The sequence below is a fragment of the Kaistia hirudinis genome (assembly GCF_014196455.1).
In the GTDB taxonomy this organism is placed as follows: domain Bacteria; phylum Pseudomonadota; class Alphaproteobacteria; order Rhizobiales; family Kaistiaceae; genus Kaistia; species Kaistia hirudinis.
Genome location: NZ_JACIDS010000002.1, coordinates 1 through 56482, shown reverse-complemented (window position 1 = coordinate 56482; position 56482 = coordinate 1). Strand labels below are relative to the sequence as shown.

At 65.3% G+C, this 56482-nt stretch carries 53 protein-coding genes and 1 tRNA gene (1 of these 54 cut by a window edge); 33 read left to right on the top strand and 21 right to left on the bottom strand.

Translation table 11 applies throughout. The features are described 5' to 3' along the window. From GGR25_RS05345 to GGR25_RS05330, 4 genes are all read left to right on the top strand, one after another. On the top strand, window positions 1-502 hold the 3' portion of the coding sequence (locus GGR25_RS05345) for a 2-dehydro-3-deoxy-phosphogluconate aldolase (protein WP_183397741.1). 140 nt of this gene lie to the left of the window's left edge; only the last 502 of its 642 coding nucleotides appear in the window; the start codon falls outside the window, past its left edge; the stop codon is at window positions 500-502. Window positions 503-605: 103 nt separating this feature from the next. Next, entirely contained in the window at window positions 606-1448 is an 843-nt protein-coding gene (locus GGR25_RS05340; RefSeq protein WP_183397740.1) for a tellurite resistance TerB family protein, read from the top strand. 330 nt (window positions 1449-1778) lie between these two features. Next, a tRNA-Thr gene (locus tag GGR25_RS05335) sits at window positions 1779-1854 on the top strand. A gap of 175 nt (window positions 1855-2029) precedes the next feature. Further along, on the top strand, window positions 2030-2902 hold the full coding sequence (locus GGR25_RS05330) for a tyrosine-type recombinase/integrase (protein WP_183397739.1): 873 nt from the start codon (window positions 2030-2032) through the stop codon (window positions 2900-2902). A gap of 433 nt (window positions 2903-3335) precedes the next feature. Here the strand turns inward: GGR25_RS05330 and GGR25_RS05325 are convergent, their stop codons facing one another. Both GGR25_RS05325 and GGR25_RS05320 read right to left on the bottom strand, forming a co-directional pair. Further along, window positions 3336-3599 carry a hypothetical protein gene (locus GGR25_RS05325; RefSeq protein ID WP_183397738.1) on the bottom strand — a complete coding sequence of 88 codons (264 nt, stop codon included), beginning with the start codon at window positions 3597-3599 and terminating at the stop codon, window positions 3336-3338. A 1282-nt stretch (window positions 3600-4881) separates the two neighbouring features. After that, entirely contained in the window at window positions 4882-11211 is a 6330-nt protein-coding gene (locus tag GGR25_RS05320; protein ID WP_183397737.1) for an RHS repeat-associated core domain-containing protein, read from the bottom strand. A gap of 885 nt (window positions 11212-12096) precedes the next feature. Between GGR25_RS05320 and gspD the strand changes: the two genes are divergently transcribed. The 11 genes from gspD to GGR25_RS05265 are packed head-to-tail and all read left to right on the top strand — an operon-like array spanning window position 12097 to window position 21731. After that, window positions 12097-14121, top strand: coding sequence for a type II secretion system secretin GspD (gene gspD / locus GGR25_RS05315; protein ID WP_183397736.1), 2025 nt, complete (start codon window positions 12097-12099; stop codon window positions 14119-14121). A 6-nt stretch (window positions 14122-14127) separates the two neighbouring features. Further along, complete coding sequence (locus GGR25_RS05310) at window positions 14128-14622, top strand: prepilin peptidase (protein WP_183397735.1); 495 nt, start codon at window positions 14128-14130, stop codon at window positions 14620-14622. Beyond that, entirely contained in the window at window positions 14622-15104 is a 483-nt protein-coding gene (locus tag GGR25_RS05305; RefSeq protein WP_183397734.1) for a pilus assembly FimT family protein, read from the top strand. Before GGR25_RS05310 ends, GGR25_RS05305 begins: the two co-directional genes overlap by 1 nt. Beyond that, the gene (locus tag GGR25_RS05300) at window positions 15101-15496 is read left to right on the top strand and encodes a type IV pilus modification PilV family protein (RefSeq protein WP_183397733.1); all 396 of its coding nucleotides are present in this window, start codon (window positions 15101-15103) and stop codon (window positions 15494-15496) included. The genes GGR25_RS05305 and GGR25_RS05300 overlap by 4 nt, the downstream gene beginning before the upstream one ends. Further along, window positions 15493-16143 carry a PulJ/GspJ family protein gene (locus GGR25_RS05295; RefSeq protein ID WP_183397732.1) on the top strand — a complete coding sequence of 217 codons (651 nt, stop codon included), beginning with the start codon at window positions 15493-15495 and terminating at the stop codon, window positions 16141-16143. Before GGR25_RS05300 ends, GGR25_RS05295 begins: the two co-directional genes overlap by 4 nt. Continuing rightward, entirely contained in the window at window positions 16140-17852 is a 1713-nt protein-coding gene (locus GGR25_RS05290) for a GspE/PulE family protein (RefSeq protein ID WP_183398592.1), read from the top strand. The genes GGR25_RS05295 and GGR25_RS05290 overlap by 4 nt, the downstream gene beginning before the upstream one ends. Further along, entirely contained in the window at window positions 17849-19075 is a 1227-nt protein-coding gene (locus GGR25_RS05285; RefSeq protein ID WP_183397731.1) for a type II secretion system F family protein, read from the top strand. The genes GGR25_RS05290 and GGR25_RS05285 overlap by 4 nt, the downstream gene beginning before the upstream one ends. Window positions 19076-19099: 24 nt before the next feature. Then, the gene (gene gspG / locus GGR25_RS05280) at window positions 19100-19564 is read left to right on the top strand and encodes a type II secretion system major pseudopilin GspG (RefSeq protein WP_183397730.1); all 465 of its coding nucleotides are present in this window, start codon (window positions 19100-19102) and stop codon (window positions 19562-19564) included. Continuing rightward, window positions 19565-20641 (top strand): hypothetical protein, encoded by a 1077-nt coding sequence (locus GGR25_RS05275; protein ID WP_183397729.1) that lies wholly within the window; start codon window positions 19565-19567, stop codon window positions 20639-20641. Next, entirely contained in the window at window positions 20638-21186 is a 549-nt protein-coding gene (locus GGR25_RS05270) for a hypothetical protein (protein ID WP_183397728.1), read from the top strand. The genes GGR25_RS05275 and GGR25_RS05270 overlap by 4 nt, the downstream gene beginning before the upstream one ends. Then, the gene (locus GGR25_RS05265; protein WP_183397727.1) at window positions 21183-21731 is read left to right on the top strand and encodes a hypothetical protein; all 549 of its coding nucleotides are present in this window, start codon (window positions 21183-21185) and stop codon (window positions 21729-21731) included. Before GGR25_RS05270 ends, GGR25_RS05265 begins: the two co-directional genes overlap by 4 nt. On the opposite strand, the gene GGR25_RS05260 is transcribed toward GGR25_RS05265, so the two are convergent. After that, complete coding sequence (locus GGR25_RS05260) at window positions 21728-22450, bottom strand: hypothetical protein (protein ID WP_183397726.1); 723 nt, start codon at window positions 22448-22450, stop codon at window positions 21728-21730. The two genes, GGR25_RS05265 and GGR25_RS05260, sit on opposite strands and share 4 nt — an antisense overlap. A gap of 612 nt (window positions 22451-23062) precedes the next feature. On the opposite strand from GGR25_RS05260, the gene GGR25_RS05255 reads away from it, so the two are divergent. The 8 genes from GGR25_RS05255 (at window position 23063) to GGR25_RS05220 (ending at window position 30213) form a co-directional block, all read left to right on the top strand. Beyond that, window positions 23063-23644: a tyrosine-type recombinase/integrase gene (locus GGR25_RS05255; protein ID WP_183397725.1), complete on the top strand. Its 582-nt coding sequence runs from the start codon at window positions 23063-23065 to the stop codon at window positions 23642-23644. Window positions 23645-23729: 85 nt separating this feature from the next. Beyond that, window positions 23730-24101 (top strand): DUF3768 domain-containing protein, encoded by a 372-nt coding sequence (locus GGR25_RS05250; protein WP_183397724.1) that lies wholly within the window; start codon window positions 23730-23732, stop codon window positions 24099-24101. Between the two features lie 38 nt (window positions 24102-24139). Continuing rightward, window positions 24140-24652 (top strand): hypothetical protein, encoded by a 513-nt coding sequence (locus GGR25_RS05245; protein ID WP_183397723.1) that lies wholly within the window; start codon window positions 24140-24142, stop codon window positions 24650-24652. Window positions 24653-25026: 374 nt separating this feature from the next. Beyond that, on the top strand, window positions 25027-25422 hold the full coding sequence (locus GGR25_RS05240; protein WP_183397722.1) for a hypothetical protein: 396 nt from the start codon (window positions 25027-25029) through the stop codon (window positions 25420-25422). A 985-nt stretch (window positions 25423-26407) separates the two neighbouring features. Then, complete coding sequence (locus tag GGR25_RS05235; RefSeq protein ID WP_183397721.1) at window positions 26408-27511, top strand: glycerol dehydrogenase; 1104 nt, start codon at window positions 26408-26410, stop codon at window positions 27509-27511. A 34-nt stretch (window positions 27512-27545) separates the two neighbouring features. Further along, complete coding sequence (locus GGR25_RS05230; protein WP_183397720.1) at window positions 27546-28436, top strand: transketolase; 891 nt, start codon at window positions 27546-27548, stop codon at window positions 28434-28436. Then, a complete protein-coding gene (locus GGR25_RS05225; protein ID WP_183398591.1) occupies window positions 28436-29416 on the top strand; it encodes a transketolase family protein in 981 nt (326 codons plus the stop codon). The genes GGR25_RS05230 and GGR25_RS05225 overlap by 1 nt, the downstream gene beginning before the upstream one ends. 107 nt (window positions 29417-29523) lie before the next feature. Continuing rightward, window positions 29524-30213 (top strand): SDR family NAD(P)-dependent oxidoreductase, encoded by a 690-nt coding sequence (locus GGR25_RS05220; protein ID WP_210299828.1) that lies wholly within the window; start codon window positions 29524-29526, stop codon window positions 30211-30213. An 18-nt stretch (window positions 30214-30231) separates the two neighbouring features. On the opposite strand, the gene GGR25_RS05215 is transcribed toward GGR25_RS05220, so the two are convergent. The 9 genes from GGR25_RS05215 to GGR25_RS05175 form a co-directional block, all read right to left on the bottom strand. Next, a complete protein-coding gene (locus GGR25_RS05215; protein ID WP_183397718.1) occupies window positions 30232-30939 on the bottom strand; it encodes a GntR family transcriptional regulator in 708 nt (235 codons plus the stop codon). Window positions 30940-31017: 78 nt separating this feature from the next. Further along, the gene (locus GGR25_RS05210) at window positions 31018-31890 is read right to left on the bottom strand and encodes an SMP-30/gluconolactonase/LRE family protein (RefSeq protein ID WP_183397717.1); all 873 of its coding nucleotides are present in this window, start codon (window positions 31888-31890) and stop codon (window positions 31018-31020) included. A 38-nt stretch (window positions 31891-31928) separates the two neighbouring features. After that, window positions 31929-32870, bottom strand: coding sequence for an ABC transporter permease (locus GGR25_RS05205; protein ID WP_183397716.1), 942 nt, complete (start codon window positions 32868-32870; stop codon window positions 31929-31931). After that, entirely contained in the window at window positions 32867-34363 is a 1497-nt protein-coding gene (locus tag GGR25_RS05200) for a sugar ABC transporter ATP-binding protein (protein WP_183397715.1), read from the bottom strand. Before GGR25_RS05200 ends, GGR25_RS05205 begins: the two co-directional genes overlap by 4 nt. Window positions 34364-34465: 102 nt before the next feature. Continuing rightward, window positions 34466-35533 carry an ABC transporter substrate-binding protein gene (locus GGR25_RS05195; RefSeq protein WP_183397714.1) on the bottom strand — a complete coding sequence of 356 codons (1068 nt, stop codon included), beginning with the start codon at window positions 35531-35533 and terminating at the stop codon, window positions 34466-34468. A gap of 80 nt (window positions 35534-35613) precedes the next feature. After that, entirely contained in the window at window positions 35614-36594 is a 981-nt protein-coding gene (locus GGR25_RS05190) for an ABC transporter permease (protein ID WP_183397713.1), read from the bottom strand. 203 nt (window positions 36595-36797) lie between these two features. Beyond that, window positions 36798-37913, bottom strand: coding sequence for an FAD binding domain-containing protein (locus tag GGR25_RS05185; protein WP_246409396.1), 1116 nt, complete (start codon window positions 37911-37913; stop codon window positions 36798-36800). Window positions 37914-38068: 155 nt separating this feature from the next. Beyond that, window positions 38069-38845 (bottom strand): SDR family NAD(P)-dependent oxidoreductase, encoded by a 777-nt coding sequence (locus GGR25_RS05180; protein ID WP_183397711.1) that lies wholly within the window; start codon window positions 38843-38845, stop codon window positions 38069-38071. Window positions 38846-38974: 129 nt separating this feature from the next. After that, window positions 38975-39697 (bottom strand): sensor histidine kinase, encoded by a 723-nt coding sequence (locus tag GGR25_RS05175; RefSeq protein ID WP_183397710.1) that lies wholly within the window; start codon window positions 39695-39697, stop codon window positions 38975-38977. Window positions 39698-39948: 251 nt separating this feature from the next. On the opposite strand from GGR25_RS05175, the gene GGR25_RS05170 reads away from it, so the two are divergent. Further along, on the top strand, window positions 39949-40380 hold the full coding sequence (locus GGR25_RS05170) for a transcriptional regulator, SarA/Rot family (protein ID WP_183397709.1): 432 nt from the start codon (window positions 39949-39951) through the stop codon (window positions 40378-40380). 180 nt (window positions 40381-40560) lie between these two features. Here the strand turns inward: GGR25_RS05170 and GGR25_RS05165 are convergent, their stop codons facing one another. Continuing rightward, window positions 40561-41511 carry a FecR domain-containing protein gene (locus GGR25_RS05165; RefSeq protein WP_183397708.1) on the bottom strand — a complete coding sequence of 317 codons (951 nt, stop codon included), beginning with the start codon at window positions 41509-41511 and terminating at the stop codon, window positions 40561-40563. A 323-nt stretch (window positions 41512-41834) separates the two neighbouring features. Between GGR25_RS05165 and GGR25_RS05160 the strand changes: the two genes are divergently transcribed. Beyond that, window positions 41835-42203: a DUF805 domain-containing protein gene (locus GGR25_RS05160; protein ID WP_183397707.1), complete on the top strand. Its 369-nt coding sequence runs from the start codon at window positions 41835-41837 to the stop codon at window positions 42201-42203. A gap of 23 nt (window positions 42204-42226) precedes the next feature. On the opposite strand, the gene xerD is transcribed toward GGR25_RS05160, so the two are convergent. Further along, on the bottom strand, window positions 42227-43177 hold the full coding sequence (xerD, locus tag GGR25_RS05155) for a site-specific tyrosine recombinase XerD (protein WP_183397705.1): 951 nt from the start codon (window positions 43175-43177) through the stop codon (window positions 42227-42229). A gap of 5 nt (window positions 43178-43182) precedes the next feature. Next, window positions 43183-43329: a histidine kinase gene (locus GGR25_RS05150; RefSeq protein WP_183397704.1), complete on the bottom strand. Its 147-nt coding sequence runs from the start codon at window positions 43327-43329 to the stop codon at window positions 43183-43185. A 166-nt stretch (window positions 43330-43495) separates the two neighbouring features. Between GGR25_RS05150 and GGR25_RS05145 the strand changes: the two genes are divergently transcribed. Continuing rightward, window positions 43496-44104, top strand: coding sequence for a shikimate kinase (locus GGR25_RS05145; RefSeq protein ID WP_183398589.1), 609 nt, complete (start codon window positions 43496-43498; stop codon window positions 44102-44104). 2 nt (window positions 44105-44106) lie between these two features. Then, a complete protein-coding gene (gene aroB, locus GGR25_RS05140; RefSeq protein WP_183398588.1) occupies window positions 44107-45234 on the top strand; it encodes a 3-dehydroquinate synthase in 1128 nt (375 codons plus the stop codon). A 32-nt stretch (window positions 45235-45266) separates the two neighbouring features. Here the strand turns inward: aroB and GGR25_RS05135 are convergent, their stop codons facing one another. After that, window positions 45267-46451, bottom strand: coding sequence for a pyridoxal phosphate-dependent aminotransferase (locus GGR25_RS05135; RefSeq protein ID WP_183397702.1), 1185 nt, complete (start codon window positions 46449-46451; stop codon window positions 45267-45269). Between the two features lie 152 nt (window positions 46452-46603). Between GGR25_RS05135 and GGR25_RS05130 the strand changes: the two genes are divergently transcribed. The 5 genes from GGR25_RS05130 (at window position 46604) to GGR25_RS05110 (ending at window position 50500) form a co-directional block, all read left to right on the top strand. Next, complete coding sequence (locus GGR25_RS05130) at window positions 46604-48397, top strand: IlvD/Edd family dehydratase (protein WP_183397701.1); 1794 nt, start codon at window positions 46604-46606, stop codon at window positions 48395-48397. 19 nt (window positions 48398-48416) lie between these two features. Next, entirely contained in the window at window positions 48417-48737 is a 321-nt protein-coding gene (locus GGR25_RS05125; protein WP_183397700.1) for a hypothetical protein, read from the top strand. 26 nt (window positions 48738-48763) lie between these two features. Continuing rightward, window positions 48764-48928, top strand: coding sequence for a hypothetical protein (locus tag GGR25_RS05120; RefSeq protein ID WP_246409302.1), 165 nt, complete (start codon window positions 48764-48766; stop codon window positions 48926-48928). 83 nt (window positions 48929-49011) lie between these two features. Further along, window positions 49012-49707 (top strand): GNAT family N-acetyltransferase, encoded by a 696-nt coding sequence (locus GGR25_RS05115; protein WP_183397698.1) that lies wholly within the window; start codon window positions 49012-49014, stop codon window positions 49705-49707. 37 nt (window positions 49708-49744) lie between these two features. Next, entirely contained in the window at window positions 49745-50500 is a 756-nt protein-coding gene (locus GGR25_RS05110) for an SDR family oxidoreductase (protein ID WP_183397696.1), read from the top strand. Here the strand turns inward: GGR25_RS05110 and GGR25_RS05105 are convergent, their stop codons facing one another. The 3 genes from GGR25_RS05105 to GGR25_RS05095 form a co-directional block, all read right to left on the bottom strand. After that, a complete protein-coding gene (locus tag GGR25_RS05105) occupies window positions 50501-51214 on the bottom strand; it encodes a Crp/Fnr family transcriptional regulator (RefSeq protein ID WP_183397695.1) in 714 nt (237 codons plus the stop codon). Between the two features lie 107 nt (window positions 51215-51321). Then, entirely contained in the window at window positions 51322-52293 is a 972-nt protein-coding gene (locus GGR25_RS05100; RefSeq protein ID WP_183397694.1) for a 2-hydroxyacid dehydrogenase, read from the bottom strand. Window positions 52294-52329: 36 nt separating this feature from the next. Further along, complete coding sequence (locus GGR25_RS05095; RefSeq protein ID WP_183397693.1) at window positions 52330-53397, bottom strand: LacI family DNA-binding transcriptional regulator; 1068 nt, start codon at window positions 53395-53397, stop codon at window positions 52330-52332. Window positions 53398-53497: 100 nt separating this feature from the next. Here GGR25_RS05095 and GGR25_RS05090 point away from each other — a divergent pair, with 100 nt between their 5' ends. Next, complete coding sequence (locus tag GGR25_RS05090) at window positions 53498-54385, top strand: NAD(P)-dependent oxidoreductase (RefSeq protein WP_183398587.1); 888 nt, start codon at window positions 53498-53500, stop codon at window positions 54383-54385. A 32-nt stretch (window positions 54386-54417) separates the two neighbouring features. On the opposite strand, the gene GGR25_RS05085 is transcribed toward GGR25_RS05090, so the two are convergent. Together GGR25_RS05085 and GGR25_RS05080 are read right to left on the bottom strand one after the other, a co-directional pair. After that, window positions 54418-55116, bottom strand: a complete 699-nt coding sequence (locus GGR25_RS05085) for a phytanoyl-CoA dioxygenase family protein (RefSeq protein ID WP_183397692.1) — start codon at window positions 55114-55116, stop codon at window positions 54418-54420. After that, window positions 55113-56063: a carbon-nitrogen hydrolase family protein gene (locus GGR25_RS05080; protein ID WP_183397690.1), complete on the bottom strand. Its 951-nt coding sequence runs from the start codon at window positions 56061-56063 to the stop codon at window positions 55113-55115. Before GGR25_RS05080 ends, GGR25_RS05085 begins: the two co-directional genes overlap by 4 nt. Between the last annotated feature and the right edge of the window lie 419 nt (window positions 56064-56482).

The following is a 56482-nucleotide window of genomic DNA, read 5'->3' as shown; positions in this document are numbered from 1 at the left end:
GTTGCGCACGCCCGCCGCGCTCGATTGCATTCGCGCGATCAAGGGCGAGGTCGAGGGCGCCAATGTCGGCGCCGGAACGATCCTCAATCCGAAGCAGTTCGACGAGGCCGTCGCGGCCGGGTCGACCTTCCTCGTCAGCCCCGGCGCCAGCCCGAAGCTCATCGCTCATGCGAATGGCTCGCCCGTGCCGCTGCTGCCCGGCGTCGCCACGGCCGGCGAGGCGATGACGCTGCTCGAAGAGGGCTATGGCGCGGCGAAGTTCTTCCCGGCCGAGCAGGCCGGCGGCGCGAACTATATCAAGGCGCTGGCCTCGCCCCTGCCCGGCCTCGTCTTCTGCCCGACCGGCGGCGTGAGCCTCAAGAACGCCCACACCTATCTGTCGCTGCCCAATATCGTCTGCGTGGGCGGCTCCTGGGTCGCGCCGGCGGCTGCGGTCGCAGCGGGCGACTGGGCCGCGATCACGGCGCTGGCGCGCGAGGCGGCGGCGCTCAAGGGCGTGTGACCACGATCACGCGGCGCGACGACGGGTCTTGCCTTGCCGTCGCGCCCGGCGCTCACTACCTCCGATCGGGCGCGCGCCGCGCCTCAGCGAGAGGGAGACGAGCATGATCGACAGCAAGAAGCTGCTTGACCAATTCCTGGGCGCCGGTGCCAGCTCGAGCGGTTCGGGCCAGACGGGCTCGCTCGGCGGGCTCGGCGACATGCTGAACAATGCGCTCGGCGGCGCCGGAGGCGCGGGCGGAGCCGGCGGTCTCGGCGGCATCGGCGACGTGCTCAACAATGCACTCGGCGGCCTGACAGGCGGCGGCCAGTCCGGAAGCGCCGGCGGGCTTGGCGGCATCGCCGGCCAGGTCACGGACTTCGCCAAGAATAACCCCGGCCTCTCGACGGTGATCGCGGGCGGCCTCGCCTCGGTGCTGATGGGCGGCAAGGGCCCGAAGCTGAAGGCCGACGCGCTGACGCTGGGCGGCCTCGCCGCGATCGGCACGCTCGCCTACAAGGCCTACCAGCAATACAAGGTGAACAACCCCTCAGCGCCCGAGGCGAACCTGCCCACCCCGTCCGCGCCGCCGGTCACGGCGCCGGGCACGGACGACACGCTCGCCCGCTCGATCATCATCGCCATGATCGCGGCGGCGAAGGCCGACGGCACGGTGGACGAGGCCGAGAAGCAGAAGATCGTCGGCAAGCTCGCCGAGGGCGGCCTGACCCAGGAGGAACAGGCCTTCCTCGCCGCGGAATTCGCCGCCCCGCTCGATTTCAACAAGGTCGTGGCGCTGGCGCGCGGCCCCGAGGAGGCGATCCAGATCTACGCCGCCTCGTTGCTCGCCATCACGCCGGACAATCCGGCCGAGCGCGCCTATCTCGACATGCTGTCCGCCCGCCTCGGCATCGACGCCGCGCTCAAGGCATCGATCGAACAGGCCGTGGCCAGCGCCGCCGCCTGAGGCGCAATGAAGGGACGGCCGGGGGCGCCTCGCCCCCAGCCGTCATCCGGGGCCGGACGCGGGATCCGCACCGCCGAGGCGCAGGACGAAGAGCCGCTTCAGGCCCAATGGATCCCGGCGTCTGCCGGGACGACGGCACATGGGGCGAAGGCGGAGCACAAACCCCGATGGCGCGCTTCCTTCGCGGAGCCATCTCTCAGGGAGAGGCGAAGGGAAGGCCAGATGCGATCGTCCTGTGTCTTTCGTCCCGGGCGCACTTGAAACGGACGATGAAACTGGCTATCAACGCGCGGCTTCGGGGCGCTACGGTGCGCTGCGAAACACCGGTTCGCCGCTTTAGCTCAGCTGGTAGAGCACATCATTCGTAATGATGGGGTCACAGGTTCGAATCCTGTAAGCGGCACCAAACGCCCCTCCGAGTTGATCCGATATGGGCATCCAACTGAATCGGAATGGCCGTTTTCGGCCACTATGCATTCGAGGTTGTCCGGCCATGTCCGGTGCAATCTAGTACGCCTGTTGGTATATTCGTTGGTATCAAAGCGGCGCTAGTGAGCGCCATACCAACAGGCGCGATAGCCATGCCGATCACTGACTTAGCGATCCGTAACGCGAAGCCCCGAGAGAAGGCCTACAAGGTCTCCGATTCGGGTGGCCTTCACCTGCTGATCAATCCAGGTGGCTCGAAGCTGTGGCGCCTCGCATACCGATATGGCGGGAAGCAAAAGCTGCTGGCGCTCGGCGGGTATCCCGCGGTGTCGCTGGGCGAAGCTCGGGAGAAGCGTGAGGCCGCCAAGAAGCTCCTGCTCGACGGTCGTGACCCCTCGGTCGAGGCGAAACTTGCAAAGATCGCCGCCGCCTCATCGGCAGCCCAAACATTTGATGTTGTCGCCGATGAGCTGATCGCCAAGCTTAAGCGTGAAGGAAAAGCGGAGAACACACTGATCAAGGTGACATGGCTGCTCAGCCTCGCCCGCCCCAACCTTGGCAAGAGACCGATCGCCGAAATCACCGCACCGGAGGTTCTCCAAGTCCTGCAAGGCATCGATCGGCGTGGCCGCCACGAGAGTGCGCGCCGACTGCGCAGCACGATCAGCTCCGTCTTCCGCTATGCCGTGGCCACAGCCCGAGCCGAGAATGATCCGACCTTTGCACTGCGTGGCGCCCTGACAACACCACGAGTCACACACCGTGCTGCGGTAACCGACATTGAGGACTTCGGTGCCCTGCTCCGAGCTGTCTGGGGCTATGACGGGCAGCCGGAGACCGCGTCGGCGCTGAAGCTGATGGCGCTGCTGTTTCCTCGTCCTGGCGAACTTCGCATGGCCTCCACGACAGCCAGTTCGAAGCCGATCTCATCGAGGACGAGGATGGCAACAACTTGCGGGTCAAGGAGACGCGCGATGACGCGATCATTTTCACCGTGGTCGGCAAACGTGGGCTTCGCGCGATGATCTCGCTCGACGGCGGCCGAATGGTCGACTATTCCGGCGTCGTTCGGCTGTGAGTATTGGCTGACACAGCCGCTCGTGGCTGCCGGCGACTAGGCAAAGCGATCAACTCTTGGCGACGAATTGTTTACGTTCGGCAAAACGCTTTATGTCGACTCGCTCGCGGTGTTGGTGTCCCGAGCGCCCATCGGGGTGACTTCGTCGCCAGCCTTATTGGAACGCAACGCGTTCGGTCGACGGTTGTCGCGTTGGTCCGGCGCATTTCCGCCGCCGCCATGGCGATCGCGCTTCGAATCCCAACTCGTGGCAGTTCACCACTTTTGCCATAAGTGCTGAACCTCAGTGCCACCAGCGGGCTAGGTTTTAGCGCTGACTTTGGCCCTTCGCAGCCAGCCCCCCCGCGGCAATCCGAAGGTGGACGCCCCTCGCCGCGCCGTCAGCGTTCGAATTCCTGCCTTGCCGGCACTTCGTCGGCGAGGCCCATACGGCTCAAATGGAACAGCACGGCGCTTCGAGCGCTGTCGCGTGCCTTCACGCTCGCCGGCACTGGCAGCAGCGAGCCGTCCAGGCGATTGGCGGCTGCGGCCAGGATCACCAGCGCCGTGTCCGAGAGTGGTGGTGCCGGCGGCTGGGCCGCACCAGCTTTTCCGGACTCAGCAGGCCCGCTAACCGAGTTCGGGTTCTCATCTTCGATGGTCATGATCGCGCTCCGTTCCGCGCCAGCCCTTTGTTGGCGCTTGCACGGAGACGAGCCCGGCGATCATGGCGAGCCGGGCGGGATCTGCGTGGAGGGCCAATCAACAGCGCCCCGACGCCCGACAGCAATGCTCGTTCGGCGCGGGAAGTCGAGTCTAACCTTGACTGCAGCTCGCCCTGAGGCCCTTTCAGGCGAAAGCTGAGCCTCGGCGGCAAAACGGGCGACTCGCGCTACCTTTTCTTGCATTATGTGATCGCGGCCGAGACGCCTGTCTCGGGTGTCACCGGCGATTGCGACGGACGATGCCCTCAGTCGGGCTGTAGATCACCCATCGGGATGTCGCGAGATCGTGGCCACAATTCAGGCCGATCGAGTGGGACGAGCCGAACAGGTTTGAGGTCTCAGCCAGATTGGTGTCGGCCGTCGCTCCGGTAAAGAGGCGGGGTTGGCTCGTTGACCGCTGCCCCAATTCGGCAAGGCTCGTTTTGAATGACGGTGCGACGGACTTGCAAGGCTCGTACGCGACCATTGACCATTTCGGTAGAGAACACTGTCGAGAGCTCGGAAGACGCTCCCCAGCATGGGGCACCGCCGTCAACCGAAACAATTTCCTCGCAGCCAAACAACCATCAATACGGCCGCATCACTATATTTAGCCTTCAATACCACTATACATCGCTTCAATACCCTGAATAATGACACAACATATATTCGCCACTCACGATTATGTCGATCTAAATATAGATGAAGGAAACCATGATTCCGACGCTCTATCTCCAAGCCTTCAGAAACTCATCAGGATCCGTAATAGAAAAAATCTTATCGTTTCTCAAGGCGATGACTGCGACAAGCTGATATGTTGCGACGCGACCGTCGATCAATTGCCGAAACATAATCTGCACGTTAGACATATTCGAATCTATTCTATTCAGTGACACGTTGATCAGAACAGATCCGTCAATATCGCTGACATCCTTATGAACATGATCGTTCGAGAACGACGACCAGTCGATTAGATGGACACAATATTCAAAATCGCCTCGGAATTTTCTTCGAGCCTGATCCGAAACCGATCTCATATCAAATAACGATTCGAATTCGTCCCAATTTCCACTTCTCAGACGGGAAATCACATCTTCTACAAAACGCATTTCCACACTTGATAGAGGCTGTCTCATTGGCCTGTCCTGCTCAACCTGTCGACGTTCTACAGCATAATGGTCCCGCAGTGAATCCTTCTTGGGAGAGCGACGGTCCCGCAGAGACACTGTCCAACTTTTGTACATCAATTGTGGAATCCAAGCGCTTGAAAGAATGAGGCAATTGATGAACCTAAACTGCCGCCGGAACCGCCGGAGTTGCCAGAGTTGCCAGAGTTGCCAGAGTTGCCAGAGTTGCCAGAGTTGCCAGAGTTGCCAGAGTTGCCAGAGTTGCCAGAACCACCGGAAGATGGCTGGGCATTGGATGCTTTTCCCGGCACTCTGGTCGGAGTGCTTGGACTCAGCTTTTTATCGCCATAGTAATATTTCAGCGTTCGACGCATGGCGGCCTCTACCGCGGCCGGAGTCAACCTTCCAAATGTTGCGCTTACAGCCTCCAGAACAATATTTCCCAGAACAATTTCCGCACCAAGCGTACCTCGCGGACCCGTGTAAGTGTTCTGGATACTGTTTGCCAGCGCGTGCTCCCTAACAGTAAGCGACACCGATGGAGCTGAACTATAGCTGTACCCTGGAACGCCACGGACGGCAGCATCTTGAACTATATGATGGCTTACAAAGGAATCTCCTCTGCCTCCACCTGACTGAGTGACAGCTGTATTCGCCGTTCTGTTTGCTTGTCGCACCTCACGATAAGAGCCGATGCTGGAGCCATCGACCGATATCGCCGAATGTACAGCGCCTGAGATGGATCCCGGGCTAGGTCCTATAGTTACCCCGGATCCCGCGATCCAGCTTGCTGTTGCCGACCAAGCTTGCTGGACAGCTGTCTGGCAGGAGCCACACAAAGCAAACCCCAGAGCAACGACCAATGATGAATCTACAACAACGTCATCCGCAATGGAGTGCCCGTTTGGGTCCGCCTTATTGACGGGGTCATTCCCTGCATAGGCATACCGGTTCGTTCCGACGGGATTAGCGAGCCAGCCGATAGCGCCGCCACCAACGGCAGTATCGGCGTCGATCGGATCGAAGTCGTCGGGGTTGACGAAGAGGCCGATGACGGGGTCGTACCAGCGGGCGTTGAGATCGATGAGGCCGGTGTCGACGTCGTGGCGCTGGCCGACGAAGCCGCGCTTGTCCGCGCCGCAGGCCGTCCCGGTGGTGACCGGCTTCTTCTCGCCGAAGGCCGTGTAGCGCTGGCGCTGGACGATCGAGGCGGAGGCGCCGGTCTCCAGCGTTACCGAGGCGAGGTGGTTGCGATGCACGAAGCACTCACTGGAACCATAGATCCGCACATCGGGATGCGGGATCTTGGTCAGCACGCCGGCCGGATCGAGCTCGGACGCGCCGATCAGGTAGGACGTCTCGGCCGGATTGGTGCCGACCGTCGCCGTGGTGCGGATGCGGCTGCCATCCGGACCATAGGCATAAGTCGTGGTCGAGCCGGTCTTTACGACCGAGGTGAGGCGGTTGTCGCCATCATAGGTCAGCGTCGCGCCAGCGCCGGTGGTCAAATTGCCGGCGGCGTCGTAGCTGCGGCTAGAGCCGGCGATCGAGGTCGGCGCATGTGGGCGCACCGCGCTGGCGCCTTGCGCCGGGTAGCTATAGCTACCGATGGCCGAATTGGTCGCGAGCGAGCCAGCGGCGTTGTAGCTATAGGTCCGACTGGTGGTCGTGTCGGCGCTGTTGGTCGCCGTCAGCAGCCGGTCGAGCGCGTCATAGCCATAGCTCCAATTATCGCCCAACGGCGTCGAGACCATATTAGTGATCCGACCGGCCGCATCGCGGGTGTAGTCGTATTGCTGCAGCGTCGCATTGGTCGAATCCTGCTTGGTCCGCGTCGAGGTCAGCCAGTCGCGGGCGGGGTCATACGTGTTCGTCGTCGCGGTATCGTTGGCGTAGCGGACTTCGGTGACCTGACCCGCCTCGTTGTAGTGGGTCCACCAGATGCCGCTCGACGCATTGAGTCGGCCGGCGCGGTCATAGGTCCAGGGATAGGCCTCGCTGCCGGACACCGTGCCATCCGGCCAGTTCTTCCACTTCACCTCGCCCGAGGGCCAATAGCCGGTCTCCTCGACCTTGGTCCCGGCCAGGCCGGCGATGGCCCAGGTCTGCTTCTTCAGTCGCGCGCCATTGTCATAGTCATAGGTGATCGTCGCGGTGGGGTTCGACGCTGTGGTCAGCGCGCCGGTGTTGAAGAAGCCCGAGCGCGGCTGGTCATAGGTGTTGGTGGTCAACTCGGCATTCGGCGTGCCCTGGCGGCTGGTCTTGGTCAGCAGGCGGCCGAGCGCGTCATAGGTGAAGCCTGTCACCTGGCCGAGCGCATCTGTGCGCGACGTCAGGCGGCTGCCGATATCATAGGTGAAGCTCCATGAACCGAGATCCGGGTCGGCGACGGACGTGCGCCGGCCGAGCGTGTCGTATCCATAGGTCCATTTGTTGCCGGCCGGATCGGTGATCCAGACGACACGGTCGAGCGTGTCGTAACCGATCGAGGTCGTTACATCCGCGCTGCCGACCTTCTCGATCGTCGCCGTCGTACGGCCGTAGGCGTCATGCTGGATTCGCGTCAGGCGCCCGAGCTCGTCGGTGACCTGCGCCTCCTCCATTGGGCCGTTGGCAGGGGTGCTGTGGGCGATATTCCGCGAGCTACCGTCCGGCAGAGCCACCCAGTTCACGCGGTCGAGCGGGTCGTAGTAGAGGTAGGTCCAGTGTTCGGCGCCCCAATAGGGGAAGGCTCCGTTATAGACGAAGGGCTTGGCATAGCCCTGCACGCCGCCTCGGGCGGCATACCAGATGGCTGTGGTGACGATACGATCCGCGGTATAGGGGTCGATGCTGGGCGTATTGACCCAATAGACGCGGCCAAGCCCGTCGAGCCAGCGCTCTTCCCAGACCGAGCCGCCTGGCGAGGACCGGGTGGTGCGGACGTACTGCTCGCCCGGCGAGCCCCAGTCCACATATTCGCTTTCCACATAGGCGCCGGTCGGCAGGTCACGACGCGTTTCGCGGCAATAGCCGTCATAGGTGTAGCTGGTCACCTGGCCGTTCAGGTCGGTCGCCGTCGCCGGCGCGGCGCAGATCGCTTTGATGGTCTGTGATGTCGACTGGCCGAGCGCATTGGTCACTTGGACCGGGAACAAATGCCACGTCGAATCGTAGGTTGTGGTGGTGGTGTTGCCGAGTGGATCTGTCTCGCTGGTCTTGTTGCCCCAGCTGTCATAGCTCGCCGTGGTGAGGGAGAGTTGGTCCGTCTCGTAGAGATAGCGCGCGACGCCGGTCGGGTCGCCCTTGGTCGGGATGGCGCTGTTGTCCGCGCCGCCGTCATAAGAAATGCCAGTCCAGCTGATGTCCGCACCGGCCGTCACATCGCCGGCGAAATCGACGATCTCGTTGACGCGATCGACGATATAGGCCGAAGTATTGTAAACACGGCCTATGTAGCGAGCGCGATTGTCCGTGCTGATCGCCGCATCGCCCTTCTCGCGCGTGATTGTGACTTGACCATAGGCGTCGAACTCACGTTCGGTGATGTTGGAACGCCAAGTTTCCGAGCCGTTGCTGACCTCGATGTCCGAACTCGTGTTCAGTGCCGTGTAAGGGACATTGCTGTTATTGACCGTGTAGTTCTCGCCGCGCCAGCGTTGGGCTACGTCGTTACCGTCAACGTCGACCATTTCGACCACGGCACCGACCGAAGCGAAGTCCTGGCTGAAATGGACATAGGCACCGGGGCAAGCGCTTTCGGTCGCATTGCACGGCTTCCAGACACTCAGCCATTCGAAGCCAAGGAATTTGCGCTCCTTCGCGTCGTAACGACCGCCCGAATAGGACAGGTAGGTCGTCGCCGGATCGATTACCCCATCGGCGACGGTGATTGACGTCACGACCGGCTTGATGAAGGGCATGTTGGTATTCGGCGTCGACTGATAGTCGCGCGAATTCCCATAGGCAATCGTCGTCACGCCACGATGAACATTAGTCGAGGAGATCATCAAATCGGGGATAGGGCCACCTAGCGGCGTCACATAGAGGCTCAGCGAACCGCCGAGTATCTGACCGTTGATGGTGCCCCCGCCTGTGCGGGTGATCAGGTCGGGGATCCCGTCGCCCCAGAAATCGGCGAAGCCGTACAGGAGATAGTTGGTCGCGGATCCTGGAGGATAGAAGCTCGGGCCAGCGATGCTTTGGGTGCCAGACGAGAAGACCACCTGCCAGCCGCCATTGACGATTGCCGCCGTATCGGACCGCCCGTCCGCATTCAGGTCGGCCTGCAGGCCCGTCAGATTGGGCGGAGGCGCCCAGCCTTCATAGCCATTTCCATTTGAATAGAACAGCAACGCATTGGATGGCGAACCGTTCGCCGACGCAAAGAGGTCGACCTTGCCATCGCCGTTGACGTCTCCCGACGAGAAGACATCATAGCCCGAAATGCTTCCCACGCTGGACGCCGAGCTGCCGTTCGATATTTCCCACGCCAGACTGTAGGGATTGGAGGACGAACTGGCGCTGTATTTCGTTCCCACAAAATCCTGCTTGCCGTCGCCATTGACATCGGCAGCCACCATATTGGCCAGCGAGCATGCCGTCGGATAGGCCGGACAGCCGAGGGGTGTAGCCTGCCAATCGCCCCAGCCGGCCCATCCCGATGCAGAGCCGTACTGAATCCACTGGAAATGAGCGGCGTCAGCATACCCGTCCCCATTGTAGTCGCCGACAAAGGGCGTCGAATCCCAATAGACCGGAGCCGAGAGGGTTCCGGAGCTTTGCCCGAGCTGCCATGGCGTGTTCGACTGGCTGAACTGGGACCATGCCTTGTTCGCAGTGTTGTATCTGTCACCGTTCGGATGAAGTTGCCATGTCTGGACAACGCCAAAAGGATCGGCGCGGCGGTCGCCATTGACGTCAGCAAACCCCGTTAGCGCGTGAGTGCCGTAGACTGTTCGCTCGCCCCCGGCCGGCCCAACCACGTACGAAGCCGGCACTTCGATATCGATATTGCGGAAGGGCCAGTCGTTGCCCGCTGGCGAACGACAGCCAAGCGGAACATTGGCCACTACTCCATTTTGAGGCAGCTGGGGCCCGGCATTGAGAATGAACTCGTCTTTCAAATCTCCGGTCGAATCGACGAAATGGATCGATTGCGAGCCGTTGTAGTTGGCTGAGGTCGCGCAGAGCAGAGTTGTGCTTCCGACCAGGATCTGCGTGCTTTGGTAAGTGAATGTTCTCGGCGGCAGCGCCTGCGTCGCGCCAGCAGTCAAGGTCCAGTTCGAGCCTATCGTGGCGTCGGAACCAAATTCCTGGACCGCCGTCAGGCGGCTCGCTCCCGTGACGGGGCTCTGATCATAGCTGAGCTGATAGCCCCGAACGAGGGCACTATTGAACCGCACATCGATCATACGCAACCGATGCTGCACCATGAGCAGATTCTTGCCCGTGGCGTAGAGGAACGCGTCCGGGCGCCCCTCCCAGCGAAAATTCACTTCGGATGCGCCGTAAGCGATCTTGTTGATGCGGCAATAGACAAGCTGCTCGCATGTATAGCTATAGTTGACGGCGTTGCCGTGCGTGTCGGTAACCGTCTTCAGCAGCCACCGGTAATGATCGAGGAGGGCCTGATCGCCTGAGGCAGTTGCGACCTGACCGACAGGCCAGAACTCATACTTGGTTCCATCTCGCGCCCATACCTGCCAGCGATTGCTGCTATCTTCGCGCTTGATGCGGTTATAGCTCTCGACCCGTGTCGCATGAGTGCCGCCCGTTGCGCAGCTTGGGCTGACCATACCGCTGACGCAGGCGACGAGTTCCTCACCTGAGAGAGTGAAGACGTCGTTCGAATCGAACCGCGGTGCTCCGCCTCCACGCGTGGCGCGCTCAATGACCGGGATGCCCTTCAGCGCCCAGCCACGGCCAAGCCAGCCATTTCCATTGCCGGAGTATTGCAGCTTGAAGCTGGAATTGTAGGCGAGTGATATCGACGGCTCCAAGCCACGGAAGCCTGGGACCTCTATCGCGACGCTCTCCTGATAGTCGCCCGAGGAGAACGACCCGAAATCAGTTCCATTGTCGCGGCCGGCCCAAGACGGCAGTATCGGTACCCCGTCACTCGCTCCATCGACTGAACTCGACGACGCGCTAAGGCTGGACGATTCAGCCGACAGCGCCGACTTCGAAGCGCTCTTTGACGGGTCCGACGCGCCGTTTTGCGCGGACTTCGCTAGAGCTTCAAGCTCGGTTGCCGAGAGCTTTGTCGGCGCGCCGCGGGCAATCGCCGTCGGATCAACCGGCGCGGAACTAGGCTCCTCTGTCCGCGGCGGATTGCCGGTCGCGCCGGGTCTGCTGATCGTTGGTGGCCCGATCGGAGCGTCGGCAGGCGCTGCCGCCTCGCTCGTGGCGCGGCCGGCAGCCTGTCCCGACGAGGCCGCCGGGGCGATGCGGATGGAGTCGGGCACTGGGGTGCGCTCGACGGCGGATGCGGTTGCCTGGAGAGATCCCGACAGGAGCGCCGTCGCGAGCCCCAACCTGAACACTGCGCTGCCTAAGCGAAGCAAAACCGCTGAACCCAGACGAGCACTTCCCGTTCCGCCAACGCCCAAAAGCATCCGGTCACCCAAATATATGCGATTTTAGACAAGCTTAAATCTGCTCGTCACGCCCCCGAATGACGTCGAATCGTCTGAATAACGAGACGATCGAGATCATGCTTGAGGCTATCTCCACAACCGGACGTGTCAAGCGTGGCGGCCTCGGCAGAGGGTGGCCGTCAGGCTCGAATCGCGAGACCTAGCAACCGAGGTGCGACTCGCGACTTCGCCATCAGCCAGAGGGCTCCGGGATGACGGAAAGCGTCGCCCATGGAGTAGATTAATCAAAACAGATAGTTGGCTGGCAATCTGGCGCACCAAGCGCAATCGGCGATAGCCGCATATGCGTGAGTCATTATGTCGCATTTTCCAGCGATGCGGCCGGCTCCGGGACTCTCATCGTCGCAATTCCTCACAACCATCACGGGCTCGTGGAATTCGGGCGGTAACCAGCGAATACATAACGGCAATTCTTAGTTGATGGCTCATCACGTATTTGAATGGGAAATTCTCCCACGATCTGAGGATCTGCGATTGTATACACATTCTCGATTCCATTTATCCACAGAGTAACTTGTCCGTCGGCCTTGAGCGCTCCGGCATCATGCTAGGCTTCCCCGCAATGGTAGCAGTTATGATTCTGTGAGGTCGCCTTTGCCCGTTGCCGATCGCCAGATCGACGGAGCCGCAGTTCGGCATGGGCGCGCATTGTTGCGATGCCTGAGGAATGTCGCTGGCGTCTCGCGGAATGTCTTGGGCGTCGCATTCGTTGCGGCCTTGCTCACCGCCTGCACGGCGCTCGGTGAGGCTGACGATGAGGGGCCGAACGCGAACCGGTTTCTTGGTGACATCACGGGGTCGCTTTCCCCGAACGGCCTGCCAAAGCCGGCGAGCTTCGATCGCAGCCCGCAGAACGGCGCTCCGCGCGGCTATAGCGACTATGGATCATCCACCCCCATGGGCGCGGTCGGCGGACAGACGCCGCGCGGCATCACGGACGACGGGCAGCGCTTCTCGATCAATTTCGCGGACGTCAGCGTGCAGGACTTCGTTCGCTCGGTGTTCGAGGAGGTGCTGCACGAGAATGTCGTCGTCGATACCGGGATCACGGGCCGCGTGACCGTCCGGACCGCGACGCCGGTCTCGAAGACGGCCGCGATCGACCTCATCAAGAGCGTGCTGTCGGGCGTCGGAGCGTCCCTCACCGAAGCGAACGGTGTCTACCGTGTCTCGCAGCGCGGCGGCGGTGACCCGCAGAGCGGCGGGCAGCGTTCGTTCAGGGCATTCCAGCTCAAGTTCATCGATGCGGAGCAGGCTAAGGGCGCGCTACAGGCGTTCAATTCCGAGGGCGCGTCGATGTCGTCGATCGCCGGCGGCCGCGTGCTCGTCGCGACCGGCTCCGAAGTCGATCTCGATCGTTTCCAGCAGGTGCTGCAGACGCTCGACATCGATCAGATGCGACAGCGTTCCTTCGCCCTGGTGCCGCTGCGCGAGGCCGGCGCCGCGTCCGTCGCGGGCGAGCTGAACACCATGTTCAAGTCCGAGGACGCCAAGGGTTTTCAGGCGCTTCCCGTCGAGCGGATGAATGCCGTGCTCCTGCTCGGAACCTCGCAGACGGGTATCCAGCGCGCCCGGCAGTGGATCTCGCATCTCGATCAAGCTGGCGCGGATGAGCGGCGGGTCAATGTCTACCCAGTGCAGAACCGCCGCGCCACGGAGCTTGCCGGCGTCCTGCAGCAGATGATCGGCTCGGGTGGTGGCAGCGGCGCGATCGTGGCCGCAGGCCTCAAGGAGAAGACGGTGACCGCGGACGCCGGCATGGGCGGGGCGCAAATCGCTGGACAGGAGGCGACCGTCGCGGTCGCCAGTTCCGGATCACAGGGCAGCGGCCTCGGTGGAGCCGACGGTATCGCGATCAGCGCCGATCCCTCGACCAATTCGCTCGTCGTGGTCGCAACGCCGGACGATTATCGCGTCATCGAGAAGGCGATCCGGCGACTGGATGTCCTGCCGACGCAGGTCCTGATCGAAGCGACAATTCTCGAAGTCACGCTGAACGACAAGCTCCGCCACGGCGTGCGCTGGTATTTCGAGTCCGGCAACAACGCCGTCATGCTCACGGACGCTTCCGGCAAGTCGGTCAGCCCGATCCTGCCGGGATTCAGCTATATCTACAGCGCGCCCGGCGCGCGCGCCGTCGTGGATGCGCTCGAGGATATGACCAAGGTCGAGGTGATCTCCTCGCCCGCGCTGACCGTTCTCGACAATCAGACGGCGACCTTGAAGGTCGGTGATCAGGTTCCGATCGCGACGCGTTCGGCCGTCAGCGTCACCGACCCGCAGGCGCCGATCGTCAACGACATCGAGATGAAGGACACCGGCGTCATCCTGTCGGTGAAGCCACGCGTCAATGCGAACGGCCTCGTCCAACTCGATATTTCCCAGGAGATCAGCGACGTCGTACAGACGACGACATCGGCGATCGATTCGCCGACAATCCGCCAGCGCGCGGTGACGAGTTCTGTCGTCGTTCAAGGCGGAACCGAGATCATCCTCGGCGGAATGATCTCCGCCAAGCGGGAGCGAACACGCAGTGGCGTGCCGATCCTGATGAACATCCCCATCGTGGGCGAGGCGTTTACCTCCAATGCGATCAAGGATGCCAAGCGCACCGAACTGCTGATCATGATCCGGCCGGTCGTCATGACCAGCACGTCGGATGTCAGCTCGATCACGCAGGAGATCCGCAGCCGTATGATGGCATCACCCTTGAGGTAGCGCCCCATGGACAGCCTGGAGCAATGGGTTCCGTCGGTACCGATCGCCTTCCTGGCTGCGTGCTGCGTCGTCGCGTCGATCATCGATCTCAAGACGCGCCGACTGCCGAATGCCATCAGCCTCGTGATCCTGATCGCCGGGCTCTCGCTGGCATTCCATCTCGATATGCTCGGGGGCGCGATCGTCGCCGCGATCGTCGCGTTCGTGTCGTTGACAGCGATCGCCCTGATCTTTCGTCGCCTGCGCGGTTTCGACGGGCTCGGCGGCGGCGACATCAAGCTGATGGCTGCCTGCGCGTCCTGGCTCGGGATCTCCGGAATCGCGCCGGCGCTCTCCATCGCGTCCGTGTCGGCGCTGCTGGTCGTCGGCACGATGACGGCGACGGGCGCGCCCGTCGACAAGGGCACGCGAATCCCGTTTGGACCGTTCCTGTCATTCGGCGTGCTGGCCGTCATCGGGATCCGCGATACCGCCCTTGGCGCATGGATGGGGCTGAGCTGATGCAGCTGCTGCCGCGATTCGAGCCGAGCACGGCCTGCGCTTCCGACAGCGGCTACACTCTCCTCGAGATGCTGGTGGCGCTCGTCATCGCCGGCCTCGCCTCGGCAGCGATCGGCAATGCCATCACGGGAACCTTCGCCCGCAACAGCCAGCAGACGACCCTCGCCCGGCTGGATCGGATGATGGCGCAGGCACGTACCACGGCGACGCGCGAGCGCCGCGTAGTGTCGATCATGCTCGCAGAAAACAGCCGGACGCTCGCAGTTCCCGAGCTGGCGCTGTCCTATGATCTTCCCAGCGATGTGGCCGTGACCTTCACGGGCGTTGAAGCCGGCGGCCCAGGTTCGTCCATGACGGCGCTCTACTTCCTGGCCGATGGATCGACCACCGGCGCGCGCATCGCGGTCACGGCCAGAGGCACCACAATCGATCGCACGATCGGCTGGGTCAGTGGGCGCGTCGATGATCGGGGCGCTCCATGATCCGGTCCGAGACCCATTCCGACGCCGGCTTCTCGCTGCTCGAAGCGCTGGTCGCGCTGGCCATCCTGGCAATCTCGATCACCGGGATCATCGGCGTCCTCGGCGCCAGCTTTGGCAATGTCGAGCGATCGGCGGCGCGCCTCCGCGCAATCATCGCGGCGCGCTCGCTGCTCGATCGCGTCGGGCTCGACATTCCAAACGCAGTGCAATCAAAAGAGGGCGTCCTGCCGGATGGCTCGCGGTGGACCCTTTCGATCCGCCCCTATGAAGACGAGCCTTCGATCGCCACCGAGCCAGGCCTCTATCAGGTTTCCGTACTCGTCTTCCCGCCGCCAGGCAAAACGAGCGCCGTCGCGCTCACGACACTTCGGCCGATCACGGAGCCACGATGAACGCAGCTCCGTTTCGCGCCGAAGACGGCTTCTCGCTGCTGGAGGTGATCGTCACGATCACCGTTGCCGCTCTTATCGCCACAGCCGGCTCCGGCCTCATGGGCTTCTGGAGCCGTCTTCAGGCAAGGGCGGCCGAGGTCGAGAGCAGATCGAACGAGCTGCTTTCGGCGACGGCCATCTTCCGCAATCTGGTATCGGGCGCGATTCCGGCTCCTCTGCAGCGCATGATGACGCCACGACTGGACCCAGAGAGCGATCTTCGATCGGTCCACCTGACGAGCATCGGTCCGGCTTCTCTCAGGCTCGACCGGCCCACCAACTTTGCCTTATCGATCCGGCCCACCGAGACCGGTCAGGACCTCATGCTCGACTGGACGGACCCAAACAGCGGCGAGGCCCATCGCGAGACGATCCTGAGGGGCTTCAAGGATATCGGCTTCCGCTTCCTGCTCCGGACGCCGGAGAGGACGCTGGAGTGGAGTGCAAACTGGAATGCACCGTCCGAGCTGCCGGCAGCGATCAGCCTGACGGCCGAGGACGCGGTATTGGGACCGCCGATGGAGATCATCGCGCGAACGCATGGGCGCATGCCGGCGTCCTGCGTCCTTCTCCCGGCCGACCCATCCTGTCGCGAGGGTGGACGATGAACCAGCAGGCGGTTGGCTTCGACGTCAGCGTCGCCAGCGGCGACGATCCGATCGCACGTTTCCTGACCACGCTCCGCGCGCGGTATCAGCTGGCCGAGCCTGCGCTGGATCGCGCCGCGCGCGTGGCAGCCGAGAGCCATGTGCGGATCGATCGCGTCCTGCATCATCTCGGCCTCGCTGGCGAAGATACCATCGTCGACACCTGGAGCGCCGTAACCGGCCTCGCCATCGTCGGTGACGGCGAGATCGACCGGGACACCGTCGAGCATCTCGGGATCTCGAGATCGTTCCTCGCTCACACGCGCTGCTTCCCCTGTTCGAACGAGCCCGATCGGATTCGCTTGGCGGTCGAGGACCCGCTGGATGCGTTCGCGCCGGCGGCGCTCGCCGCCAAGCTCGGACGTCCCGTCGAACGGGTGCTGATCAGAACATCGCTGCTCGAAGCCCTGCTCCAGCCGTCCGATGGGCAGGCGCCAACCGATGGCCAGCGCAATTTCGCCGCCACCGACGAAGGCATCGGTCATGATCTCGACCGCCTTCGTGACCTCGCCAGCGACGAACCCGTCATTCGCTTCGTGAACGCCATGATCGATCGTGCGGTGGATCTGCGCGCGTCCGACATCCATGTCACGCGGACATCGCATGGGTCACGCCTACGCTACCGCATCGACGGCGTGCTGCGCGACATGGAGCCGCCGCCCGCCGGCATGCATGCGGCCGTCATCTCGCGCGTCAAGATCATGTCGGGGCTCGACATTGCCGAGCGGCGACTGCCGCAGGACGGACGCACGCGGGTCAGTTTCCGGGGCCGCGAGCTGGATCTGCGTGTCGCCACCATGCCGCATGCTCACGGCGAAGGCGTGGTCCTGCGCCTCCTCGATCGCACGGCCGTGCCACTCGATCTGCGCACGCTCGGCCTGTCGCCCCACGTCGTGACGCCCCTCAGCGCCGCGCTGGAGCGCCCTAACGGGATCGTGCTGGTGACCGGGCCCACGGGTTCGGGCAAGAGCACGACGCTCTACGCGGCGCTCCGCACCATCCAGGGTCCGTCCAAAAACATCGTCACCGTCGAAGATCCGATCGAGCACTATCTCGACGGGATCAGCCAGATCCAGGTCTCCCGCCAGATCGGCTTCGACTTTGCCAATGTGCTGCGCGCGATCCTACGCCAAGACCCCGACGTGATCATGATCGGCGAGATCCGAGACCGCGAGACCGCGATCGTTGCCGTCCAGGCGGCACTCACTGGCCATCTCGTGCTCGCGACCGTTCATACCAACTCTGCCGCCGGTGCATTGCCGCGTCTCGTCGACATGGGGGTCGAACCCTTCCTCCTCGCCTCATGCCTCCGTGGGGTGCTATCGCAGCGGCTGGTGCGCACGCTCTGCCCGCAATGCCGGCAGCCGGCGGCTTTTCGTGCCGACGATCCGATGGCTGCGCCCGGCTCGATCGCCGATGCCTTCGAAGCAAGGGGATGCGCTCATTGCGCCCAGACCGGGTTCAAGGGCCGGTCGGCCATCGCGGAATTCCTTCCCGCCGCGGACGAGATCCGCGATGCGTTGCTGCGCGGCGCCGATGCCGCGACTATCGACGCGGCCGGGCGGCGGCACGGTCTCATACCCCTGATCGAGGACGGTCGCGACAAGGTCCGCGAGGGCGTTACCACCACCGCGGAACTCCTGCGCGTCAGCGGAGACGATGGGGGATGAGCCGCTATCGCGTTACCTCCGTCGACGTGACCCATACGCGCCATCAGGCGGTCGTCGAAGCGCTGTCGGCTGACGAGGTCGCCGCTGCCGAGGCCGCCGCCGGCCGGCTCGTGATCGATTTGCGGCCCGATGCCTCCTGGCGGGGAGTCTGGGCCTATCTCAACCGCGACCTTGCGCTCTCAAACCCCGTCAAGGAACGCGACCTCGCGCAATGGGCCCGCTCGCTGTCCGGCTTTCTTGGTGCCGGCATCGCCATCGACGAGGCGCTGCAATTGACGCTGGAGACGACGCGACGCGCGAGGCCGAAGGCCGTCCTCGCCGCGCTGCTCGATTCCGTACGATCGGGATCGACTCTCCGCGCCAGCCTTGAGCGGGAGGGCGGCTTTCCGCCCACCTTCGTGGCGCTGGTGGGCGCCGGCGAACTATCCGGGACATTGCCGGCCGCCATGGCGTCGATCGCCGCTCAGCTGGAGGGCCATCGCGCTTTCGTCGAGAAGATGCGCTCGGCCCTGATCTATCCGGCCTTTCTGACGATCACGGCCTCCGCGGCGATCCTAGTCCTTCTCACCGTCGTCGTGCCAAACCTGCAATCGCTCGTCGAGAGCCAGGATGCCACGACCTTGCCCGTCATGACGCAGGCCGTCCTGGCCGCGAGTGACGTAGTCCGTACCTTCGGGCCCTGGTTTGCCGGCGCCTTGGTCGCGGTCATTGTTCTCGCCGGTCTCGTCGTTCGGACCGCATCGGGGCAGAGCGCCTTTCACCGCGCGCAGCTGGCCGTTCCGCTTGCCGGCCGGCTCATCGTCGCCTCTGACTGGAGCCGCTACTGCCGAACCATGTCCGCACTGCTCGCCGGCGGGGTTCAGCTCTCCACCGCCATGCCGCTCGCGCTGGTTTCGATTTCCAATCTGACGCTGCGGCGAGAATTCGCCGCCGCCCATGAGCGGGTCGTATCGGGCAGTCTGCTGGCGACCGCGCTGGACCCGAGCCGCCACCGCCCGAACGAGGCGCTCGCTCTCATCCGCATGGGCGAGCGGACAGGTCGACTTCATCAGGCGCTGGCGCATGCGGGCACGCTGCTCGAACAGGGTGTGCAACAGACGCTCGAACGCACGACCACACTGATCGGTCCCGTGCTCACACTCGTGTTTGGCATGATCGCCGGCACGATCGTCTACGCCATGCTCTCCACCATCCTCTCCATCAACGAATTCGCTTTCCGATGAGGCCGCAATGACGAGACCACTGGCATGACGAGGTATCTGGCGCGCAGCCTTCCGGCTCGATTGAGGCGGGTTTGGACCGATGACCGCGGCATGACGCTGCTGGAGATTCTGATCGTCATGGTCATTCTCGGGCTCCTGGCAACGCTCGGCTCGGTCCAGCTGATCGGCTATCTCGGCCGCGCCAAGGCACAGACGGCCCATCTCCAGATCGAGGAGATCGGGACGGCCGTCGAACTCTACCGCATCGATGTCGGAAGCCTACCTGAAGGCAAAGACGCACTGATCGGCCTTGTCGAGCAGCCCGCCGGCGTCGAACGTTGGAACGGCCCCTATTTGCGCAAACGCACGGTGCTGACCGATCCGTGGGGGCGGGCCTACACCTATAGCCAACCGGGAGAGCATGGCGAGTTCGACATCGTCAGCCTCGGAGCAGACGGCAAGGCCGGCGGCGAAGGCGTCGACGCCGATATCGGCAACTGGATGCGCTGAATGTCGGACCGGACGACCTACCCGCCTCGCGCACTCGACCGGTGGATGATCGCGACCCGCTCGATCGGATCCGAGGTGGTGGCGGGCCTGGCCGATCTTTTTTCGCTCGCCCCTGTCTGGCTGCGATCCATCGTCCTCGGCGATCAGCGTGCCGTGCGGCTGGAGATCCGTGACGATCATGTTCACGCGCGTCTCGTCGATCCGCTGCGCCCGGCCACATCCGACGTTGCGAATGCGACGGAGCGCGACGACAGACAACTTCGGAAAGCCGCTGTCCGCCGCCCCGTCATTCTTGAGGTCTCACCCGAGCGTGTGCTGCGCTGCGAGGTGGACATCCCGAATGCAGCGGCTCGCAAGCCGGAGACGGCGCTACGCTATGGCCTATCGCGCTGGACACCCTTCGAATGGAACGAAGTCCACGTCGGCTGGCAGCGCATGGAGTCCAAGGGAGAGGTGACGCGACTGAAGCTCGCACTCGTCCCGCGGAGCGTCACGAATCCCCTTTTAGAACAAGCCCAGCAGGCTGGCTTCGCCGTCGATGCACTCCATCTGGGTGACGATCATACCGCTGTTGTCTGGATCCGGTCGGAGATGCAGAAGCGGCTGCGCCGGGCACTCGCTATCGACCTATTGCTCGCCGTACTCGCCGCCGGCCTCGTCATTGCGCTCGTCTGGCTGCACCTTGAGAACGCCGAGGCTGAGCGAGAACGGCTCCAAGGCGAGATCAAGTCGGCAATCGTTGAGGTCCGCGCCGGAGAGCGGCTCGCCGCCGAAGTAGCCGGTCTCGAGCGCATGCGCGCGCAGATCAGGACGGCCCGGCAGGATTTTCCGTCCGTGTCGGCCGTCTTCAATGATCTCGCGCAGGCGCTACCGGCCGACGCGCAGATCGAAGAACTTGCCTGGTCGGGGCATAGCGGTCGCCTCGTCGTCCGGCAGCCGATCGGCTCGGCGAGCACGCTGCAACTTCCTGCCGCCACCACGCTATCCGTCGCGAAGGTCGTCATGGATCGAACGAGCCGCCCGGACGCGCTCATGTCGATCTGGGAACTGACGGTCCGCCCGGAGACAGCACCATGAACGGTCTCGACAGACGCCGCACCACCCTGGCGGCATCGGGCTTGGCCGTCTTGTCCGTCCTCACGCTCCTGCTGTTGGCGCCTGTCGTCGGCACGATGCTCGCGGTGCAGCAGGACATCAACGACCTCGACGCGCGTCTGGATGCCCTTCGTGCGCGAACTCCGGACAAGTCGGCACTTCAAGCCAAGATGCGGGCGCTCCGCACAGACCCGTCGATAGCCCCGTTTCTGACGCCGGTCGACGCCGCGTCGAGACAGGATGCGTCCGCTCTTCTATCCGACCAGTTGCGGACACAGGCGGTCGATCTGGTCTTCATTCCCATTCCCGAGAGCGAAGGGAGCGATCTGATCCGCCGCCGCTTCACGGCGCGTCTTTCGCCCGCGGTCGCTGGACGCCTGCCATCGTTGATCGAATCCGCTTCGCCGCCCTGGTTCGTCGAGGAACTCGCCGTCACCCGCTCTGGCGACGGCCAGCTGATGGACGTGTCCAGCGTGATCCGAACCTTCGCGCAGGCGCCGACATCCAGCGGAAGCGAACACCCATGAGCCGCCGCCTCGCTCTCGTCGCCGTCAACACAACGCTGTTCGCGCTGATCGCCTGGCCTCTGGCGTTTTCATCGGCGCCGGATGTCGGCGGCTTGGACGAACGGCCGATGACGACCGCGAAGGCCGCCCTTGTGGAACCGCAGGTCCCGGCCTCTGCTCCAACTGGGCCGGGCGTCGACCTGTTTCGGGCCGCGATTGTCGTGGCAGCCCCACCCGTCGACACCGCGCCCAAGGCTCCGGATCTTCGCCTGATCGGCGTGATCGGCGGCCCCGGCGCAAATGTTGCGGTGCTCCAGCAGAGCAAGGACGGACCGATCGTCCGCCTGCGCAAGGGCGAGGTCTTCGAGCAATGGACCGTCGCCGAGATCGCCCGCAAGACTGTCACGCTCGAAGGCGATGGTGTCCGCTCGATCCTTATGCTCGATCAGCCTTCGACCGACGCTGCTGCGCCCGAGACATTAGCAGGCGAGGCCCAGGTAAACTTGCCCCCTCAGCAAGCGCCCTCGATCGGCCCCAGCTCCGTCATTCGCCGCTTCCGCCGCTAATCCGATATCCCCTCGTCGCAGACCTCATCATTGGTCGACGCTGTCATCGTCGACTGGATGATTTCGACGTGGGGGGCACGCGCCAGCACATTCACGAGCGTTCTGAGCTCCTGCCCGCCATGCTCCGTGACGATGGTCAGCAAGGGACTCGTTGTCGTCGGCGAAGGCTGGGGCTCACTAATGGACGGCTGATCCGGCGTCGCGGCGCCGTCGAGGCCGGCTGGCATCCGCTGCCGCGTCGCGATCGTCATCGAGCGCGCAAGCCGGCTGGCGCCATTGCCGAGTCGCTCGCAATCGGGAAGCAGCGCTCCGAGGTCGGAGATGATGACATGATCGGCACGCGCGCGCGTGATCGCGTCGACGACCGTCTGCCGGCTCTTCCCCGACAGCGCGAGGTTTGCTGCAAAGCGCGGCAGCACGCCGAGATCGCTCGCGTTCACGTCGAATTTCTCGCCCTCGCGCTCCAGGAAGATCGAGACGGTCGACGATCCAAATTGCCAGGAGGCAGGCTGGGCTCTCGATGTCTTCGGAAGCTCGAGCGGGTCTTCGCGATATTGGAGCGCCCGGATGGCCCGGGCCGTCGCCGCATCGAGAAGGGCACGCTCCTCAGCCGCGGCGAGTTCCGCCCTCGTGGTGTCGATCGCGTTCAGCGACCGGGTCGACAGTGCAATCGCTCCGATTGAGAGAACGGCGATCGTAAGCAGAACGAAGAGAAGCACGAAGCCCTGATCATCCGCTCTGGGTCGGCCGCTCCTGGAACAGGACGCACAAGCGGTCGGAGGTCGGCCGGCTTCGATCATCGTGCTCTCGACCGGCATCCAATGGCCCCCGTGGAGCTTCTCCGCGTCCAGCGGCGATACCTAGGAGATGGCCACAGATCGGGAGCGTCAACAATCGCCCCGCCCGACAGTCCACGACTTTGGCGCGCCCGGCCGTGACGGCGCCGCACCCCTGGTCTGATCTGGCGCTAACAGCATGGGTCTCTGCGCAACGCCGCGTGCTTTCAGGGCGCCGGTCGCAAACAATTTGGTAGCGTGTCTCACATAGCTCAACGCTCCCCCAGCGCGACCGCGTGGAGGCTTACAATACCCTTTGACGACGGCGCGGCGGCAAACTCGACGATAGGAACCCGTTTCAGATTATCCGCCGTGCCCACGCCACGGCGGCCATGAGCCGCGGCGCCCTCAGTTGCGCCTCGCGAGACGCAATTGGCTCGCCATCAATATAAGTATCTGATTATATTGATTTTTTTGAGCGGCATGGTATTATCAATCGTCAGCCGGCGAGTTGCCGCGCGCTGACGAAACCACCGTCAACACAGAGAGAGTTTCATGCTTGGACAACCCGCCAAGGTCCTTGGCGGCGCCGACGTTCGTCGTGCGCTGCGATGGGTGGCGAATAGCCGCCATCCCGAACGAAATGCCGTCATGCTACAGCTGAGTGTCAAAGCAGGGCTAAGGGCCTGCGAAATCGCCCGACTGACGTGGCGAATGGTGACCGACCACCGCGGCCGGATCGCCACGACGATCGAACTACCGGCACGCGCGGCCAAAAAGGGCAGCGGTCGTCGGATTCCGATGCATCCAGCGCTCAAGCAAGCGCTGACGCGGCTTCAGGGCGTCACCATCGTCGACCCATTGGCTAGCGTGGTGCGATCCGAGCGTGCTCGGCCAATGACGCCCGATTCAGTCGTCAACTGGTTCGCCCGGCTCTATGCCGAACTGGGCCTTATCGGATGCTCCTCACATTCGGGGCGCCGCACTTTCATCACGCATGCGGCGCGGCTTGCGGGAGCGGCCGGCGGCTCGCTGAGGGATGTTCAGCTTCTCGCTGGTCATCGGTCGTTGAAGACGACGCAGGGCTACATTGATGGCAGTGAGCCGGCGCAGCGGCGCTTGGTGCACCGGCTGTGATCGTCAGCCTCGATCGCTCGGCCGGACATCAATGGCTGTGCCGTCCACTCGCGGGTATGTGCTTGTAGTTAGATTGGAACAAATCATGAACAATCATGACACTTCGTCAAAACCGTCGCGTCGTCGTTCGCCCTCACGCCTGGAGCGCATCCGCCGCCACAACGACGCGCTGCGGACAGAGCATCGCGGTGGCAGTGTTGTGGTGACCGACGGCATCGCCGAAATGGGCCCTGCCGCGGTTGCCGCGATCCTGGCGGCGATCGCAGCATTCGAAGCGTTCGATACCAACAACGATCCCTACGGCGAACGCGACTTTGGTTCCATCGTATTCGAGGAAAGGAAGGTCCTCTTCAAAATCGACTATTACGACCGCAGTTTGCGCCTTCATTCTCCAGACCCCGCCGACGCTAAGGTCACCGCTCGTGTGATGACCGTGATGCTGGCCAATGAGTATTGAGCGGGCAGGTGATGAGAACGCGAGATCATCGAGTCCCCTTGCGGCAGGGCGACCTCGACGCGCTATGCGGAGTCTACGCCGTCATCAACGCCGTTCGGCGAGCTATCGGCACGAGAGCGCCTCTCGACGAGGGGGAACTGAAGCTGCTGTTTTCGAAGCTCATGCGGGCGGCAAATAAGGAAATCGGCGCCTTGCGAGCAACTACGTACGGCATGGACGCAGCCCCCCTGTGGAAGCTGACGGGAGCTGCGCGCACACACATTGCCAAACGACATGGGCTCGAACTAACGGCCGAGCGCCCCTTTCATGGCCAGAAGCGTGTCCCTTCGAACGATGTGTTGCTGTGGCTCGATCAGGCGCTACCGCAAACGAACTCGGCAGTGCTCGTCGGATTGGAAGGCGAATTCGACCACTGGACGGTCGCTCATAGGTTCACGACGGCATACCTGGCGTTTTTCGACAGCGCCGGCTTCAGTCGTGTGCGTATCGAACGCTGTCGAAGGGAATCGATCATCGACGGTGCGTCGATCATTTGGCTCCGTCTCGCGTGAAGCAGTACCTAACGCCGATCCGGGTGTCGACGCTCTAACCATGCAATGCGCAAGGTGGCGCGTTGCCCCCGAGCAATACCTTCAAGACGGCAACGAATCGAGCAGTGCGCGGACATCCACCCGTGGTTCGCTCGGTTTGCCCCTAGGTGGCCGATGTGCCATCATCAAAACACGTCGCTTGGTCGCGGCAATAGCGAGGCAGACCCCCATGTCGGGTGGCCTGCCAAATACAAAACTCGACATCCGTGCGAGCGCTTGCGTTTGCACGGACTGGAGAAATAGGCAGGGCGTGTTCAGCCTCGTTTTCACGCGACCAACCACCTGGCGCCAGGCCGGGTGCGGCGTGCACTTGGTCGTGCAAAACGGGGACAACAATGAAGTCAAGGCTTTTCTACATCGGCCTGGCCAGCGTGGTCGTGGTCGGAATAGTGGCATCGCGCGCGTTTGGCGACGACGATAGCGACGATAGACGCGGCGCGTTTTCGAAGTGCGTCGAGGTTTTTCAGCAGAAGTACGCCACGAATTCTAATGAGCCAACTGAGCCCACCGAAACCCAGGAAATGGAGCGGCTGGAGGCCGCATATCCAGATATTGATGATGAATCGAATGTCTCTATCGAACGAAATGCTCAAGGATATTTTATTGTCGCAGCAGTTCCATTCTACATGGTGAATGTGAGTCTTGAATCCCCATTCAACATCTTGAATATGCACTGTTTAGCTAAACGCGGTGGCCAGGATGGCTGGTCAGCGAAAGTTTGGATCCAGTAAAGTAGGCGCTCACCAACAACCCAGCCGGTTGGCGCGCGCCAACCGGCTTGCCCGTGGCGCGCCGCGGGGATGTCCGGATGAGCGTCCCATACGTTACCGTGGGAGTGTGCACCAGTTTGCTATGAATGGTCCACGGCCACACAATGGGGGGCGCAATGCCCGTCCACCGATCCGGTTAGGACATTTGACGGTCGGTCCTCATTCTGCCGTTACCGGCACCGGCTCCACTGATGCCGGACGGCGCCCGCCACGTTTGGAGTGGCAGTGGCGGTCGCGTCTCCAGTCTAAGCTCGCATCCCTCCTCAGGAGGAGTCGTCACACGCGCAGCCGATTCTGAGGCCATATAGCTGGGGCCGCAGGTAACGAACATTGTGTGGATATCTCGCATCGGACGCGGTGCTCCGCTCGGGCGAAAATCGAGCACAAAGAGATGTTGGTATTTTAGTTGGTATGATCGTTCTTCTATTTTTTATCCATGATGGTTATCAGTCAGTTAGAGGCCTAATATGAGTGATGTAAGCGGCACCACCCCTCCCCCGGCAAGCTTCGCTCCCTGCCCCGGAAGACATTCCCGACATAATACGAATCTCGACCAAGGTGCAGACGGCGACTGGCCCTGGACGCCAGCGTTCGTTGGCGTGTTTGTCGATGTCGCTGACCCATCGATATTCAGGCTTTCCGGACGGGTGTCATTGCCGGGCTGCAGCCGGCAATCCCGACTCGACGTGCCTGCCGCCCCAGGCAGCCCCTCGCCGGCATGATCCGCAGGCCCCGTCTGTCTGCCGACACCGGCAGCTGCCCGGCCCCATCGATCTCGCTCAGTCCGTACTGTCTGTCGCTCGACAGATCCTCTCGACGCCGTGAACGGCGCATCATGCCACGCCGCATCTCTGCCCTTGCCTCGCCCGTGGAACTCGCCTAGAAACGCACATCATATATCATGCATGATGCTTCCTGTAGCGAGCCGGAAGTGGGGGAGATCGGGATGGTTTTGGTGTTCGGAGCGCCGGGGCGGTATGTTCAGGGTCCCGGCGTGCTCGATCGCCTCGGCGAATTCATCGCGGCCTGCGGGCCGCGCGCGATCGTTCTGGCCGATCGTTTCGTGCTCGGTCTGATCGAGGCGCGCGTACGGGCGAGTTGCGAGGCTACCGGCGTTGCTGTCCATATCGAGGCGACCGAGGGCGAGGTCACCGAAGACGCGCTCGCCGATCTCCGTTCGCGCCTTTCCGGCATCGAGGCCGATGTCATCGTCGCCGCCGGTGGCGGCAAGTGCATCGACACCGGCAAGGCGATCAGCCATGAGCGCGGCGCCGACTATATGTCGCTGCCGACGGTCGCCTCCAATGACGCGCCGACCTCGAAGAACTATGTCGTCTATGACGCGCATCATCGCCTCGTCGAGGTGCGTCATCTCCCCGTGAGCCCGCGCTATGTCGTCGTCGACACCGCGCTGATCGCGCTGGCGCCGCGCGCCTTTCTGCTGGCCGGGATCGGCGATGCGCTGACCAAGAAATTCGAGGCCGAGCAGTGCCTCCGCGCCGACGGCAACAATATGTTCGGCGCGCGGTCCTCGCTCTCCGGCGTGGCGCTCGCCGCGGCCTGCTATGACGTGCTGCGGCGCCATGCCGAAACGGCGCTCGGCGAGGCCGGCAGCGGCCAGCCGAGCCGCGCCTTCGAAGAACTGATCGAGGCGGTGCTGCTGATGAGCGGGCTCGGCTTCGAGAGCGGGGGCCTTTCGATCGCCCATGCCATGACGCGCGGCCTTTCCAAGGTGCCGGGCGTGCGCGAGGCGCAGCACGGGCTCCAGGTCGCCTATGCGCTGCTCGTCCAGCTCGCGCTCGAGGCGGACCGTGACGCGGCGTTCTTCGCCGATCTCTATGGCTTCTACGACCGGCTCGGCCTGCCCAAGACCTTGGCCGCGCTCGGCGCAACCGACATCGACGACGCCATGCTGGCCGCGATCGCCGAGCCGACGCTGGCCGCGCCCCATGCCCGCAATTTCGAGCGACCTCTGTCCGTCGCGGATCTCGTGGCCGCCATGTGCGCCGTCGAGGCCGCTTCGCCATCAGGACCCGTCCGGGCGGCCTGAGCCGCCCTCACCCGCACCAACCGAGGAGGAAACCATGTCGTCGCCCGGCGGATCTGCCGCCCTGCATGGCCAAAACGACTTCACGCCGACGGCCGAAACGGTCGCGATGCTGAAGGAAAAGGCGAAGTTCGTCCGCCTCGAGACGATCCGGCTGATCGATATCGCCAAGACGGGGCATTACACCTCCGTCTTCTCGGCGGCGGAGATCTTCGCGGCGCTCTATTATGACGTCATGAAGATCCGGCAGGGCGAGCCGAAATGGCCCGGCCGCGACCGTTTCCTCATGGGCAAGGGCCATGCGGCGGTCGGCCAGTTCCCGATCCTCGCCGAGTTCGGCTTCTTCCCGAAGGAATGGCTCGACGATTATACCCGCCTCGGCAGCCCGCTCGGTGACCATCCCGACATGCGCAAGGTGCCGGGCGTCGACTTCTCGTCGGGCTCGATCGGCCATGCCCTCTCGGGCGGCCTCGGCATGGTGCTCGCGCAGCGCTTCACCGGCGAGACCTATAATGTGTTCGCGCTGCTCGGCGATGGCGAGATGCAGGAGGGCCAGGTCTGGGAGGCCGCGCTTTCGGCCGCCGCGCACAAGGCCTCGCGGCTGATCGCGATCGTCGACCGCAATGGCTACCAGCTCGACGGCAAAGTCGACGACGTCATCGGCATCGAGCCGCTGGACGAGAAGTGGCGCGCCTTCGGCTGGGAGGTGCATGTCGTCAACGGGCATGACGTCGCCGCGCTGACGGAGCTGCTGCGCCGCGTTGCGGCCGACATGGCCCGCACCAAGCCGTGCTGCATCATCGCGAAGACCATGAAGGGCAAGGGCGTTTCCTACATGGAGACGGAGCCGGGCTGGCATCTCGGCTGGCTGGACCCCGAAGACGCCAAGCGCGCCATCGACGAGATCGAAGCCAGGGAGATTGGATGATGAGCGGACCGCTTTCCCCGAATTCGTGGCACTATCGCGAGCTCAATGCGCGCAATCCGGGCCTGTCCTATCTCTCGGACGGGCTGATCGAGCTCGCCGAGGCGGGCCATCCTGTGGTCGCCGGCTCGGCCGATCTCCAATATTCGAACGGCCTCAACAAGTTCGCCAAGGCCTATCCCGACCGCTATATCCAGTTCGGCATTTCCGAGCAGAACATGGTGACGGCGGCGGCGGGGCTCGCGACCTGCGGCCTCAAGCCCTTCGTCGCGACCTTCGCGTCGTTCCTGGGCCTGCTGTGCTGCGAGCAGATCCGCATGGACGTCGCCTATTCGGCACAGCCCGTGCGCCTGATCGGCCACCATACCGGCATCTCGCTCGGCTTCTACGGCACGTCGCATCACGCGACCGAGGACATCGCGACGATGCGTTCGATCGCCGACCTTGCCGTCGTCTCGCCGGCGGACGGCCCGCAATTGCAGGCCGCCATCCGTGCCTCGGCCGATTATGAGCTGCCGATCTATTTCCGCATCTCGCGCGGCCGCGATCCGATCGTCTACGAGGACGGCGTGACGTTCGAGTTCGGGAAGGCCGTGGTGCACAGTATCGGCGAGGAACTCAACATCATCGCCTGCGGCATGGCCGTGCACGGCGCGCTGGAGGCGGCGAAGAAGCTCAACGCCGCCGGCCGTTCGGTCGGCGTCATCGACATGGCGTCGATCAAGCCGCTGGACCGCGAGGCCATCCTCCGCGCGGCGGGCAGCGCGAAGAAGATGCTGACGGTCGAGGAGCACAATGTCATCGGCGGCCTCGGCGCGGCGGTGGCAGAAGTGCTCGCCGACGAGGGCGCGGGCGTCAAGCTCAGGCGGCACGGCATCTATGACGAGTACAGCCTGATCGCGCCGCCGACGCATCTCTATGCGCATTACAAGCTCGACGCCGCCGGCATCGAGGATGTGGCGCTCGGCGTGATGAACGGCTGAAGCTTTGGCGGGACGGCGGCGCGCGACGGGCATCGAAGCGGAGCGCGCCGTCGCGTATGGATGGTCGGGACCGGATCCATGATACCGGCGAAGTGGGAGGAAACGACATGAAGACGGCTGTGGTCACGGGCGGCGGAACGGGCATCGGCCTGGCGACGGCGACGCTGCTGGCCTCCGAAGGCTACAAGGTGATCGCGGCGGGGCTGGAGCGCGAGGACGAACTGCCCGCCGGCGTCACCTTCGTCGAGACCGACGTCACCAAGGCGGAGTCGCTCGCCGCGGCCATGGCGGGCGCCGACGAAATCCACGGGCTCGTCAATTGCGCCGGCATCTTGCGCCATGAGCGCGAATGGCAGACCGACGAATTCGCCAAGGTGCTGGAGATCAACCTGACGGCCGTGCTCGGCGCGGCCAATGTGGCGCTGCCCAAGCTCGAAAAGGCCGGCGGCGCGATCGTCAACATCGCCTCGATGTGGAGCTATTTCGGCACGGCCGGCGCGCCGGCCTATGCGGCCAGCAAGGGCGGCATCGTCTCGCTGACCAAGTCGATGGCGGTGGCCTGGGCGCCGCGCGGCATCCGCGTCAACGCGGTCGCGCCGGGCTGGATCGAGACGCGAATGTCGTCGCGGGCGAAGAACGATGCCGAGCGCGGCCCGCGCATCACCGGCCGCATCCCGATGGGCCGCTGGGCGCAGCCGGCCGAGGTCGCGGCCGTGATCTCGTTCCTGCTGTCGCCCGCCGCGTCCTATGTCACCGGCACGGTCATCCCGGTCGACGGCGGCTATTCCTCCGCCTGAGGAGACCTCGGGCCGTCCTCAGCGCCGCACGGGCTTTGCCGGCGGCGCGGCGTCGGCCGCCTCCGCTTCCTCGCGCTCCAGCATCTGGACCAGCGCCTCGCTCCAGGCGACGTCCTCCTGCATGGCGCGCTTGGCGGCCTCCGCGTCGTGCCGCTTCAGCGCGGCGAGGATATTGTAGTGCTTGTGGTCGTCGCCGGTGAGCTGGCGGACGGGGATGCGCTCATGGAAGATGCGCAGGAACGGCCCCATCAGCACCCACATATTCTCGCAGATGCCTTCGACGATCGGCATGCCGGCGAAGCGCAGGATCGCGAAATGGAAGGCGCGGTTGATCCGCGCCGCCTCGGCGGAATCAACGGCCGCCGCCTTGATGAAATCGGCGTTGATCCGCTCCAGCTCCGCCAGTTGCTCGTCCGTCGCGATCTCGCCGACGCGATAGGCGGCGAGCCCCTCGAGCTCGATGCGGATGCGCACGATCTCGCGCAGATCCGCCGGACTCAGCCGCGGCACCTGCACGGAGGTCGCGGCGCGCACTTCGAGCGCGCGCTCGCTCACGAGGCGGAAGATCGCCTCGCGCACCGGCGTGATGGAGGTGCCGTATTCCTCGGCAACGGCCGAGATGGTCAGCCTTTGCCCGGGCGAGAACTGCCCTTCCATCAGCGCGGCCCGCAGACTGTTATAGAGCTGCGAGGAGAGGTTTTCCCGCGAGACGGGTTTCACGGCCATTCTCTGGATCCCTTTGAAGCACGGCTTCGATGTTAGCCGGGTCCGCTCTCTTCCGCACGCCCGCCTTGCGCCGCCGTCTCAGCCGGCGAAGCGCGTCTCCGGCAGGCCGCGGATGCCGAGCCCGGTGATCGCGAACAGGCTGCCGGCGAGCGGCCCGGTCTCGACCACGCCCGGCACCGGCGCCGTCTTCATCGACGTGACGTAGAGCGTGTCGAGATCGGGGCCGCCGAACATCACGGAGGTGACGCAGACGATGGGCATGTCAATCGTGCGGTCGAGCGAGCCATCCGGGGCGAAGCGGTGCAGCTTGCTCTTGTAGACGCCGGCGCTCCAGACATAGCCCTCGGCGTCGACCGTGGCGCCGTCCGGCAGGCCGTCCTCCTCGCCGAAGAGCGCAAAGCGACGCTTGTTCGCGACATTGCCGGTCGCGAGGTCGTAGTCATAGGCCCAGATGGCGCGCGAGCGGCTGTCGGCGAAATAGAAGATCGAGCCGTCCGGGCTCCAGCACGGGCCGTTGGAAACGACGATGCCATCGTCGATCTCGCGGATCGAGAGGTCCGTACCGACGCTGTAGAGCTTACCGTCGGCGCTCGCCTCGGTGATGTCCATGCTGCCCGAGACGTAGCGGCCGCGCTTGTCGACCTTGCCGTCATTGATGCGGATATTCGGGCCCGCGCGCTCGACCGTGCCGATCAGCGTGCTCGCGCCGGTCGCGAAATCGAACAGGTAGAAGCCGTCGGCGAGCGAGAGGATCGCGCCGCCGTCTTTCCGCAGCGCCATCGAACCGATCTTCTGCGGCACGTCCCAGCTCTCGACCTCCCCGCCCGTCGCCGTGGCGCGGAAGATCTTCTGGCCATAGCTGTCGATCCAGTAGAGCCGCTGCTCGGCGACGTCCCAGAGCGGGCCCTCGCCGAGGATGGTGTTGCAGTCGACGATCGCCTCGATCTTCATGGGTCGGGTGCCTCCCTGGCGTGAATGGGCCGCGCGGCTCAAAGGCCGGGCGCGGCGCGACGATGGGCGCTCACGGCCGCGATCAGCAGCGCGCCCTTGATGAGCATCTGGAAATGCGTGGATACGTTCCAGAAATTGAGGCCGTTGGCCAGCAGGGCGAGCACCGCGACGCCGGCGACCGAACCGCCGATCGAGCCCATGCCGCCCGAAAGCAGCGTGCCGCCCAGCGCCGTCGCCGCAACGGAATCGATCGCGAAGCTGGCGCCGACCAGCGGATCGCCGCTGGCGATGCGCGCGGCGAGATTGATGCCGCCGAGGCAGGCGAACAGCGCGGACAGGACATAGCAAGCGCCAACGACCCGCGCGGCGCGCACGCCGCCGAGCGCCGCATTCTCCGGCGAACCGCCGACCGCATAGACATGCAGGCCGAAGCGCGTTCCGCCGAGAAGAAGACTCGTCAGCAGCACCAGCACCACCATGGCATAGATCGGCAGGGGCAGGCCGAACAGCGTGCCATTGGCATAGGCGACGAGACCCGCGGGAACCGTGCCACCCGGAATCGGCCGCAGCAACAACGCCGCGCCCTGGACAATCGTCATGGTGGAGATCGTCATCAGAATCGGATGAATGCGGAAGCGCACAATGCCGACCGCATTGGCGAGCCCGACCAGAAAGGCTGCGACGAGCGCCAGAGCGAAGGCGCCGAGCGGATGGATTTCGAGGCTCAGGATCGCCGTCGTCAGGCTGACCACCGAGCCGACCGAAAGATCGAACCCGCCGGCGAGAATGACCAGCGTCTGGCCGAGCGTCACGGCCATGACGCTCGATTGCTGGTTCAGGAGATTGACGATGTTCTGCGCGGAGAAGGCGCCGGGCGTCGTGAAGGCGAGACCGGCGGCGATCAGAACGGCGAGCGCGACGGCGGGGAGTGCCGAGCGGCGGCGCGCCTGCCGCGCATGGGCGGACGTCAGAATGCTCATCCGAGCTCCCCATAGATGGCGGCGCGCATCACCTTGTCCTCGGTCGCCTCGGCCGCCGGCATGCTGCCGACCGTGGCGCCGTCGCGCAAGATGACGAGGCGGTCGCAGAGCCCGATCAACTCGGGCAGTTCGCGCGAGGTGACGAGGACCGGAATGCCGCGATCGGCGAGTTCGCGCAGCAGCGCGTAGATTTCGGCCTTCGCGCCGATGTCGACGCCGCGCGTCGGCTCCTCGCAGATCAGCAGGCGGATGTCGCGCAGCAGCCAGCGCGCCAGCAGCGCCTTCTGCTGATTGCCGCCGGAAAGATCGCCGATCGGCTGGGACGGGTCGCGGAGACGGATGCGCAGGCGGCGGATCTGTTCCGCGACGCCCGCGCGGGCCTGCGGGGCGAGCCGCGCGCCGGAAAGGCCGGGCAACAGCCCGGCCGCGATATTGCGATCGACGCCGAGCGACAGATAAAGGCCCTCGCGCTTCCGATCCTCCGGCACGAGCCCGATGCCGGCCGCGATGCCGCCGGCCGCGTCGTCATGCCGGATCGGCGCGCCGGCGAAGCGGATCGTGCCGGCGTCGAGCCGCCAGCCCTCGAACAAGGCGCGCGTAATCTCGATCTGGCCGTGCCCCTCGAGGCCGGCGAGGCCGACGATCTCGTGGCTGCGGACCGTGAAATCCACGGGCCCGGCGAGGCCCGGCGCCTTGACGCCCTCGAAGGCGACGACGTCGCTTTGCCGGTCGGCGGCATGGGCGGAGCGCGGCGGATAAAGTTGTTCGAGCTTGCGGCCGACCATGGCGGCGACCAGCGCATCGGACGTGGCGCCTTCCGTCGCGAAGGTGTCGACATAGCGCCCGTCCTTGAGAACGGTCACCGTATCGCAGAGCGCGAAGATCTCCGGCAGGCGATGCGAGACATAGAGAATGCCCTTGCCGTTCGCCTGCAGCTCGCGGATGAGCGCGAACAGCCGTTCGGCCTCGCGGTCGCCGAGCGCGGCGGTGGGCTCGTCGAAGACGAAGATATCGGCGTCGCGCATCACGCCCTTGGCGATCTCGACCATCTGCTGCTCGGCGACGCCGAGCGTTCCGGCGAGCCGCTCCGGGTCGAGCGCGAGACCGAGGCGTTCGAGCGCCAGCCGGCTTTCGGCGATCATGGCGCGGCGGTCGACGAGACCGAGGCGCGTGCGCGGCTCGCGGCCGAGAAAGAGGTTTTCCGCCACCGACAGGTTCGGCAGCAGGATGAACTCCTGGAAGATGGTGGAGACGCCGGCCTCATTGGCCGCCTCGGCGTCGCGCCACGCGACAGCTTCGCCCTTAAAGCGCAGCGTGCCGGATGTCGGCGCATGGACGCCCGCGATGGTCTTCATCAGCGTCGACTTGCCGGCGCCGTTCTCGCCGAGCACGGCATGAACGCTGCCGGCCTTCAGCGCCAGCGAGACGCCGACGAGCGCCGCGACCGAGCCGAAGCTCTTGTGGATGTCGACCGCTTCGAGAAGTGGGGCCATCGTCCTGCTCTGCGATAACCGGGTCGCGGATCGCCGTTCACTCATCATCATGTCCGGGTCTCCGGCCGTAGCCGGAGACCCGTTTGGCGCGTCTGGCGAAGATTACTTGGCGTAGATCTTCTTCAGCACGTCGTCAGGGAGGCTCGATCCGACCCAATAGGAGTCGTTGAGGTCCGGGCGATAGTAGGTGGCGATCTGGTCCTTGCGGATCGGATCGGGGTTCAGGAAATAGTCGCTCTGGACGGGCTCGCCCTTGAGCAGCTTGACGCCGGCGATGACGGCCTGCTGGCCGAACCAGGTCGGGTACTGCGGGGCGATCGAGTCGAGGTTCATCTCCTGCCAGATGCGCAGGAAGCCGTTATTGCCCTCGCCGGTCATCGGCACGAGCTTCAGGCCGTTCTCCTGCATGACTTCGGCGCAGGCCTGGGTCATGGCGCCGCCCGACGACCAGATGCCGTCGATATCGGGATGGGCGACGATCAGCGACTCGCAGACCTGCTTGCCCTTGTCATACGCCCAGTCGCCGAACGCCGTGTCGATGACCTTGATGCCGCCGGCCTTGAGGCTCTCCTCGGCAGCGGCCCAGCGATCATTGTCGATCGAATTGCCGGAGATGCCGCGGATGGCGATGATGTTGCCCTTGCCGCCCAGCGCCTCGACGAGGTAGTCCGCGCCGGCCTTGCCGAAGAAGCGGTCGTCGCCGAGGATCTTGGTGGTGTAGTGCTGCGGATTGGCCTTCGAGGCGAAGAGCACGACCGGGATACCGCTGGCATAGGCCTTGTCGAGCACGCCGTTCAGCGCGGTCTCGGAGCCGGGATCGACCAGCAGCGCGTCGACGCCGCGTGCCAGCAGATCCTCGATGTCGGAGACCTGCTTGCTGACATTGCCGCCCGCGTCGGTCACGACCAGCTCGGCGATCTCGGGATGCTTCGTCGCCTCGTACTTCGCCTCCTCGATCATCTGCACCCGCCAGGTGTTGACGAGCGAGATATTCGAAAGACCGATGACGAACTTGTCCTTCTTGGCCGGCTCGCGCTTGACCTCGGTCGCGCCGGGCGCGGCCTTGAGGCCCGGATTGAAGTCGAGCCCTTCGGCCGAAGCATGTCCGGCGGCGAGGCTTGCCGCCGCGAGCATGCTCGCGCCGAGGAGCATGCCTTTCAGCTTGTTCATCCACTCTCTCCCTTATTGGATGGTTCGTATCGTCCGGCGCCCTGATGCGGCTCCGGCATTTCCTTGACGCCCCCGCCGCCTCATCGGCTGCGATGCGCCGCAAGGCCCGCCGCTCCCGCGACGATGAGGCCCTGGATGACGAGCTGGAACGGCTGGGCGACGCCCATGCCGCGCAGCAGATTGGCGAGATAGGTGATCACCAGCGCGCCGGCCACGATGCCGAGCACGCCGCCACGGCCGCCGCCGAACGAGGTGCCGCCGAGCACCACCGCCGCGAGCGAGGCGAGCACCAGCTCATTGCCGAGATTGAGGGTGCCGGTGCCGATATAGCCGGTGAGCACGATGCCGGCCGCCCCGGCGATGGCGCCCGAGGCGACATGGGCGACGAGCAGCGTCTTGCCGACGGGCAAGCCGCCAAGCCGCGCCGCGAAATAATTGGCGCCGAGCGCCTGCAATTCCCGCCCGATGACGAGGCGGGCGAGCGTCAGGCCGACGAGCAGCGCGACGCCGGCCCATACGAAGGCGGCGATCGGGAAGAGGCCGAGCCGGCCGGTGGCGATCCAGCGCACGGCGGCATTCACCTGCCCACCCGGCGCACCGCCGCTGACGACATAGGAAAGGCCGACCAGCACGATCGACATGCCGAGCGTGATGATGACGGCCGAGGCGCGAAGCCGCGCGATGAACAGCGCATTGACCGCGCCGACCGCCGCGCCGAGCGCGAGCGGCATGACGAAGGACATCCAGGGCGCGCCGGTCGCGAACATGCGGTGCGCCAGCAGCACGTTGACCAGCGCGATCACGCCGCCGACCGAGAGATCGATCGAGCGGCCGATCATGGTGAGGCTCTGGCCGATGGCGACGAGGCCGAGCGGGACGGCCTGACGCAGCACGATCAGGAGAAAAGGCAGCGTCAGCGCCTTGGGCTGCAGGAAGGCCGAGGCGACGAGAAGACCAGCCAGCGCCGGATAGGCGGGAACGGAGACAGCCGTCAGCGCAAGGCTGCGGAGCCCCTGCACGAGGCTCGACGTCCGTCCCTCCGAGGCCATGCCGGCCGTCATGCACGCTCCTCCCATCCTCCCGCCGCGACGCTGGTGACCCGCTCAAGCCGGCCGCCCGCGCCCGCGGCGCCTCGCCTAATCGACTATACGTCGACCTGCGCGGCGTCAAGCATCATGCATGATGCATGATATTCGGGACTGGTTGATGGCGGCACCTTACTCTCGGCAGACGGGCGGGATGAACCCGGCGGGCCGGATCGGCATCAGTCGAGCGACTGTCCAAGCCGCTTGCCATAGGCGACGATGGACCGCCCGACCGGCGCGCGCTCGGCTTCATAGGCTTCAAGCGCCGCATCGAGGTCCGACGCGCCGCGAAGCGCGTCGCGGAGGGCGAAGGCGTCCCCGGCGGCCTTTGCCACGCCCATAGCGGTGTGCGGGCGGGCCACGAAGGCCGCGTCACCCATGAGGGCAATTCGACCGGCCACCATGCGCGGAGGCGCGTAGTCGAAAATGGCATGCAGGAAGGGCTGCTGCTCCGCCAGAACCGCGGCGGCGAAGGACGGCGGCAGCAGCCGCTCGGCGTCGCCCCGCATCTCAGCCACCATTTCAGGACGCACACGGCCGGGCGCAACCGAGAACGGTCGGCGCTCGCCATCGATATCGGTCAGAACCGCTTCGAGGGCATCGGCCGAATAGTGCCGATACCAGACCCAGTTGTATCGGCGGCGGCCCTTCTCGATCCCGCCATCCGCTCCGGCGACGAGATAGCCGAGAATCTGCGATTGCGGCATCTCGTAGAAGGCGAAGCGATCGAACAATTGATGCGCCGCCGATCGCGGAACGGCGCTTTCCGGCACCAGGCCGCGCCACGTCGCATAGCCAACATAGGCGGGGCGCGAGCTCCCGCCTGCAACGGCCGTGCGGACCACCGACCCGATCCCGTCGGCGCCGATCACGATATCAGCCTGTTCCGCGCTTCCGTCGGCATAGAGGACGCGGGCGCCGTCCCCCTCCCGCTCGACCGCCACCGCTTGCTGCCCCGTCTGATAGCGTTCTGCCGGCAGCAGTTCGCGGAAGCTGCGGAACAGCAGGTCCCACGACAATTGCGCCTGCGGCATTTGCTGGCGATGGATGATCCCGCCCGCCTGGTCGAGATAGATCCGTTCACGGGCGACGACGCCCATGCGCGCAACATGCTCGAAACCGACCTCGCGCAGGATTGCGAAGACCTCTTCCTGCGCAACGAGACCGGCGCCACGACCTTCCAATCCATGACGCGAGCGCTCGGTGACCGTGACATCGAAGCCTGCGCGATGCAGCAGCACCGCAGCGAACAGACCTCCGATCGAACCACCGACGACGAGGATGCGCGGGCCCAAGGCTTTTCCCTCCGGATCAATTCGGGCGGCAGCGGCGAGCAGCCCGTCGGAGTACCGATCTAAGCCAGGACGGTGCATGGTTCTGTCGGGAAGGCACGTCGGCCTGCGGCGAGCCAAATGCGCAGGGCGGCAACCCGCCGGGCGGGCGGCCGCCGTCACACGATGAAATCGACCACGCCGCCATCGACCCGGAGCGCCGCCCCCGTGGTGGCAGAGGCCAGCGGTGAGGCGATGTAGACGGCCATATTGGCGACTTCCTCGACGCTCGCCGGCCGACCGATGATCGAGGTCGGCCGGTTCGCCTTGATGAAATCGACGCCGGCTTGCTCGAGCGTCTTGCCCGCCGTCACATCGGCCTTCAGCATTTCGGCGACGCCTTCCGACAAGGTCGGGCCCGGCAGGATCGAATTCACCGTGACGCCGGTTCCCGCCATGCGCTTGGCGAGGCCGCGCGCGAGCGAAACGTCGGCCGTCTTGCTGACGCCATAGTGGATCATCTCGACGGGGATGTTGAAGGCGGATTCCGATCCGAGGAACAGCATGCGCCCCCAGCCGCGCGCCGCCATGCCGGGCAGATAGGCACGGGCGAGGCGCACGCCCGACATGACATTGACCTCCCAATGGCGATCCCAGACGGCATCATCCGTCTCGAAGAAATCCACCGGCTGGAAGATGCCGAGATTGTTCACGACGATGTCGAAATCGGGCTCCGCCGCGATCAATTCCGCCGCGCCGCCGGCGGTGCCGAGATCGATGGCGACGCCGCGCGCGCCGCCGCCGAGGCGCGCCAGCGCCGCGTCGACCTTGTCTCTGGTCCGCCCGTTGATGACGACCTCCGCGCCCGCCTCCTGCAAACCCTTGGCGATCGCGAAGCCGATGCCACCCGTCGATCCGGTGACGAGAGCGGACTTGCCGGAAAGATCGATCTTCATCCTCAATTTCCTTCGTTCACACGCGCAAAGGCCCCCCCTGCGCCCCCTCCGCACCGGCCCGATGGAATCGGAGACCGGTTCAGGCGGCCATCATAGCGCGATGCGAGCGACACGCATCGCGTGCGCCGACTATGCTTCCGGCGCCCGGAGAAGCGCGAACGAGAAGGTGCTCCCCTCTCCTCGCACCGAAATCGCCTCGAGCCTGGCGCCATGCGCCTCGATGATCGAACGGCAGATCGCGAGGCCAACGCCCATGCCGCAGCTCTTGGTGGTGAAGAAGGGCTCGAAGATCCGCGCAAGAACATCGGCTTCCATCCCGCATCCATTGTCGGAGACCGCGATGCGGATCGCGCCGTCCAGAGGGCTCGTCTCGATGGTGACACGGCCGTCAGACGACGCGCGCTCGCCGATCGCATGAATGGCGTTGGTGACGAGATTGATCAGCACCTGGCGGATCTGGACGGGATCGACGAGGACGGCGCCGCGCGCTGCGGCGAGACGGTCGACGATGGCGATCCGGCGCGCATCCGCTTCCCCGGCGACCAGTTGCAGCGCGTCCGCCACGACATCCTCGATCCGGACCGGAACCAGCGCGGGCGGCGCTTGCCGCGCGAGCGCGCGCAGCGATGCGACGATGCCCGCGGCACGGCGCGCGGATGCGCGGATCTGCTTCAGCCCGCTCACGGCCTCGCCGACATCGGGATGCGGGCGATCGATCCAGCGCAGCGCCGCGTCGGCATGCGTGAGGATCGTCGCGAGTGGCTGGCTGATCTCATGCGCCAGGGATGCGGCATAGCCTGCCATCGCGAGCGCAGGAAGCGAACCTGCCGATTGCTCTGCGGCCTCGCGCATGGCGAAACGCGCGCGCCTGTCGGCCCGTTCCGCCGGGGAGAGACGAAGTCTCCGCCGGGGTCTGCGACACGACGGACAAAGGCCTCCCGGTCCGAGCGCCCTCATTCGCGATCCAATTACCTGAACATTGATTATTGCGATAATTATTATCCTACCTCGGTAAGCCGAGCCTGAACAGCCCTTTCATTGTTGCGGCAATTTTTTCCGTGATAGGTTTTGTGACGATCCCAGGATGAGGATATCGCGAGACCGTGCCCCTCCCGCTCGACGACCAGATCTGCTTCACCCTGTATGCGACGAGCATGGCGGTCGGACGCACCTACCAGCCCCTGCTCAACGACCTCGGCATCACCTATCCGCAATACCTCGTCCTCTGTGCCCTCGGTGAAGCCGGGGAGCTGACGATCGGGGCCATCGCCCAGCGGCTCAGCCTGGAGCCGAGCACGATCACGCCCCTGATCAAGCGCATGGAGGCGGGCCGCTTCGTGGCCCGTCGCCGCGATCGCTCCGACGAACGGCACGTGCACGTGCAACTGACCGACGCCGGGCATGCCGTCCTGACGCGATGCGATTGCCTCAACGAGCGGCTGATCGAGCGCTCCGGGATGACGCTGGATCAGCTGAACCAGCTGAACCGCCAGATTCAGCAGCTGCGCGGCGCACTCATCGCGCCAGAGGCCTAGGGCGCCGAACCCTTCGTCACGTCTTTCCGGTCCCGACCGCAAGCGTCAGGACGGTCAGCTATGACATCGTCGGGATCGCCTCGCGGCTGCCCTGCCCCGATGGAAGCCCAATAGAAACGGGCCGGCGCATTGCTGCGTCAGCCCATTGTAGCAATCGCGGATCTGCCAGGCGGCGCCCGGTCAGCTTGGATTGGAGTTCTGGGGCGGCCCGTCGGTGCTCGGCGTATTGCCGCCGCCATGGGGACCGCCACCCCAGCCACCACCCTCATGATGCCCACCAGAGTGGCCGCCTTGACCCGGCGAGCCACCGCCGCATGACGGCCCGGGATCGGGCGAGGGGCCCGGACCAGGATCGGGGGTCGGCGTGGGTGCCGGAGCCGGGGGGGTGGCCTCACTCCGGCGCTCACCGAAAGTATTCGACCCGCCGCTGGAGCCGGTGCGCGCGCCGTCCGGAATGAAGATGGCCTTCTTCTGGGGCTGGCAGCTGGACGAATCGGTGCGGAAGGCGCGCTGCAGCCCGCCCTGATTCTTCAGATAGGGAAAGCCGCTCTCCAGCAGGCGATTGCGCTCGGACCGCGTCGTGACGCGGCGCGCCCCGCCGCCGGGCGGCACGACCGCGATGCCGCAGCCACCGGTCATGGTCACGCACTGGCCGGAATTGTCGCAGAGGCTGGCGCTGCCCTCATAGAGAACGAGCGTCGTCTCGCCATTGCGGCCGACCGAGAAGTCGAACTCCGTGCCGCGCACGCCGATGGTGGCGACGGGCGTCTTCAGAGAATAGGCGTTCTTCGGGCTCGAACCGGTGATGAAACGGAACGTGCCGCGCACGGCGTTGATCGAGACGTCCTCCGCCGTGCCGCGGTTCTTGTAGACGAAATCATCGATCACGAGGTTCGAGTTGGGGCCCACGACCAGCTTGGTCGAGTCGCGGAAACGCAGCTGCGCCTCGCCGATCTCTCCCGTCTGGATCTGGTCGCCGATATAGACCGGCGCGGCGACGTCGAGCATGCGCTTGCCGGTCGGCGACCCGACCGCATTCGCCTGCTGGATGACGGCGACGACCGAACCACTCGGCACGGGAGCATCGGCCCATGCAGCCGGCGGCACAGCCAGCACGGCCGCTGCGATCACGAACGGTAACGGACTGCGCGACCAAGGCATGAGACGAAATCTCCCTGGAAAACTTCCAAACAAGAATGCGAAATTGTATGCAATTTGGAAGCCCATAGTTTGAGCATCCACCGCTTCAATCGACAGCGTCGATCCGGCCGGATTTTTCTCACTGCCGCGGGCAGAAAGCAACCTAATCTTGATCTGCCGGTACGAGCGGCACACAGCTTCCGCCGATCGGCATGAATGCCTACGCAAATGGCGACCGTTGCTTCCTTAACCGGCAATCAAGCGCCGGCGAATAGTTTGGCGGAACTTCAATCCCCCGGACGGGAGACGATTCGATGACCATGGGCGAGGCGATAAGATCGGTCTTGTCGCACTATGCAAGCTTTGACGGCCGCGCGACACGCAGCGAATTTTGGTGGTGGGTGCTGTTCACAATCATCGCCTCGCTTGCGGCCGGCATATTCGACGGCCTTGCGATCGCGCCGATCCTCGGTCGCGACGCGTTCTACGGACCGCACGTGCTCTCGGCGCTGCTCGGCCTCGCGCTGATCCTCCCGGGGCTCTCCGTCTCGGTCCGCCGCCTGCACGACATCGACCGCTCGGGCTGGTGGATCCTGATTGGCCTCGTCCCGCTGATCGGCAATCTGGTGCTGCTGTTCTGGTATGTGCAGCCGAGCCAAACGGGCCGGAACAGGTTCGGCTGAGGACCCGATCAGGCCTCGACGCGTCAGGCCTTGGCGAGGGGGTGGTGCTCGGCGACGAGCGCCTTCAGCCGCTCCTCGAGCACATGGGTGTAGATCTGCGTCGTCGAGATGTCAGCATGGCCCAGCAGTTGCTGGACCACGCGCAGATCCGCGCCGTTCTGGAGCAGGTGGCTCGCAAAGGCGTGCCGCAGCACATGGGGCGAGACGCGGCTCGGCGCGATGCCGGCCGCCGCGGCCAGCTCCTTGAGATCCCGTGCAAAGGCCTGCCGGGTCAGCGTCCCGGTTTCGCCGAAGGAGGGAAACAGGAACGGGCTCGCCGGCCCCTCGGCCTCCCGGCGGAGCGTCACATAGCGCGCGATCGCGTCGCGGGCCCGCTCGGTGAGCGGCACGACGCGCTCCTTGCTGCCCTTGCCGCGCACCAAGAGCATGCGCAGTTCCGGGCGCGCCGCCGAGGCCGGCAATGTCACCAGTTCGGAGACGCGGAGGCCGGAGGCATAGAGCGTCTCCAGCAGCGCCGCGAGCCGCGCCGAGCGCAGCATCGCGGGTAGCGAATCGGCCGTGCCGACACGCGCCTCGGCGGTCGCGAGCAGGCGGTCGACCTCCGCCTCCGACAGGATATGCGGCAGAGGCTGGCGGCGCTTGGGCGCCGACACGATCCCCGATGGATCGTCGCTTCGCACGCCCTCGGAGAACAGGAAGCGGTGGAACTGGCGGACGGCGGAAAGGCGGCGCGCGGCCGAACTGGCGGCAAAGCCGCGCGCATCGAGCTCGCTCAGATAGCCGCGCACCTCGGCCGCGCCCGCCTTCTCGAAATCGGAGCCCTTGCTGGCCAGGAAGCCCGCATATTCCTCGATGTCGCGGCGGTAAGCTGCGAGCGTATTGGGCGAGGCGCCACGCTCGGCGCTCATCATTTCCAGGAAGGCCTCGAGATGATGCAGCCCGGTCGGGCGGGGAGCGGCCTCGCGCGTTGCCATCGCCATCAATCCCGCTGCAGCCGGTCGGTCGGGATGCGCACCGTGATCTCCCGCTGGCTCGGCGTGACGAAATTGGCGAGGCCGTAGACTGTGGCATAGCCGACGAGCGCGACCACGATGAGCGCCAGGAGGAAGCGCGAGAGTGTCGGCATGGCGCGGCGGTCGGCCTCTTGCTGATCCTGAGCCTTCCGACTTATGGCCGCCGATCGCGCCGATTGGCAAGCGCCCGGATCGCGGCCCGGGGGAATGGCGCTATTGACAGAGGTGGCCCCCTCCGGTTCTTCCTCCTCGCGGGCGAAGCGTGACATGGCAGGCGAGATGGGCGGCGAATCGGTCGACGTGGACGGGCCGAAGGACGAACGCGAGGCGATCCTGGACGGGCTCGGCGGGCGCTCCATCGTGCTGGTCGGCCTGATGGGCGCGGGCAAGACGTCCGTCGGCAAGCGCATCGCCACGCGCCTGCAGCTTCCTTTCGTCGATGCCGATGCGGAAATCGAGAAGGCCGCGCAGGCGACGATCCCCGAAATCTTCGCCAAGCATGGCGAGGCCTATTTCCGTGACGGCGAGCGGCGCGTGATCCGCCGCCTGCTCGACGGCCGGTCCAAGGTGCTCGCGACCGGAGGCGGCGCGTTCATGAGCCCGGAGACCCAGGCCGCGATCGCCGCCGGCGGGGTCTCGATCTGGCTGAGGGCGGATCTGGACGTGCTGATGGCGCGCGTGCGCAAGCGCTCCAACCGGCCGCTGCTCATGAACGAAGATCCGGAAGGCACGATGCGCCGGCTGATGGACGAGCGCTACCCGGTCTACGCCAAGGCCGACATCCACATCATATCGCGCGACGTCGCGCATGAGGTCGTCGCCGACGAGGCGGTGAAGGCCCTTGCCGATTTCGTCGCCGACGCCTCAAAGCAAGCAGGACCTCCATGACCATGACCGCCGAAGCTGCAGCCGCCCGGATCGCAGTGCGCGTCGAGCTCGGCACGCGGTCCTATGACATCCTGATCGGGCGCGGCCTGCTGGACGTGGCGGGCAGCGAGATCGCCGCCCGTCTTCCGGGCGCGCGTGCCGCCGTGGTGACCGATCGGAATGTCGCCGCGGCGCAGCTTCCGCGCCTCGCGGCTTCTCTGGCCGCAGCCGGCATCGAGGTCGTGCCCGTCATCATCGCGCCGGGCGAGGCGTCGAAGAGCTTCGGCATGCTCGAACATGTCGTCCGACAGGTCCTCGCCGCACGGCTCGAGCGGCGCGATGTCGTGATCGCGCTCGGCGGCGGCGTCATCGGCGACCTGACGGGTTTCGCCTCGGCGATCGTGCGGCGCGGCATGCGCTTCGTGCAGATCCCGACCTCGCTGCTGGCGCAGGTGGATTCATCCGTCGGCGGCAAGACCGGCATCAACACGCCCGAGGGCAAGAATCTCGTCGGCGCCTTCCATCAGCCCGAGTTGGTGCTCGCCGATACCGGCGCGCTCGACACGCTCTCGCCGCGCGAATTCCGCGCCGGCTATGCCGAGGTCGCCAAGTATGGCCTGATCAACGATGCGCCCTTCTTCGCCTGGCTCGAGGCGAACTGGCGCGGGATCTTCGCGGGCGGGCCGGAACGCGAACATGCCGTCGCGACCAGCTGCCGCTCCAAGGCGAAAGTTGTCGCCGCCGACGAGCATGAGACCGGCGAGAGGGCGCTGCTCAATCTCGGCCACACCTTCGGCCATGCGCTGGAGGCCGCGACGCATTATTCCGACCGCCTCGTGCATGGCGAGGGCGTTTCGATCGGCATGGTGCTGGCGCACCGCTTCTCGGCGCGGATGAACCTCTGTTCGCCCGATGATGGACGCCGCGTGGCGCGCCATCTCGCCGAGGTCGGCCTGCCGACCGAGATGCGTCAGATCCCCGGCGAACTGCCCGACGCCGACGGGCTGATGGCGCTGATCGCGCAGGACAAGAAGGTGTCGCGCGGTACGCTCACCTTCATCCTGACGCATGGCATCGGCGAATCCTTCATCGCCAGGGACGTGCCGCCCGCCGAGGTCCGCGCTTTCCTGAGGGAAACGCTGGAGGCCTGAGGCGGACGGCGTCCGGTCACGCAGCCTTCCGCCTAAGCGGCCTTGGCGTTCTTCTCCAGGAAGGCGCCGATCCGCTCGATCGCGCGGCGGATGTTCTCCGTCGAATTGGCGTAGGAAAGGCGGATATAGCCTTCGCCATAGACGCCGAAATCCGGCCCGCCGATCGTTGCGACGCCGGCCTCCTCGAGCAGCGCCGAGGCGAGCGGCTTCGCCTTCCATCCGGTCGCGGCAATGTTCGGGAAGGCGTAGAAGGCGCCCTTCGGCGTGGCACAGGAGACGCCCGGCAGGCGGTTGACCTCCTCGACCACGACCGCCCGCCGCCGATCGAACTCCGCGACCATGGCATGGACCTCGTCCTGCGGCCCGGTCAGCGCGGCGAGCCCCGCCCATTGCGACGGCGCGTTGACGCAGGACCAGCAGTTCACGGCGAGCTTGCGCATCTTGTCGACCAGCGAATCCGGCCAGATCGAATAGCCCATGCGCCAGCCGGTCATGGCATAGGTCTTCGACCAGCCATCGAGCAGGATCACGCGGTCGCGCAGCTCCGGATAGGACAGGAGCGAGGTATGCGCGAGACCGTCATAGATCATCTGGCCGTAGATCTCGTCCGACAGGATCGCGATGTCCGGCCAGGCGGCGAGACCGGCGACCAGCTTGTCGATCTCGGCCTTGGGCGTGACGCCTCCGGTCGGATTGGCGGGCGAATTCAGGATGATCAGCCGCGTCTGCGGCGTGATCAGCGCCAGCGTCTCCTCGGCGGAGAAGGCGAAGCCGTTCGCCTCGCGGATCGGAACGGGAACGGGCCGTGCGCCGGTAAACTCGATCATCGAGCGATAGATCGGGAAGCCGGGATCGGGATAGAGGATGTCCGCGCCGGGCTCGCCGAACATCAGGATGGCCGCGAACATGGTGACCTTGCCGCCCGGCACGACGACGACATTGTCAGGCGAAACCGGCGCCCCGGTGCGCTTCGTCACATCGGCGGCCACCGCCTCGCGCAGCGGCAGGATGCCCGTCGCCGGCGTATAGCCGTGATGGCCGTCGCGCAGCGCCTTCACGGCGGCTTCGACGATATGCTCGGGCGTGCGGAAATCCGGCTGGCCGATACCGAGATTGATGATGTCGCGCCCCTGGCGGGCGAGATCGGTCGCGCGGGCCAGAACCGCGAACGCGTTCTCCTCGCCGATGCGGTCGAAATTGGCGACACTCTTGAGCATTTGGGCCCTCCCCTCGGTTCGCTGGCCGGCGCTCTTTTGAACGGCTTTGGAGCTTTGCGCCAGTGCCACGACTCTGCCATTGATTTCGTATGATGTTTCAGCGCATCCTCGCGCCAAAATCAAACCGATTTAGATTTGGGAGATACGTCACCATGTCCGCCGCCACGCCGCTCAAACTCCGCTCGCAGGCCTGGTTCAACAATCCGGACAATCCGGGCATGACGGCGCTCTATCTGGAGCGCTACCTGAACTATGGCCTCACGCGCGAGGAGCTGCAGTCGGGCAAGCCGATCATCGGCATTGCACAGACGGGTTCGGACCTGTCGCCGTGCAACCGCCATCATCTGGAGCTCGCCAAGCGCGTGCGCGACGGCATCACTGCGGCCGGCGGTCTGGCGCTCGAATTCCCGGTGCATCCGATCCAGGAAACGGGCAAGCGCCCCACGGCGGCGCTCGACCGCAACCTCGCCTATCTCGGCCTCGTCGAGGTGCTCTACGGCTATCCGCTCGATGGCGTCGTGCTGACCACCGGCTGCGACAAGACCACCCCGGCCTGCATCATGGCCGCCGCGACGGTCAACATCCCGGCGATCGTGCTCTCCGGCGGTCCGATGCTGAACGGCTGGTGGAAGGGCGAGCGCTCCGGCTCCGGCACCATCGTCTGGAAGGCCCGCGAATGGCTGGCCGCCGGCGAGATCGACTATGAGGAATTCATGCAGATCGCCGCTTCGGCGGCGCCCTCGGCCGGTCATTGCAACACGATGGGCACGGCCTCGACGATGAACTCGCTCGCCGAGGCGCTCGGCATGTCGTTGCCGGGTTGCGCGGCGATCCCCGCGCCCTATCGCGAGCGCGGCCAGATCGCCTACGAGACCGGCAAGCGCGCGGTCGAGATGGTCTGGGAAGACCTGAAGCCGTCCGACATCCTGACGCGCGAGGCGATCGAGAACGCGATCGTCGTCAACTCGGCGATCGGCGGCTCGACCAACGCGCAGATCCACATCAACGCGATCGCCAAGCATGCCGGCGTGCCGATCGAGATGGACGACTGGCAGACGGTCGGCCACAAGATCCCGCTGCTCGTGAACCTGCAGCCGGCCGGCAAATATCTCGGCGAGGAATATCACCGTGCCGGCGGCGTGCCCGCGGTCGTCAACGAATTGCTGAAGCACGGCAAGATCCGCGAGGCCAAGACGGTCAACGGCAAGACGCTCGCCGAGAATTGCCGCGGCCGCGAGAGCCAGGACTGGGACGTCATCCTCCCCTATGACCAGCCGCTGGTGAAGGATGCCGGCTTCCTCGTGCTGCGCGGTAATCTCTTCGACAGCGCGATCATGAAGACCAGCGTGATCACCGCCGAGTTCCGCGACCGCTATCTGTCCAATCCGGACGATCCGGACGCGTTCGAGGGCCGCGCCGTCGTGTTCGACGGCACCGAGGACTATCATCACCGCATCGACGATCCCTCGCTGGAGATCGACGAATACACGCTGCTCGTGATGCGTGGCGCCGGACCGATCGGCTACCCCGGCGGTGCGGAGGTGGTGAACATGCAGCCGCCGGCCGCCCTCATCAAGCGCGGCGTGCATTCGCTGCCCTGCATCGGCGACGGGCGCCAGTCCGGCACCTCCGGCTCGCCCTCGATCCTCAACGCCTCGCCCGAGGCGGCGATCAATGGCGGCCTCGCGCTGCTCAAGACCGGCGACCGCATCCGCGTCGACCTGCGCAAGGGAACCGCCAACATCCTGATTTCGGACGAGGAACTGGCCGAGCGCCGGGCCGATCTCTCGAAGCACGGTGGCTATCACTTCCCCGGCAGCCAGACGCCCTGGCAGGAGATCCAGCGCCAGCTCGTCGATCAGTTCGACGAGGGCATGGTGCTGAAGCCGGCCGTGAAGTATCAGGACGTCGCGCATGTGATGGGCCTGCCGCGCGACAATCACTAAGAGGCCGGAAGGACGATCCATGCCGAGGCTCCGCATCGCGCCGCAATGGCTGAGCGAGCCGCTCTGGATCGTCCCGGACCGCAGGGAAGCCGAGCCCGTCGACCTCGACGATCTCGGCCTCTCCGACGACCTCGCCGACCGGATCGAAGAATGGATCGACGCGTTCGATGCCGTCCTCGACCCGGTCGATCCCGAGCTGTCCCGGTTTCATGACGCGAAGGCCGCTATCGCCTGGCGGCGCGAGGGCGAGGCGATCGCCGCGGCGGTGCGGCGCGAACTCGGCGCCGACTGGCAAATCGAACTGATCCTGCCCGCCGCGGAGGCGATCGAACCGCAATGAACCGCGAATGGCACGAAGCGAATCCGATGCCACCCAAGGCGAGCCTCAACGAGCGGATCGCGTGGCATCTCGAGCATGCGCGCGCCTGCGGCTGCCGCGAGATTCCCGCCTCGATCCTCGCCGAACTCGAACGCCGCGGCATCACGCCACCGATGCGCGCGACCCTCGCACGCCCTTCCTCTCAGGCGTGATTCCCAGTTAGGATCGCTGCTGAGCTGGGAGGAGCCCGAGATGGTAACGATAGCGATCGACCGGTGCGCCGAGGTCGGACGGCATGACTGAGATGTCCCCTCCCCTTGGCGACATCGTCGATACCCGGCCCGTGCCACCGCCGGCCCGCACCGTCCTCGAAGGGCGTCACATCGCGCTGGTTCCGTTCAGCGTCGAGGATCACGCCCGCGATCTGTTCGACCTGTCGTCCGGCCCGGCCAATGACGCGCTCTGGGCCTATATGGGACAAGGCCCGTTTGCGACTTTCGAGGCGTTTCAAGCGTACTACGCCGCAGCCGCGACGAAAGACGATCCGCTGCTCTTCGCGATCGTGGAAAGCGGGAGCCGGCGCGCCATCGGCCACGCGACCTTCATGCGCATCGCCCCGGCCGATCGCGCCGTCGAGGTCGGCAATATCCTCTATACGCCCGCCCTGCAGCGCACGATCGGCGCGACCGAAGCCATGTACCTCATGGCCCGTCACGTCTTCGACGATCTCGGCTATCGTCGCTATGAATGGAAGTGCAATGCGCTGAACGCGCCCTCGCGCCGCGCCGCGCTCCGCCTCGGCTTCACCTTCGAGGGCATTTTCCGCCAGCACATGATCGTCAAGGGCCGCAACCGCGACACCGCCTGGTTTGCGCTGCTCGATCACGAATGGCCCGGCGCCAAGGCCGCCTTCGAAGCCTGGCTCGACCCGGCGAATTTCGGCCCCGACGGACGCCAGCGTCGGTCGCTGGAAGAGCTCCGCTCCACCTGACACCAACCATTCAACAATAATCGAACGAGGAAACGACATGACGGATCGTCTGAAGGGCAAGCGCGCCTTCCTGACCGCCGCGGGCGCCGGCATCGGCCGCGCCACGGCCATCGCCTTCGCTGCCGAGGGGGCTCACGTCATCGCGACGGATCTCAAGGGCGAGCTGATCGCGGACCTGAAGGCGCATGGCATCGCCGAGACCCATTCGCTCGACGTGCGCAGCACCGAGGCCGTCGAGGCCCTGGCGAAGCAGGTCGGTCCGGTCGACGTGCTGTTCAACTGCGCCGGCTTCGTCCATCACGGCTCGGCGCTCTCGACATCCGACGCCGACTGGGATTTCTCTTTCGACGTCAATGTGAAATCCATGCACCGCACCATCCGCGCCTTCCTTCCGGGCATGCTGGAGCGGGGCAATGGCTCGATCATCAACATCGCCTCGGGCGCGAGCTCGATCCGCGGCCTCGCCAACCGCTATGTCTATGGCGCGTCCAAGGCGGCCGTCATCGGCCTCACCAAGGCGGTCGCGGCCGATCACATCCGTCAGGGCGTGCGTGTCAATGCGATCGCGCCGGGCACGATCAAGTCGCCCTCGCTCGACGGGCGCATCGCCGAGCAGGCCGCCAAGACCGGCAAGACGGTCGAGGAAATCCGCCAGCAGTTCATCGATCGACAGCCCATGGCGCGGCTCGGCGAACCCGAGGAAATCGCCTGGCTCGCGGTCTATCTCGCATCCGACGAGGCGAGCTACACGACCGGCCAGTGCATCTCGTCCGATGGCGGCTTCTCGCTGTAACTAGCCGGGACCGGTTGCCTCGCCCGCCCCGGCGGGCGAGGGCTGCATGCGCTCGTTCGAGGCATGCATCTTGTCGGCGAGTCCGCCGCCGATCAGCGCATAGATCGCCGACGCGATCTGCTGATCCTGCTTGCAGAGCTGGCGCAGCTTCGCCTGGTCGAGCGCCAGGATGCGGACCGTTTCCGTGACCATGACGCTCGCCGTCGCCGGCCGCCCGGTCGTGAACGCGATCTCGCCGATGAACACGCCGGGACCGACATGCGCCAGGATCGCGTCGTGGACCTTCACCTCGGCGCGCCCGGCGCAGATGAGCGTGAGATCCGCGACGGGGTCGCCTTCGCGGGTGATCATCGTGCCGGGCTCAAGCGTCTTCCAGCCGCCGGTGCGCAGCATGCGCGCGATCTGCGCCTTGTCGAGCCGCTCCAGCACGGGCGCCAGATAGACGCGCTCCTCCTTGGTGAGCTTCAGGCTCAGCCGGTCGCGCACGAGGATCGCGAGCTGCACGAGGTTGATGGTGATGAACACCGTGTCCCAGCCCATGGTGGTCCAGACGGGACCACCCGGCTGCTGCGACATGTAGGTGATCTCGAGACAGAGGCCGATGACGGCCACGATCCGCAGCCACATGATGTTCGTCAGCAGCCAGGAAATGCCCACCACGATATAGGTGAGATTGCCGACGATCAGGCCGAAATAGCCGCTGCTCTCATGCATGGTGAGTGGGTCCCCGCGCGTGAGGCCCGGCCGGACGCCGGGCCCGCAGCCGCGAAGCATAGCCGTCGTTGTTGCGGCGCGGAAGCGGCGCCGCAGCCGGCTTCCAATCAGCCGCGCGCCGTCCAGCCATGGAACGGCGTTTCGACGACCGGGCTGACCGGCGGCCGCCCGTCGCGCCACGCCATGAGGTTGTCGACGACGCGCTGACCCATCGCGTCGCGCGTATAGACCGAGGCCGAGCCGACATGGGGCAGCAGCACGGCATTGTCGAGCGCGATCAGTTGGGCCGGCACCTGCGGCTCCTTCTCGAACACGTCGAGACCCGCCGCATGAATACGCTTCTCGGTAAGTGCCGCGATGAGCTCCGCCTCGTCGACGACGGAGCCGCGGCCGATATTGATCAGGATGCCGCGCGGCCCGAGCGCGTCGAGCACGGCGCGGCCGATAAGCTTGTCGGTCGATGCACCGCCGGGCAGCACGCTGATCAGCGTGTCGACATTGCGCGCCATCTCGATCAGATCGGGATAATAGCGATGGTGTACGTCGTCCTGCGGACGGCGATTGTGATAGGCGACGGGCAGGCCGAACGCCTCGAGCCGCCGCGCGATCGCCTTGCCGATCCGGCCGAGGCCGACAATGCCGACGCTGCGGTCGCGCAAGGTCGCGCTGAGCGGATAGGCGCCCTCCAACCAACGACCGGCGCGCAGATAACGCTCGGCGGCGCCGAGTTCGCGCGCCGTCATGAGCAGCAGCCCGAGCGCGGTGTCGGCGACCTCCTCGGTCAGCACATCCGGCGTGTTGGTGACGACGATGCCCTTGGAGCCGGCATAGCGCGCGTCGATATTGTCGTAGCCGACGCCGAAGCTGGCGATGATCTCCAGCTTCGGCAGGCGGTCGATCAGGGCCGGATCGACGCGAAAGCCGCTCACGGCGACGGCGCGGATCTCCGGCGCCAACTCGGCGAGCTCCGCCTCGCGGTCCACGAGTTCATAAAGGCGATGCACCGTGAAATGGTCATCGAGCGCATTGTTCACGCTGCGCGCCATGGGGCCGGGCATCAACAGGCTGGGCCGGGACATTCGGGCTCTCTCCCTCGAGGTCTGGTTCATTGGGGTTCAGTTGGGACGGGTCGATTCCCGCACGATCAGTTCCGGCGCGATCAGGATCCGCTCCGTGCGCACGGGGAGCCCGGCGATCTGGTCGCGCAGCAGCGCCGCCGCCGTCGCGCCGATGGGCCCGGGAACATTGTCGACCGAGGTCAGCGCCGGCGTGGTCCAGGCGGCACCATCCGTATTGTCATATCCGGCGACCGCGATGTCCCGCCCCGGCTCGATCCCATGCCGGCGCAGCGCGGACATGAGCCCCAATGCGACGAGGTCGTTGAAGCCGAAGATCGCCGTCGGCCGCCGCGACAGCGCGAGCAGGCCCGCCACCGCGTCGCGGCCCGCGCGCTGCGTCATCGCCTCGGGAACATCAAGCGCCGGATCGATTTCGATTCCGGCTTCCGCATGCGCCGCGACATAGCCGGCGTGGCGTTCGCGGCCGGCGCTGGTCTGACGGCGGCCGCCGACGAAGGCGATGCGCCGGTGCCCCCTCTCGATCAGGTGCCGCGTCAGCGCGAGCGCGCCGGCGAAATCGTCGCCGCGCACCACGGGCACGCCGATCTCACCGATGTCGCGGCAGATCATCACGAGCGGCAGCCCGCTGCGCGCGACGCGCAGCACCTCGGCCGGCTCGGTTCCGACCGAGGGGCACATGATGAGCCCGTCGGCGCGATGCTGCATCAGCGTCTCGACGAAGGTGCGCTGCCGCCGCACATCGTCGGCGTGGTTGCAGATCATGATCGCCAGCGACTGCGCGTTCAGCTCCGCCTCGAGGGCGCGGAAGATCTCGGCGAAATAGGGATTCACGACGTCGTGCACGACCACGCCGACCATATTGGTCCGCGCCGTGCGCAGGCTCGCCGCCGATCGGTTCGCGACATAGCCGATCTCGTCGGCGAGGGCGCGGACGCGGATCCGGGTCTGCTCGGCGACGAGCGGCGAATCCCGCAGAGCCAACGAGATGGTCGCCGTCGACAGGCCGAGCCGATCGCCGAGCATGCGCAACGTCAATCCGCGCTGCGGCAGCTTCGGCAGAGGCGCGTCGCCCTGCGCGTCCGCAGGCTTCTCCCGGTCGGCCATCACCTCTCCTGGTCGCCACCCCAAGTCGTCTGTGCTATCGGCTTTAAACCAATTCAGTTCGGCGAAGAATCGCCTTTTTGAGCAGAGCGGGAGAAACATGATGGCAGCGACGCGCGTCGGCTTCATCGGCCTCGGGTTCATGGGCGAGGGCATGGCGACCAATCTGCTGGTCAAGGGCAACGCGCTCACCGCCATGGCCAATCGGCGCCGTGAGGCCGTCGACCGCCTCGTCGCGCTCGGCGCGAACGAGGTCGGCACCGCCGAGGAAATGGCGCGCGAATGCGACGTCATCTTCCTCTGCGTGACCGGATCGCCCGAGGTCGAGCAACTGATCGAGGGCACGGGCGGCATTCTCGCCGGCGCGCATCCCGGCCTCGTCGTGATCGACACCTCGACCGCCGAGCCGACCTCGACCGTCCGCCTCGCCGCAAGGCTGGAAGCGGCCGGCATGCATTTCGTCGATGCACCGCTCGGCGGCACGCCGGCCGGCGCCGCGGCCGGCACGCTCCAGGCGCTGGTCGGCGCCGATCCCGCCGTCTTCGAACGCGTCAAGCCGCTCATTGCCTGCTGGGCCGCGACCATCGTCCATGTCGGCCCGGTCGGCGCGGGCCACAAGATGAAGCTGATCAACAACTTCCTCTCGCTCGGCTATGCGGCGCTCTATTCCGAAGCGCTAGCGCTCGGCGAAAAGGTCGGCCTGTCGGCGGAAACGTTCCACTCCGTCATCGGCCAGGGCCGGATGCGCTGCGGCTTCTACGACACCTTCATGACCTATGTGCTGACGCGCGATGAAAACGCGCATCGCTTCACCATCGACAACGCCGCGAAGGACCTGCGCTATCTCGCCGGGATGGCCGATGCCGCCGGGATCGTGAACGCGCTCGGCGCCACCGTGAAGAACGAGTTCGTCGCCATGCAGGCCGCCGGCGAAGGCGGCAAGTTCGTCCCGATGCTGTCCGATTTCGTCAAGACGAAGAATGGGGTGTAGCTGGAGCGATCCGCATCGGACGTATGGCGCCTTTAGATTCCGCGCCAGCTGAGCCCGTCCGGTAGCGCATCCCGCGCGTAGTCGATCTGAAGGACGCGCCTCCGGCCGACTTGTGCCGAACGTTCCGAGGCGTGCACGATCGGCGTCGAATACGCCCAGATATCGCCGGCCCTTGCGAGACACGCGGCAACGCCGCACTGATCGACGATGGCGGGAATCTCCTCGATCGGGACCCGACCGAAGCGATGCGATCCGGGCGCAACCAGCAAAGGCGCGTTGGTCGCGGGCACGTCATCCAGGTGGACCCGAAGCGTGATCATGCGTGCCAGGAGTTCGAACGGCGGTTCGACATGGACGAGCCCTGCCTTGGTCGTCCAGGGACCGTAGCCCGCGACGTCGATGCGCTCCTCCACGCAGATCGTCCGGTCCTGGTGCCAGCCGAGTGACCAGTTGACCCCGTCCGCTTTGTCGAAGAGGACGGCGCGCACCGGTCGCACCGCGTCGTTGCCGGTCAAACTGGCGGCGATACGCCCGATCGCGCCCGCCGCATTGAGGCTTTCAATAAAGCCCGCCCGGCCCGCGAGCCGAACGCCAGCCCGTCCAGGCACGATGTCCGAAAGGTGATCGAGGAGCGTTCCGACGATCGAAATCGCAGCCCCCGAAAACAGCTGCGCTCCCTCCGAAGCGAGGCGCAACACCGGTTCGCTAGCACCAGAGCGATGGCGGTTCATTGGGAGCCGTCGGAACGCGCGCCTCGACCGGCCCGCTGCGCCGCGTCGCACCGGGCGATGTAGTCTTCCATCGTGACGAGGCCCATGTCGTTTAGAATGGTGTCGACTGCGAGGGCGGGATCGCGGCTCTCGATCGAGAACATGTGCTCCTCACCGAAGGTCTCGACGCGCACCCTGTCGCCATAAGCCTTCTGCATGGCGAGGATCGCCTCGCCCTGTCCGTCCGTATGCAGCCAGCGCTTGCCGGTGTCGAAGTCCCAGCTGGTGAGCCGGCCCCAACGGCTGGTGCTGGCCAGGATCCGGCCCGTGCGGTCGATGATCTTGCCGGCATAGGATTGGACAGACGAGACAACGATGAAGCCGTGCAGCCAGGCATAGGCCTGGAGGGGAAAGCCGCCCTCATAGGCGGAGAGCCAGCAGACGATGTCCGCACCGTCCGCCTTCATCTCCGCCCAGAGTTCGCGCCAGTTCAGATCGAAACAGACCGCAAGGCCGATGCGGCCGATCTCGGTCTTGAACACCGCGGAAGCCGAGCCCGGCCGAACGCCGCCCACGATCTCGCCCTCCGTCGGATGCTTCTTCGCATAGGTTCCGATCAGCCGGCCCTCTCGGTCGAGGAGGATCGCGACGTTGGAGATCGCGCCGTCGATGCGGGCGAACAGGCCGGCGACGACATGGATCCGATGCCGCTTCGCGCGTTCGGCCAGCGCCCGGACAGAGGGACCGTCCAAAGGTTCGGCGAGCTCTTCGATGCGCGACGCCGGCAGACCGGCGGCCTTGAATGTTTCCGGCAGACAGACGAGGTCGGCTTTCATCGCGCCGGCCGCGTCGATCAGTTCAAGGCCGCGGGCTAAGGTCTCGTCTGGATCGGGATGCGCCAGATTATAGGGCGGCGCAAAATCCTCGAGCGTCGCCAGGGACGTGGTTGCGATCCGAAGAATGGTCATGAGAACGTCCCCGCAGCCGGCATCATCCGAGCGAGACTATCCCGGATGACGGGAATTGCCATCAGCTGGCGACGGGCGCGTCGAGCTAAGTCTATAGGCTGTCGGTCGGTGATCCTGCTTGGAGAGCTATTGCCTTCGGTGCACCTGGCTCGACTCGTGGTAGGGGCTGACGCGCTATCCGCCTCCCCTGCCCTGCCGTGCTGCCAACGCCCAACATTGCGCGCCCATCCAGTCCGCCTTCGCGCGTTTCTGGCGGCTGTGACGGACGCGACGTGCATTCCTGCAGTGAGGCGTACCTGGTCGGCTATTTCCCTTGGGCATTCGGGGCCCCGTGGAGCCTCTTCCGCCGGCCTCTGGAACGACAAAAAGCCCCGGCGGATATTAATCCGGCCGGGGCTTTTTGGATGGGGGACATTGTG

Bases quoted from the DNA above. Each gene is read 5' to 3' on its own strand.
- GGR25_RS05340 (WP_183397740.1), top strand. From the start codon at position 606: ATGATCGACAGCAAGAAGCTGCTTGACCAATTCCTGGGCGCCGGTGCC.
- GGR25_RS05330 (WP_183397739.1), top strand. From the start codon at position 2,030: ATGCCGATCACTGACTTAGCGATCCGTAACGCGAAGCCCCGAGAGAAG.
- GGR25_RS05325 (WP_183397738.1), bottom strand. From the start codon at position 3,599: ATGACCATCGAAGATGAGAACCCGAACTCGGTTAGCGGGCCTGCTGAG.
- GGR25_RS05310 (WP_183397735.1), top strand. From the start codon at position 14,128: ATGGACAGCCTGGAGCAATGGGTTCCGTCGGTACCGATCGCCTTCCTG.
- GGR25_RS05305 (WP_183397734.1), top strand. From the start codon at position 14,622: ATGCAGCTGCTGCCGCGATTCGAGCCGAGCACGGCCTGCGCTTCCGAC.
- GGR25_RS05300 (WP_183397733.1), top strand. From the start codon at position 15,101: ATGATCCGGTCCGAGACCCATTCCGACGCCGGCTTCTCGCTGCTCGAA.
- GGR25_RS05295 (WP_183397732.1), top strand. From the start codon at position 15,493: ATGAACGCAGCTCCGTTTCGCGCCGAAGACGGCTTCTCGCTGCTGGAG.
- GGR25_RS05290 (WP_183398592.1), top strand. From the start codon at position 16,140: ATGAACCAGCAGGCGGTTGGCTTCGACGTCAGCGTCGCCAGCGGCGAC.
- GGR25_RS05285 (WP_183397731.1), top strand. From the start codon at position 17,849: ATGAGCCGCTATCGCGTTACCTCCGTCGACGTGACCCATACGCGCCAT.
- gspG (WP_183397730.1), top strand. From the start codon at position 19,100: ATGACGAGGTATCTGGCGCGCAGCCTTCCGGCTCGATTGAGGCGGGTT.
- GGR25_RS05275 (WP_183397729.1), top strand. From the start codon at position 19,565: ATGTCGGACCGGACGACCTACCCGCCTCGCGCACTCGACCGGTGGATG.
- GGR25_RS05270 (WP_183397728.1), top strand. From the start codon at position 20,638: ATGAACGGTCTCGACAGACGCCGCACCACCCTGGCGGCATCGGGCTTG.
- GGR25_RS05265 (WP_183397727.1), top strand. From the start codon at position 21,183: ATGAGCCGCCGCCTCGCTCTCGTCGCCGTCAACACAACGCTGTTCGCG.
- GGR25_RS05255 (WP_183397725.1), top strand. From the start codon at position 23,063: ATGCTTGGACAACCCGCCAAGGTCCTTGGCGGCGCCGACGTTCGTCGT.
- GGR25_RS05250 (WP_183397724.1), top strand. From the start codon at position 23,730: ATGAACAATCATGACACTTCGTCAAAACCGTCGCGTCGTCGTTCGCCC.
- GGR25_RS05240 (WP_183397722.1), top strand. From the start codon at position 25,027: ATGAAGTCAAGGCTTTTCTACATCGGCCTGGCCAGCGTGGTCGTGGTC.
- GGR25_RS05235 (WP_183397721.1), top strand. From the start codon at position 26,408: ATGGTTTTGGTGTTCGGAGCGCCGGGGCGGTATGTTCAGGGTCCCGGC.
- GGR25_RS05230 (WP_183397720.1), top strand. From the start codon at position 27,546: ATGTCGTCGCCCGGCGGATCTGCCGCCCTGCATGGCCAAAACGACTTC.
- GGR25_RS05225 (WP_183398591.1), top strand. From the start codon at position 28,436: ATGAGCGGACCGCTTTCCCCGAATTCGTGGCACTATCGCGAGCTCAAT.
- GGR25_RS05220 (WP_210299828.1), top strand. From the start codon at position 29,524: ATGAAGACGGCTGTGGTCACGGGCGGCGGAACGGGCATCGGCCTGGCG.
- GGR25_RS05215 (WP_183397718.1), bottom strand. From the start codon at position 30,939: ATGGCCGTGAAACCCGTCTCGCGGGAAAACCTCTCCTCGCAGCTCTAT.
- GGR25_RS05210 (WP_183397717.1), bottom strand. From the start codon at position 31,890: ATGAAGATCGAGGCGATCGTCGACTGCAACACCATCCTCGGCGAGGGC.
- GGR25_RS05205 (WP_183397716.1), bottom strand. From the start codon at position 32,870: ATGAGCATTCTGACGTCCGCCCATGCGCGGCAGGCGCGCCGCCGCTCG.
- GGR25_RS05200 (WP_183397715.1), bottom strand. From the start codon at position 34,363: ATGGCCCCACTTCTCGAAGCGGTCGACATCCACAAGAGCTTCGGCTCG.
- GGR25_RS05195 (WP_183397714.1), bottom strand. From the start codon at position 35,533: ATGAACAAGCTGAAAGGCATGCTCCTCGGCGCGAGCATGCTCGCGGCG.
- GGR25_RS05190 (WP_183397713.1), bottom strand. From the start codon at position 36,594: ATGACGGCCGGCATGGCCTCGGAGGGACGGACGTCGAGCCTCGTGCAG.
- GGR25_RS05180 (WP_183397711.1), bottom strand. From the start codon at position 38,845: ATGAAGATCGATCTTTCCGGCAAGTCCGCTCTCGTCACCGGATCGACG.
- GGR25_RS05175 (WP_183397710.1), bottom strand. From the start codon at position 39,697: ATGCGCGAGGCCGCAGAGCAATCGGCAGGTTCGCTTCCTGCGCTCGCG.
- GGR25_RS05160 (WP_183397707.1), top strand. From the start codon at position 41,835: ATGACCATGGGCGAGGCGATAAGATCGGTCTTGTCGCACTATGCAAGC.
- xerD (WP_183397705.1), bottom strand. From the start codon at position 43,177: ATGGCAACGCGCGAGGCCGCTCCCCGCCCGACCGGGCTGCATCATCTC.
- GGR25_RS05150 (WP_183397704.1), bottom strand. From the start codon at position 43,329: ATGCCGACACTCTCGCGCTTCCTCCTGGCGCTCATCGTGGTCGCGCTC.
- GGR25_RS05145 (WP_183398589.1), top strand. From the start codon at position 43,496: ATGGGCGGCGAATCGGTCGACGTGGACGGGCCGAAGGACGAACGCGAG.
- aroB (WP_183398588.1), top strand. From the start codon at position 44,107: ATGACCGCCGAAGCTGCAGCCGCCCGGATCGCAGTGCGCGTCGAGCTC.
- GGR25_RS05135 (WP_183397702.1), bottom strand. From the start codon at position 46,451: ATGCTCAAGAGTGTCGCCAATTTCGACCGCATCGGCGAGGAGAACGCG.
- GGR25_RS05130 (WP_183397701.1), top strand. From the start codon at position 46,604: ATGTCCGCCGCCACGCCGCTCAAACTCCGCTCGCAGGCCTGGTTCAAC.
- GGR25_RS05125 (WP_183397700.1), top strand. From the start codon at position 48,417: ATGCCGAGGCTCCGCATCGCGCCGCAATGGCTGAGCGAGCCGCTCTGG.
- GGR25_RS05120 (WP_246409302.1), top strand. From the start codon at position 48,764: ATGCCACCCAAGGCGAGCCTCAACGAGCGGATCGCGTGGCATCTCGAG.
- GGR25_RS05115 (WP_183397698.1), top strand. From the start codon at position 49,012: ATGACTGAGATGTCCCCTCCCCTTGGCGACATCGTCGATACCCGGCCC.
- GGR25_RS05110 (WP_183397696.1), top strand. From the start codon at position 49,745: ATGACGGATCGTCTGAAGGGCAAGCGCGCCTTCCTGACCGCCGCGGGC.
- GGR25_RS05105 (WP_183397695.1), bottom strand. From the start codon at position 51,214: ATGCATGAGAGCAGCGGCTATTTCGGCCTGATCGTCGGCAATCTCACC.
- GGR25_RS05100 (WP_183397694.1), bottom strand. From the start codon at position 52,293: ATGTCCCGGCCCAGCCTGTTGATGCCCGGCCCCATGGCGCGCAGCGTG.
- GGR25_RS05095 (WP_183397693.1), bottom strand. From the start codon at position 53,397: ATGGCCGACCGGGAGAAGCCTGCGGACGCGCAGGGCGACGCGCCTCTG.
- GGR25_RS05090 (WP_183398587.1), top strand. From the start codon at position 53,498: ATGGCAGCGACGCGCGTCGGCTTCATCGGCCTCGGGTTCATGGGCGAG.
- GGR25_RS05085 (WP_183397692.1), bottom strand. From the start codon at position 55,116: ATGAACCGCCATCGCTCTGGTGCTAGCGAACCGGTGTTGCGCCTCGCT.
- GGR25_RS05080 (WP_183397690.1), bottom strand. From the start codon at position 56,063: ATGACCATTCTTCGGATCGCAACCACGTCCCTGGCGACGCTCGAGGAT.